53 protein-coding genes and 2 pseudogenes (2 of these 55 cut by a window edge) are annotated in these 57,431 nt (G+C 64.9%); 22 read left to right on the forward strand and 33 right to left on the reverse strand.

What is annotated here, in order from left to right; translation table 11 throughout:
• Positions 1-478 carry the 5' portion of an SDR family oxidoreductase gene (locus tag C563_RS0110595; protein WP_018762028.1) on the reverse strand. The gene continues 413 nt to the left of window position 1, outside the view, so only the first 478 of its 891 coding nucleotides appear in the window; it begins with the start codon at positions 476-478; its stop codon lies off the left edge, out of view.
• Positions 475-924 carry a nuclear transport factor 2 family protein gene (locus tag C563_RS0110600; protein ID WP_018762029.1) on the reverse strand — a complete coding sequence of 150 codons (450 nt, stop codon included), beginning with the start codon at positions 922-924 and terminating at the stop codon, positions 475-477. The genes C563_RS0110595 and C563_RS0110600 overlap by 4 nt, the downstream gene beginning before the upstream one ends.
• Positions 925-1,022: 98 nt before the next feature.
• Between C563_RS0110600 and C563_RS0110605 the strand changes: the two genes are divergently transcribed.
• Together C563_RS0110605 and C563_RS0110610 are read left to right on the forward strand one after the other, a co-directional pair.
• Positions 1,023-1,691 (forward strand): TetR/AcrR family transcriptional regulator, encoded by a 669-nt coding sequence (locus C563_RS0110605; RefSeq protein ID WP_018762030.1) that lies wholly within the window; start codon positions 1,023-1,025, stop codon positions 1,689-1,691.
• An 82-nt stretch (positions 1,692-1,773) separates the two neighbouring features.
• Positions 1,774-2,076: a YciI-like protein gene (locus C563_RS0110610; protein WP_018762031.1), complete on the forward strand. Its 303-nt coding sequence runs from the start codon at positions 1,774-1,776 to the stop codon at positions 2,074-2,076.
• A gap of 30 nt (positions 2,077-2,106) precedes the next feature.
• Here the strand turns inward: C563_RS0110610 and C563_RS0110615 are convergent, their stop codons facing one another.
• Both C563_RS0110615 and C563_RS0110620 read right to left on the reverse strand, forming a co-directional pair.
• Entirely contained in the window at positions 2,107-2,586 is a 480-nt protein-coding gene (locus C563_RS0110615) for a nucleoside deaminase (RefSeq protein ID WP_018762032.1), read from the reverse strand.
• Positions 2,583-3,089: an SRPBCC family protein gene (locus C563_RS0110620; RefSeq protein ID WP_018762033.1), complete on the reverse strand. Its 507-nt coding sequence runs from the start codon at positions 3,087-3,089 to the stop codon at positions 2,583-2,585. The genes C563_RS0110615 and C563_RS0110620 overlap by 4 nt, the downstream gene beginning before the upstream one ends.
• A gap of 194 nt (positions 3,090-3,283) precedes the next feature.
• On the opposite strand from C563_RS0110620, the gene C563_RS0110625 reads away from it, so the two are divergent.
• Positions 3,284-3,859, forward strand: a complete 576-nt coding sequence (locus tag C563_RS0110625) for an HNH endonuclease (RefSeq protein ID WP_018762034.1) — start codon at positions 3,284-3,286, stop codon at positions 3,857-3,859.
• Between the two features lie 27 nt (positions 3,860-3,886).
• On the opposite strand, the gene C563_RS0110630 is transcribed toward C563_RS0110625, so the two are convergent.
• The 3 genes from C563_RS0110630 to C563_RS0110640 all read right to left on the reverse strand — a co-directional run bounded on the left by C563_RS0110630 (position 3,887) and on the right by C563_RS0110640 (position 7,745).
• A complete protein-coding gene (locus C563_RS0110630; RefSeq protein WP_018762035.1) occupies positions 3,887-4,765 on the reverse strand; it encodes a class I SAM-dependent methyltransferase in 879 nt (292 codons plus the stop codon).
• A gap of 109 nt (positions 4,766-4,874) precedes the next feature.
• Positions 4,875-5,930, reverse strand: a complete 1,056-nt coding sequence (locus C563_RS0110635) for a 2,3-butanediol dehydrogenase (RefSeq protein ID WP_018762036.1) — start codon at positions 5,928-5,930, stop codon at positions 4,875-4,877.
• A 15-nt stretch (positions 5,931-5,945) separates the two neighbouring features.
• Positions 5,946-7,745, reverse strand: coding sequence for an NAD(P)/FAD-dependent oxidoreductase (locus tag C563_RS0110640; protein WP_018762037.1), 1,800 nt, complete (start codon positions 7,743-7,745; stop codon positions 5,946-5,948).
• 167 nt (positions 7,746-7,912) lie between these two features.
• Between C563_RS0110640 and C563_RS0110645 the strand changes: the two genes are divergently transcribed.
• Complete coding sequence (locus tag C563_RS0110645) at positions 7,913-9,193, forward strand: GAF domain-containing protein (RefSeq protein ID WP_018762038.1); 1,281 nt, start codon at positions 7,913-7,915, stop codon at positions 9,191-9,193.
• 348 nt (positions 9,194-9,541) lie between these two features.
• Here the strand turns inward: C563_RS0110645 and C563_RS21085 are convergent.
• Positions 9,542-10,222 (reverse strand): annotated as a pseudogene (locus C563_RS21085) (MFS transporter); the annotation flags it as partial.
• A gap of 45 nt (positions 10,223-10,267) precedes the next feature.
• On the opposite strand from C563_RS21085, the pseudogene C563_RS21090 reads away from it, so the two are divergent.
• The 3 genes and pseudogenes from C563_RS21090 to C563_RS0110670 all read left to right on the forward strand — a co-directional run bounded on the left by C563_RS21090 (position 10,268) and on the right by C563_RS0110670 (position 11,648).
• Positions 10,268-10,871: pseudogene (locus C563_RS21090) on the forward strand (PfkB family carbohydrate kinase).
• Between the two features lie 39 nt (positions 10,872-10,910).
• The gene (locus C563_RS21095) at positions 10,911-11,384 is read left to right on the forward strand and encodes a GNAT family N-acetyltransferase (protein ID WP_331271249.1); all 474 of its coding nucleotides are present in this window, start codon (positions 10,911-10,913) and stop codon (positions 11,382-11,384) included.
• A gap of 60 nt (positions 11,385-11,444) precedes the next feature.
• Positions 11,445-11,648 carry a hypothetical protein gene (locus tag C563_RS0110670; protein WP_018762042.1) on the forward strand — a complete coding sequence of 68 codons (204 nt, stop codon included), beginning with the start codon at positions 11,445-11,447 and terminating at the stop codon, positions 11,646-11,648.
• Here the strand turns inward: C563_RS0110670 and C563_RS0110675 are convergent.
• Both C563_RS0110675 and C563_RS21865 read right to left on the reverse strand, forming a co-directional pair.
• Positions 11,628-12,449 (reverse strand): hypothetical protein, encoded by an 822-nt coding sequence (locus tag C563_RS0110675; protein WP_155845134.1) that lies wholly within the window; start codon positions 12,447-12,449, stop codon positions 11,628-11,630. The genes C563_RS0110670 and C563_RS0110675 overlap by 21 nt on opposite strands.
• A gap of 197 nt (positions 12,450-12,646) precedes the next feature.
• Entirely contained in the window at positions 12,647-13,723 is a 1,077-nt protein-coding gene (locus C563_RS21865; RefSeq protein ID WP_018762044.1) for a hypothetical protein, read from the reverse strand.
• A 592-nt stretch (positions 13,724-14,315) separates the two neighbouring features.
• Between C563_RS21865 and C563_RS22120 the strand changes: the two genes are divergently transcribed.
• Entirely contained in the window at positions 14,316-16,607 is a 2,292-nt protein-coding gene (locus C563_RS22120; protein WP_196803327.1) for an AAA family ATPase, read from the forward strand.
• A 611-nt stretch (positions 16,608-17,218) separates the two neighbouring features.
• Here the strand turns inward: C563_RS22120 and C563_RS22910 are convergent.
• The 6 genes from C563_RS22910 to hisC form a co-directional block, all read right to left on the reverse strand.
• Complete coding sequence (locus C563_RS22910) at positions 17,219-18,484, reverse strand: DNA cytosine methyltransferase (protein ID WP_051083471.1); 1,266 nt, start codon at positions 18,482-18,484, stop codon at positions 17,219-17,221.
• A gap of 79 nt (positions 18,485-18,563) precedes the next feature.
• A complete protein-coding gene (locus tag C563_RS22125; RefSeq protein ID WP_231369875.1) occupies positions 18,564-19,253 on the reverse strand; it encodes a protein NO VEIN domain-containing protein in 690 nt (229 codons plus the stop codon).
• A 154-nt stretch (positions 19,254-19,407) separates the two neighbouring features.
• On the reverse strand, positions 19,408-21,231 hold the full coding sequence (locus tag C563_RS21105) for a DEAD/DEAH box helicase (RefSeq protein ID WP_043424018.1): 1,824 nt from the start codon (positions 21,229-21,231) through the stop codon (positions 19,408-19,410).
• Positions 21,228-22,595 carry a transcriptional regulator gene (locus C563_RS22130; RefSeq protein ID WP_231369871.1) on the reverse strand — a complete coding sequence of 456 codons (1,368 nt, stop codon included), beginning with the start codon at positions 22,593-22,595 and terminating at the stop codon, positions 21,228-21,230. Before C563_RS22130 ends, C563_RS21105 begins: the two co-directional genes overlap by 4 nt.
• 1,166 nt (positions 22,596-23,761) lie before the next feature.
• Positions 23,762-25,174, reverse strand: a complete 1,413-nt coding sequence (locus C563_RS0110695) for an amino acid permease (RefSeq protein WP_018762047.1) — start codon at positions 25,172-25,174, stop codon at positions 23,762-23,764.
• Between the two features lie 44 nt (positions 25,175-25,218).
• Positions 25,219-26,310 carry a histidinol-phosphate transaminase gene (gene hisC, locus C563_RS0110700; RefSeq protein ID WP_018762048.1) on the reverse strand — a complete coding sequence of 364 codons (1,092 nt, stop codon included), beginning with the start codon at positions 26,308-26,310 and terminating at the stop codon, positions 25,219-25,221.
• Positions 26,311-26,403: 93 nt separating this feature from the next.
• On the opposite strand from hisC, the gene C563_RS0110705 reads away from it, so the two are divergent.
• From C563_RS0110705 to C563_RS0110715, 3 genes are all read left to right on the forward strand, one after another.
• Positions 26,404-26,907 (forward strand): Lrp/AsnC family transcriptional regulator, encoded by a 504-nt coding sequence (locus C563_RS0110705; protein ID WP_018762049.1) that lies wholly within the window; start codon positions 26,404-26,406, stop codon positions 26,905-26,907.
• A 93-nt stretch (positions 26,908-27,000) separates the two neighbouring features.
• Positions 27,001-27,426, forward strand: coding sequence for an SRPBCC family protein (locus C563_RS0110710; RefSeq protein ID WP_018762050.1), 426 nt, complete (start codon positions 27,001-27,003; stop codon positions 27,424-27,426).
• Between the two features lie 110 nt (positions 27,427-27,536).
• Entirely contained in the window at positions 27,537-29,198 is a 1,662-nt protein-coding gene (locus C563_RS0110715; RefSeq protein WP_026264659.1) for a thiamine pyrophosphate-binding protein, read from the forward strand.
• Between the two features lie 55 nt (positions 29,199-29,253).
• On the opposite strand, the gene C563_RS22395 is transcribed toward C563_RS0110715, so the two are convergent.
• On the reverse strand, positions 29,254-29,877 hold the full coding sequence (locus tag C563_RS22395) for a hypothetical protein (RefSeq protein ID WP_155845135.1): 624 nt from the start codon (positions 29,875-29,877) through the stop codon (positions 29,254-29,256).
• A gap of 512 nt (positions 29,878-30,389) precedes the next feature.
• On the opposite strand from C563_RS22395, the gene C563_RS0110720 reads away from it, so the two are divergent.
• The 3 genes from C563_RS0110720 (at position 30,390) to C563_RS0110730 (ending at position 33,580) form a co-directional block, all read left to right on the forward strand.
• Positions 30,390-31,139: an SDR family oxidoreductase gene (locus C563_RS0110720; protein WP_026264661.1), complete on the forward strand. Its 750-nt coding sequence runs from the start codon at positions 30,390-30,392 to the stop codon at positions 31,137-31,139.
• Between the two features lie 83 nt (positions 31,140-31,222).
• On the forward strand, positions 31,223-31,978 hold the full coding sequence (locus tag C563_RS21110; RefSeq protein WP_018762053.1) for a hypothetical protein: 756 nt from the start codon (positions 31,223-31,225) through the stop codon (positions 31,976-31,978).
• A gap of 60 nt (positions 31,979-32,038) precedes the next feature.
• Positions 32,039-33,580, forward strand: a complete 1,542-nt coding sequence (locus tag C563_RS0110730) for an HD domain-containing phosphohydrolase (protein ID WP_018762054.1) — start codon at positions 32,039-32,041, stop codon at positions 33,578-33,580.
• 54 nt (positions 33,581-33,634) lie between these two features.
• Here the strand turns inward: C563_RS0110730 and C563_RS0110735 are convergent, their stop codons facing one another.
• Positions 33,635-34,708, reverse strand: a complete 1,074-nt coding sequence (locus C563_RS0110735; protein ID WP_051083486.1) for a N5-glutamine methyltransferase family protein — start codon at positions 34,706-34,708, stop codon at positions 33,635-33,637.
• A 360-nt stretch (positions 34,709-35,068) separates the two neighbouring features.
• On the opposite strand from C563_RS0110735, the gene C563_RS0110740 reads away from it, so the two are divergent.
• Entirely contained in the window at positions 35,069-35,485 is a 417-nt protein-coding gene (locus C563_RS0110740) for an SRPBCC family protein (RefSeq protein WP_018762056.1), read from the forward strand.
• The gene (locus C563_RS0110745; protein ID WP_018762057.1) at positions 35,485-35,967 is read left to right on the forward strand and encodes a MarR family winged helix-turn-helix transcriptional regulator; all 483 of its coding nucleotides are present in this window, start codon (positions 35,485-35,487) and stop codon (positions 35,965-35,967) included. The genes C563_RS0110740 and C563_RS0110745 overlap by 1 nt, the downstream gene beginning before the upstream one ends.
• Here C563_RS0110745 and C563_RS0110750 read toward each other — a convergent pair.
• The 9 genes from C563_RS0110750 to C563_RS0110790 form a co-directional block, all read right to left on the reverse strand.
• Positions 35,960-37,396: an MmgE/PrpD family protein gene (locus tag C563_RS0110750; RefSeq protein ID WP_018762058.1), complete on the reverse strand. Its 1,437-nt coding sequence runs from the start codon at positions 37,394-37,396 to the stop codon at positions 35,960-35,962. The two genes, C563_RS0110745 and C563_RS0110750, sit on opposite strands and share 8 nt — an antisense overlap.
• Positions 37,393-38,301 (reverse strand): polysaccharide deacetylase family protein, encoded by a 909-nt coding sequence (locus C563_RS0110755; protein ID WP_018762059.1) that lies wholly within the window; start codon positions 38,299-38,301, stop codon positions 37,393-37,395. Before C563_RS0110755 ends, C563_RS0110750 begins: the two co-directional genes overlap by 4 nt.
• Complete coding sequence (locus C563_RS0110760) at positions 38,298-39,158, reverse strand: polysaccharide deacetylase family protein (protein ID WP_018762060.1); 861 nt, start codon at positions 39,156-39,158, stop codon at positions 38,298-38,300. Before C563_RS0110760 ends, C563_RS0110755 begins: the two co-directional genes overlap by 4 nt.
• Positions 39,155-40,027 carry an ABC transporter substrate-binding protein gene (locus C563_RS21115; RefSeq protein WP_018762061.1) on the reverse strand — a complete coding sequence of 291 codons (873 nt, stop codon included), beginning with the start codon at positions 40,025-40,027 and terminating at the stop codon, positions 39,155-39,157. Before C563_RS21115 ends, C563_RS0110760 begins: the two co-directional genes overlap by 4 nt.
• Positions 40,028-40,056: 29 nt before the next feature.
• On the reverse strand, positions 40,057-40,824 hold the full coding sequence (locus C563_RS0110770) for an amino acid ABC transporter ATP-binding protein (RefSeq protein ID WP_018762062.1): 768 nt from the start codon (positions 40,822-40,824) through the stop codon (positions 40,057-40,059).
• Positions 40,821-41,738, reverse strand: a complete 918-nt coding sequence (locus C563_RS0110775) for an amino acid ABC transporter permease (RefSeq protein WP_018762063.1) — start codon at positions 41,736-41,738, stop codon at positions 40,821-40,823. Before C563_RS0110775 ends, C563_RS0110770 begins: the two co-directional genes overlap by 4 nt.
• Positions 41,739-41,804: 66 nt before the next feature.
• Positions 41,805-43,247, reverse strand: coding sequence for an argininosuccinate lyase (gene argH / locus C563_RS0110780; RefSeq protein ID WP_018762064.1), 1,443 nt, complete (start codon positions 43,245-43,247; stop codon positions 41,805-41,807).
• 323 nt (positions 43,248-43,570) lie between these two features.
• Positions 43,571-44,632, reverse strand: a complete 1,062-nt coding sequence (locus C563_RS0110785) for a LacI family DNA-binding transcriptional regulator (protein ID WP_026264666.1) — start codon at positions 44,630-44,632, stop codon at positions 43,571-43,573.
• A 605-nt stretch (positions 44,633-45,237) separates the two neighbouring features.
• Entirely contained in the window at positions 45,238-46,461 is a 1,224-nt protein-coding gene (locus C563_RS0110790) for a virginiamycin B lyase family protein (RefSeq protein WP_018762066.1), read from the reverse strand.
• 237 nt (positions 46,462-46,698) lie between these two features.
• Between C563_RS0110790 and C563_RS0110795 the strand changes: the two genes are divergently transcribed.
• Positions 46,699-47,925: an amidohydrolase family protein gene (locus C563_RS0110795; protein ID WP_018762067.1), complete on the forward strand. Its 1,227-nt coding sequence runs from the start codon at positions 46,699-46,701 to the stop codon at positions 47,923-47,925.
• A 1-nt stretch (position 47,926) separates the two neighbouring features.
• Here C563_RS0110795 and C563_RS0110800 read toward each other — a convergent pair whose 3' ends face one another.
• Positions 47,927-48,193 (reverse strand): hypothetical protein, encoded by a 267-nt coding sequence (locus tag C563_RS0110800; RefSeq protein ID WP_026264667.1) that lies wholly within the window; start codon positions 48,191-48,193, stop codon positions 47,927-47,929.
• Between the two features lie 165 nt (positions 48,194-48,358).
• On the opposite strand from C563_RS0110800, the gene C563_RS21120 reads away from it, so the two are divergent.
• The gene (locus tag C563_RS21120; protein WP_018762069.1) at positions 48,359-49,090 is read left to right on the forward strand and encodes a YoaK family protein; all 732 of its coding nucleotides are present in this window, start codon (positions 48,359-48,361) and stop codon (positions 49,088-49,090) included.
• 27 nt (positions 49,091-49,117) lie between these two features.
• Here the strand turns inward: C563_RS21120 and C563_RS0110810 are convergent, their stop codons facing one another.
• From C563_RS0110810 to C563_RS0110820, 3 genes are all read right to left on the reverse strand, one after another.
• Entirely contained in the window at positions 49,118-50,134 is a 1,017-nt protein-coding gene (locus C563_RS0110810) for a hypothetical protein (RefSeq protein WP_018762070.1), read from the reverse strand.
• Positions 50,135-50,199: 65 nt separating this feature from the next.
• On the reverse strand, positions 50,200-50,787 hold the full coding sequence (locus C563_RS0110815; RefSeq protein WP_043424053.1) for a hypothetical protein: 588 nt from the start codon (positions 50,785-50,787) through the stop codon (positions 50,200-50,202).
• Positions 50,788-50,917: 130 nt separating this feature from the next.
• Complete coding sequence (locus tag C563_RS0110820; RefSeq protein WP_018762072.1) at positions 50,918-51,787, reverse strand: DUF1295 domain-containing protein; 870 nt, start codon at positions 51,785-51,787, stop codon at positions 50,918-50,920.
• A gap of 140 nt (positions 51,788-51,927) precedes the next feature.
• Between C563_RS0110820 and C563_RS0110825 the strand changes: the two genes are divergently transcribed.
• From C563_RS0110825 to C563_RS0110835, 3 genes are read left to right on the forward strand one after another with little or no spacing between them, the layout of a single operon-like run.
• Positions 51,928-52,389 (forward strand): MarR family winged helix-turn-helix transcriptional regulator, encoded by a 462-nt coding sequence (locus C563_RS0110825; protein ID WP_018762073.1) that lies wholly within the window; start codon positions 51,928-51,930, stop codon positions 52,387-52,389.
• A complete protein-coding gene (locus C563_RS0110830; protein ID WP_026264669.1) occupies positions 52,386-54,254 on the forward strand; it encodes an AMP-dependent synthetase/ligase in 1,869 nt (622 codons plus the stop codon). The genes C563_RS0110825 and C563_RS0110830 overlap by 4 nt, the downstream gene beginning before the upstream one ends.
• Positions 54,251-54,682, forward strand: coding sequence for a DUF2177 family protein (locus C563_RS0110835; RefSeq protein ID WP_018762075.1), 432 nt, complete (start codon positions 54,251-54,253; stop codon positions 54,680-54,682). Before C563_RS0110830 ends, C563_RS0110835 begins: the two co-directional genes overlap by 4 nt.
• A 134-nt stretch (positions 54,683-54,816) precedes the next feature.
• On the opposite strand, the gene C563_RS22570 is transcribed toward C563_RS0110835, so the two are convergent.
• A complete protein-coding gene (locus tag C563_RS22570; protein ID WP_018762076.1) occupies positions 54,817-54,960 on the reverse strand; it encodes an MFS transporter small subunit in 144 nt (47 codons plus the stop codon).
• Position 54,961: 1 nt separating this feature from the next.
• Entirely contained in the window at positions 54,962-56,347 is a 1,386-nt protein-coding gene (locus C563_RS0110845; protein WP_018762077.1) for an OFA family MFS transporter, read from the reverse strand.
• Positions 56,348-56,687: 340 nt separating this feature from the next.
• Between C563_RS0110845 and C563_RS0110850 the strand changes: the two genes are divergently transcribed.
• Positions 56,688-57,431 carry the 5' portion of an alkaline phosphatase family protein gene (locus C563_RS0110850; RefSeq protein ID WP_018762078.1) on the forward strand. The gene runs 522 nt beyond the window's last position, so the window shows 744 of its 1,266 coding nt (coding positions 1-744); it begins with the start codon at positions 56,688-56,690; the stop codon falls past the right edge of the window.

The following is a 57,431-nucleotide window of genomic DNA, read 5'->3' on the forward strand; positions in this document are numbered from 1 at the left end:
CAAGCGGGGCCGCCATGATCTCCAGCCGCTGTTCCAGGAGCGCCCCCATCCTGATGACCGTCCAGTCCATGCCGGATGAACGGAGCGCATCCTCGGCGGCCGCTTTGCAGCGCAGGTAGTCAATCGGCCCGTCCGGGGCGGCGCCGTGCATGGACATCATCACCAGGTGGCGGGCTCCGGCTTGGGCGGCCGCACGGATCAGCCGGACCGCGCCGTCGCGGTCAACCGCGCGCGGGTTTGTGTCCTTGGCCCCACATCCGGAGGCCGCGAACACCACCCCGGTGCAGCACGCCACCGCTTGCCGGCAGTCCGTGTCCGAGGCGAGGTCCCCACGGAGGAGTTCGACGCCGTCGCCCATCTTTTGGGGGAAAGGCTGGGACGTGCCGCGGGCCATGACACGGACCTGCTGTCCCGCCTGCAGTAGGAGGGGAACCACGGCGCGGCCAAGGCGGCCCGTGCCGCCGACCACCAGGATCATGGCCGGCCACCTCCCGCAGCGCCCTGGATTGCTACCCGGACGGCTTGGTTCACGTCGCCGGAGTCCTGGTCCACGGGCTCGAGATAGAACTGGGCTGCGGCGATCTTGTCGTGGCGGAGGGTGAAAATGGCCACCCCCGCGGCGCGCTGCACGGATCCGTCCGGACGGGTGCCGCGGTTGCTCCATTCCAGCCAGAGTTTGCCGTCCGGTCCGGTGGCAGCGTCATGGACGGTGAGGGTGAGGTCCGGCAGGCCGGCAAAGAGTGCCGCCCAGTTCTTCCGGACCTGGGCGGAGCCGGTGAAGCTGCGGGCCGGGTGGACGGGAGTGGTGTTGCGGTAGTCATCCGCGAACTGGGACACCATGTCCTCGAGGTCGTGGCGGGCGGCCGCGGCCAGCATGCGCCGGACCGGGCCTTCGGGGACGCGGTCTATTCCTGAAGCGTCCATGATCTGCTCCTTAGGTTCCGTCGCGGGAGGCGGAGAGGCTGGTACGCTGAATTAGATACAGTCAGCTGTATCTAACTGATACAAGGAGCTTAAGCCCGATGGGACCCGCGGTCAATGGTGCGCCACCCCGCTCCCGCGGCTACGACGCCCGCCGCCGGCAGGAGGCGGCCGAGGAGTCCAGGAAGCGGGTGCTCGCCGAGTCGCGGGCGCTGTTCCTCGCGAAGGGATACGGCCGGACCACCATCGCCGCCATCTCCCATGCCGCCGGCGTGTCCAAGGAGTCGGTGTACAAGGGGTTCGGCGGGAAGCCGGGGCTGGTCCGGGCCATCTACGAGCAAAGCCTCCTGGGATCCGGCGGCCCTCCCGCTGAAGAGCGGTCGGACCGTGCGCAGGCCACCGCCGTCGATGCCCGCGAGCTTCTGGAGCAGTTCGGCCGGTTCATTTCCGAAGTGAGCCCGCTGGGCTCGCCCGTCTACCTGCTCATCCGGGACGCCGCGTCGAGCGGGGACCAGGACATGGCCGCACTCCTGCGCCACGTGGATGACGAGCGGTACCGGCGGATGCTGCACAACGCGCACCAGGTGCTCAAACGGGGATTCCTGCGCCCGGACCTGACGGCGGAGGAGGTGGCCGATGTCTTCTTCATGAGTACCTCTGCCGAGCTCTACGAGACCCTGGTCCTCAAGCGCGGCTGGAGCGCCGAGCGCTTTGGGACGTTCATGGCCAGGACCCTGGCGGCCAACCTCCTGCCGTCCGCAGGTGGTTGAGCCTGCCGAAACCCAGCCTGTCGAAACCGCGCGTAGGCTACTGCTACACCTCGGCAAGCCTCTAACCGGAACGGAGACCCGCATGCACGCCGTGCTCGAATACACCTACGCTGACGACTATCTTGAGAGCCGTGAACAGTACCGCGCCGACCATCTCAGGGCGGGGTGGGCAGCGGTGGAGCGCGGCGAGCTTCTGCTGGGCGGAGCAGCCGGCGAAGGCCCCTTCAAGGGGTTGTTGATTTTCACCGGCGAGAACCCGCTGGAGGCCGCCAAAGCTTTTGCGGAAGCAGACCCCTACGTCATCAACGGCGTCGTGACGTCGTGGACCGCCAGCCCGTGGACCACGGTATTGGGCAACGAGGCCGCTTCACCTGTCCACCCGTAGACGTGACTGTTTGGCCGCACTGACCTGAACCTACTCGGCGATGTCCTCGGCCCACAGCTCCGGCTTGTCGGACTGGAACGAGCGCATCATGTCCACGCAGCGCTGATCATCCAGGACCACCACCTCAACCCCGCGTGCGCGCAGGAGGTCCAGTTCGCCGTCGAACGTGCGCGCCTCCCCCACCAGCACGCGGGGGATCTTGAACTGGATGATGGTTCCCGCGCACATGGCACAGGGCGCCAAGGTGGTGTAGAGCGTGGTGTCCCGGTAGCTCTTCTGCCGGCCGGCGGCGCGGAGCGCTGACATCTCGCCGTGCGCGATCGGATCGGCGTTCTGGACCCGTTCGTTGTGCCCGCTGGCGAAGACCTCGCCGTCCCGGGCGATCGCTGCCCCAATGGGGATGCCGCCTTCGGCCAGGCTCTTCCGCGCGGCCTGGTAGGCGGCCTCGAATGCCGAAAGATCGTTGCTGTCCAGTGCCGGCGCGGCGGTTTCGTGCTGTTCGTGGGTCATCGCGGGGACCTTATGTCGTCGTGTGCGGCGATGGACTCGGCGATCCGTTTGATTGCCTCGAGTGTTTTCGGGATGCCGTCCAGGGCTTGCTGGGTGCGGTCGGCGATCTGGGCGTCTGCGTCGGCGCCGTACTTTTCTCCGAACATGGCGATCCCTTCGGGCAGGAATTCCCAGGACTCGGTCAGGACGGTTCCGGTGCCTGCCGGGGTGAGGGTAAAGCCCCAGCGGACGTATTTGCCGCCCACCACCCAGGCGAACTCGCGTCCCGGCTCGGCGGCCACCACCTGCGAGCGGGTCTCCCAGGTCCGGTGCGGGAGCTCGTTCCGCCCGGTGAACCACGCGCCGACGTGGCCGGCGCTGGTCTCGTCGTCCCACCAGCACGCTTTGCAGACCGGGCTCCACTCACCGGTGCGGGTGACGTCGGAGACCAGGCTGTAGAGCGCCTCGGCTGATGCGTTGACCGTGACGGAATCCTGGTGCTGGCGGGGGCTGCTCTGGTTCATGGCTCCATCCTTGCAGACGGGCACTTCTCCGGCCGCCGGCTGCGCACCAGGAACTGCTCCGGGAAGGAGGAGAACCCAGCGCGGAAGCTCGGCAAAAACTGAGCCAACCCTGAGGGATCGGAGTGCACCCGGCTTATACGCTTTCCTGGACACCCGGGAGCATAGGATCCGAGCGACAAAAGTTGGGGGAATTCATGCCGGAACTGAGCCGGATCTATTGGACGCGTCAGGGGCTACGCCTGGCGTATTCGGCGGTACTGCTGTGGCTCGTCTTCTCGGTGCTGACGGGCTTGATGGCGAAGGCGGCGCCGGTAAGCGGGGCGGGAGTGGCCGGGGTCGCTGGCGTGTTTCAGGGCATTCTCGGCCGTGTTGGCTCGGCAGCAGTGCTTCCGGTCGCAGCTGCAGCGGTCCTGGCTATCGTTGCGGCCGTCACGACGAGCCAAGATGTCCGACGTCGGGATCCGGTACGCCGTTTCACCCGCCAGCAGCGCCGCGAAGGGATGGCCCGGGCCGGCGGCCTGTGCGAACTGGAAGCGGGCTTCGGGCGCCGCTGTGGCCGCCCCGCCGAGCACGGCGACCACTTCTACCCGTGGTCAAAGGGCGGCTCCACCAGTCTCCAGAACTTCGTTGCCGCGTGCGCCAGGTGCAACCGCGCCAAGCGGGCGAGGATCCCGTCTCCGGGCCAGCAGCGCCGGATGGAACGACGACGGCGTGACTACCTTCCGCCGTCGGCCTCAGTCAGCGTGGGCGAGCGTCAGCCGCTGCCCTGAGCCCAGGGCCGGAGCGGGTGCTTCCGGTCAGTCGGCTTCGGCTGAGGTGTTTGCCAGGGTCCCGTGGCCACCAGGTGCCTTGGTGAGTGTGAAGATCCCGTAGCGCATGGCACCGGCGCGGTAGGCCAGGATCAGGCGCGGGATGCTGAGGACGAAGACGCGGTTGCGGGCGCGAAGGGCCAGCCGGCGCATTTCGGGATCCACGAGCAGGGCCTTCACCAGCCGGCGAGCGCAGATCGGCCAGGTGCGGGCGACGCGGCGGCTGACATCCTCATAACCGCTGATCTCAAAACCGGCCGCCATAGCCATTGCCTCATACTCCTCGCGCGTGCCCATCGAGGGGAGGCGCCCTTCGCGGCAGATCGGCTCCAGAAGGTGGCGGATTTTCCAACGGCCCGCATCGGTCTCGGCCAGCCACGCGCAGATGACGAACCGGCCGCCGGGTGCCAGCACGCGGTGCGCCTCGGCGAAGAACCTGGGTTTGTCCACCATGTGCTCGCTCGATTCGATGGCCCACGCGGCGCCGGCCGAGGCGTCGGGCAGCCCGTTGTCGAGCCAGTCGCGGACCTGGATGTCCACGGCCGGTACTGGGCGCCCGGCGGCATACTGGGCCTGCTCAGCGGACAGGGTGAAGCCGGTGACGCCAACCCCGCGCGTCACCGCGAGCCGCCGTGCCGTGGAGCCATAGCCACAGCCGATGTCCACGCACGCCTGGCCCGGCATCAGCCCCAGCCGGTCGCCCACCGTGTCCACCAGCGCCTCGACGGCCTCGGCAGGTGTCTCGCGGCCGGTCGTCCACAGCCCGTGGTGGACATGCTCGCCCCACACCCGGCGGTAGACGGGATCAAGCTCGTCGTAGTGATCCGCCACGGCCACGGCGTCCTGGGAGATATCGGGGACGATCACGCCCCGACCCTACAACGGCGCTCCGCAGCGAAGGAAGGGGAAGGACGACGGCGGCACTTGCGTCCCGCCGTCGTCCTTCCTCCCATGCCGGGCACCCGCCCGCCGGCCCCTACGGGTGTACCAGCACCTTCACCGCCGTGTCCTTGTGGTTGATGAGGGTGTCGAAGCCCTGCTCCACCAGGTCCTCAAGCGCGATCCGGCCGGTGATGAACGGCTTGAGGTCCACCTTGCCCTCCTGCACCATCTTGATCACGGCGGGGTGGTCTCGGACGTAGGCGATGGTGCCGCGCAGGTCGATTTCCTTGAGCACGATCTTCTGCATGTCGACGGTGGCGGGCGCGCCCCAGATGGACACGTTGACCACCACGGCGCCGGGCCGGACCGCGTCGAGCATGGTGTCCAGCACCGCGTTCACGCCGGCGCATTCGAAGGCGACGTCGGCCCCGGTGCCGCCGGTGAGCTCCCGCACCCGCGCCGGGACGTCCTCCTTGCTGGGGTCAAGGACATGGTCCGCCACCCCGCTGGAGGTGGCCTTCTCCTTGCGCGCCTGGGTGAGCTCGCTGATGATCGTGGTCACCCCCATGCCCGTCAGCACCGCCGCGGTGAGCAGTCCGATGGGCCCGGAGCCGCCCACCAGCGCCGTGTCGCCCGCCTTCACGCCGCTGCGCGCCACCGCGTGGTGCGCCACGGACAGCGGCTCGATCAGCGCCGCCTCATCGAGCGGGATGTCCCCGATGGGGTGCACCCACCGCTGGTCCACCACGATCTTCTCGCTCAGCCCTCCCCCGCCGCCGGACAGCCCGATGAAGCCCATTTGCCGGCACAGGTGGTAGCTGCCGGCCTGGCACATTTCGCAGGTCCCGTCCACGAAATAGGGTTCGACGACGACGTTGTCCCCCTTCGCCAGGCCCGTCACCCCTTCGCCCACCTCGGAGACGGTCCCGGAGAATTCGTGCCCCAGGGTCACCGGTGATTCCTCGTGGGAGAGCGGGTGCGGGTGCCCGGGTGCCGGGCAGAAGATGGGCCCTTCCAGGTACTCGTGCAGGTCTGTGCCGCAGATGCCGCACCACGCGACGTCGATCTTCACGGCACCGGCGCGGAGTTCGGGTTCCGGGATGTCCTCGATGCGGATGTCCTTGCGGGCGTGGAATCGTGCTGCCTTCATGATGGGGTTCTTCCTTTAGCGGGTGTGGTGGCTGGGCTGCAGTTCGTACACCGGTGTCTCCAGCCCCTCCATCCGGGCCTTGAGCTGCAGGGCCAGGTAGGAGGAGTAGTGCCGGCTCTGGTGCAGGTTGCCGCCGTGGATCCAGAGGTTGGGGACGTTGGTTGGTTTCCACATATTGCGCAGCTCCCCCTCCCACGGACCAGGGTCTTTTGGCGTGTCTGAGCCGTATCCCCAACATTTGCCCACTCGGTCCGCGATCTCGGGCGAGACCAGGTCCGACAGCCACCCGTTCATGGACCCATAGCCGGTGGCGTACACGATGAGGTCGGCCTCCAGCTCGGTGCCGTCGTCCATCACCACGGCGTTGCCGGTGATCTTGGAAACCTGCCCGTTCTTCAGCTTCACCCGGCCGTCGATGATCAGCTGGGAGGCGCCGACGTCGATGTAGTAGCCGGAGCCGCGCCGCAGGTACTTCAGGAACAGCCCGGACCCGTCCACGCCGAAGTCCAGTTCGAACCCCGCGGCCTCCAGCTGCGAGTAGAAGTCCGCGTCCCGCCGGGCCATCTCCTGGTACACAGGCACCTGTGCCTCGGGCAGGATCCGGTACGGCAGGGACGCGAAGAGCAGGTCGGCCTTCTCCGTGGTCACGCCGTTGGCCAGGGCCTTCTCCGAGTACAGGTCCCCGAGGGCCAGGTCCATCAGGGATTCGCTACGGGCGATGTGCGTGGAGGAGCGCTGCACCATAGTGACGTCGGCGCCGTGCTCCCAGAGGTCGGCGCAGATATCGTGCGCTGAGTTGTTGGAGCCGATCACCACGGCCTTCTTCCCGGTCCAGTCCCCGCCGCCGGGGTGCTGCGAGGAGTGCCGCTGCTCCCCCAGGAAGGACTGCGCGCCGTCGAACGCGGGGATGTTCGGGTAGCCGGAGACGCCCAGGGCGAAGACCAGCTGCTTGGGCCGCAACGTCACAGGCGACCCGTTGCGGAGGACGCTGACCGCCCATTCCTGCGAGCCGTCGTCGTACTCCGCGCCCACGCACTCGGTGCCGGACCAGTAGTTCAGCTCCATGATGCGGGTGTAGTGCTCCAGCCAGTCGCCGATCTTGTCCTTGGCGGCGAAGACGGGCCAGTCGTCCGGGAACTTCAGGTACGGCAGGTGGTCGTACCAGACGGGGTCGTGCAGGTGCAGGGACTTGTAGCGGTTGCGCCAGGAGTCGCCCGGGTTCTGGTTCTTCTCGATCACGATGGTGGGCACGCCCAACCGCTTGAGCCGCGCTGCGAGGCCGATGCCGCCCTGCCCGCCGCCGATGATCACGCAGTAGGGCTGCTCCTCGTAGCCGAGCCGCGCCGCCTGCTCCTCCTTGAGTTCCTTCCAAGAGCGGCGGCCGCGGACGATTTCGTGCGCCACGCCCTGTTCGCGGCGCGGGCCCTTCTTCTCCTCGAAGCCCTTCAGCTCCTGCATGGTGGTGAGCAGCGTCCAGCATTTGCCGTTCCGCAGCCGGAGATGGCCGTAGCCGCGGGCGGCGCCGGTCTCGAACGTGATCCAGGCTTCCACGGTTCCATCTGGATCGGCGCTGCCCGTGGCGTCCTCGGCGAGCGCCCAGTTGGCGGGCTGGACGTGGTCCAGCGTCGCCTCGAGCATGCGGCGGATGTCCGCCTTGCCTTCCAGTGTTTTCAGGTTCCAAGTGAATGCCACGAAGTCGCGCCAGTAGCTGTGCTCCTCGAAGAGGTCCAGCGCGGCGTCCACGTCGCGCCGCTGCAGCGCCCCGTCCAGGCTGGCCAGCCAGGCCTGCGCGGCGGCGGTGGGTGTTTCGGTCATCTCCACTCCTTTGTGTGCGGTCCCTCAGGTGGTCCGGGCGGCTCCCGCCGGAGTCCCTGCGGTATGCTGGGGCGGGCGTGAGCTGCATCACTATTGGAACGCGGCGGGGGTAACAAGCGCGTTACACGGGCACTGCGGGCAAGGACGCCGGCGGTGAGGAGGAGACGGTGGACTACGGCCTGAGGTTCTCGGACCCGGCGAAGTACGCGCGTGCCCTCCGCCGCGCACACGAGCTGGTCATTTCGGGTGTCCCGCGGCCGGAGATCCCCGTGCCGCTGGCGGAGTCGTGGCGGCGGTCCATGGCGCTGGGCATCAGCCCGGACCAGCACAGCCCGCGGCACCTGCACGACCCGTCCGAGGTGCACCAGCTGCGGCGGGAGCACCGGCTGCAGCGGGTGATGCCGGCGCTGAAGGACCTGCTGGCCGACGATTCCAGTTCCGGCCGGCACCTGCTGGTGCTCACCGATGCCGGCGGCGAGATCCTGTGGCGTGTGGGCAGCCGGGAGGTGCTGCGGCGGGCGGACCGGCTGGAGTTTTCCGAGGGGGCGGACTGGTCCGAGGCGGGGATCGGCACCAACGCCATCAGCGAGGCGCTGGTGACGGGCGGGCCGGTGCAGCTGTTCTCCGCCGAGCACCTGGTCCGCACCCACCACGACTGGGCCTGCACGGCGGCGCCCATCACGGACCCTCTGACAGGTGCGCTGCTGGGGGTGCTCGACGTCTCCGGGCCGCTGGACACCATCAGCGCGGACACGCTGCGGATGGTGCGGTGCGCGGTCCGGGTGGCGGAATCGCTGCTGGGAACGTCCGACGGCGGCGCCTCCTTGGGTGTGTCGTCTTCCGTTCGTGCGTCGCGGCAGAGTGTCCGGCTTCCTGGCGGTGCGGTTTCGTCGCTGGAGCTGCTGGGTGACCGGCCTGCCGCGGTGCTTGCCGACGGGAGCCGGGTACCGCTAACGCTGCGCCGGGCGGAGATCCTGGCGCTGTTGGATTCCCGGTCGCAAGGGTGGAGCGCCGAGGAACTGGCCTATGAACTGCACGGCGACGCAGGCACGCCGCAGGCCATCCGGACGGAGATGTTCCGGGTCCGGTCGATGCTGGGCGACGCGGTGGAGTCGAACCCGTACCGGCTTGCTGCAGGTTTGGCCGGTTGCACGGACTCGGGGAGGGTGCTGCGGCTGCTGCGCGAAGGCCAGGTGGCTCAGGCGCTGGAGGCGTACACCGCTCCCCTGCTCAGCCGGTCCGGCGTCCTGGCGGTGCAGCTGCTGCGGGACCAGCTGGACCTGGCCGTTGGTGCGGCGGTGCGGGGCAGCGGGGACGCTGGGATGTTGGTGCGGTGGCTGTCCACGGACATGGGAGCCAGGGATTCTGAGGCGGTGGAAGCCTTCGGCCAACTTGTGGGACGCGCCAATGCCCGGTACCAAACGTTTCGCGCATCCTCCGCCAGTTGAAGTGGCGGACCCTGAGGTCAGTAGAAGACTGCTGATAAAAGGAGCCGGTGGCCGCCCAGCCCGGCCCACCGCTGTGCGTGCCCCTTTATTCGCGGGATTGCCGAGGACATCCGCGACGGCCTCCTGACTCCCGACTCCATGATCCCCCTGAGACCGAATTCGGCGCCGACATAAAGGTCAGCACCATGGTCTCCGCGGAGCCCTCATGCTCCTCGAAGAGGACGGTCTCAAGGGGGCGCACCGCGGCGTCGGACGCTTCATCTCGGACACACTCCCCCACATCGGCATCCAACGCATCCGCCCCTTTGATAAGGTTCTCGCCGGCGCCCGCCAGACGCTCGAGGTGAAGCCCCACCAGTCCATCGCGCCGCGGATGCCGGCGGGCGGGCCGGCGGGCACCAAGCGGAGGATGCAGAGAGCGGCGATGGCGGTGAGGACGAGGACCATGACGAATATGGACCGGAAGCCGAGGGTCTCGGCCATGAGTCCGCCCGCGTAGCCGTCCACGCCGCCGATCCCGCCGTTGATGGCGGCGATGATGCCCACGGAGGTGCCGAAGACCCTGGCCTGCAGGTTTTCGCTGAGCACGATGTAGGCCAGCGCGAACACGGCGCTGGAGACGCCCTGCAGGAACCGGCCGATGACCAGCAGCGGCAGGGTGGGCGCGGCGATGCAGAGGATGGTGCCGGCGCCCATGATGCCCAGGACCAGCAGCAGCGCGGCGCGGCGGCCGATGAAGTCGCTCCACCGGCCGATCACGGGCCCGGCGATGGCGCCGGCCAGGAAGAACATGGATTGGACGGGGGCGGCGCTGTCCGCGCTTTCGCCGAAGCTCGCGGCGATCTGCGGCAGCGCGGGGGTGACCATGCTGGCGTTAAGTTGGAAGGACAGCACGCCCAGCAGCAGGGTGGAGATCAGCAGGGCGGCGCGGCGGCCGGAGAGCCTGGCCGCGGCGTCGCCGGCGGGAAGTACGACGGCGGCGCCTCCTTGCGCGAGCGGCGCGGCTGCTGCGGGGGTCGGGGTGTTCATATCAAACTCCTTTGTTCGAGCAGAAGGGGATCGTCTTTGGCTCCCATGAACACAACACGTCCTGCCGTCACCGCGGTCGGCAGCATCAACTTGGACCTGATCGCCACCGCTGAGCGGAATCCGACGGCGGGTGAAACCATCTGCGGCGCCATCCTGTCCGAGCAGCCCGGCGGGAAGGGCGCCAACCAGGCCGCGGCCGCAGCCCGGCTGGGCGGCAGCGCCCGGATGGTCGGCGCCGTCGGCAAGGACGCGTCCGGTCAGCGGATGCTGGACGCCCTGGCAGCCGCCGGCGTGGACGCCTCCCACGTTGCGGTCCTGCCGGAGCCGACCCGGGACGGCGCTGATCGCGGTGGACCGCGACGGCGAGAACCAGATCGTCGTGTGCCCGGGCGCCAACTCCCACCTGTCGCTGGACGGGGTGGAGTTCGGCCCGGAGGAGACGGTGCTGTGCCAGCTGGAAGTGGGCCTGGACGTGGTGCTGGAGACCGCCCGAAAGGCGCGGGGTTTCTTGCTGGACTATGGCCGGGCCCTGGCTGTGGCGAATGCTGTTGGTGCTGATGCCGTAGGTGATCCGTCTTCGCAGCCGGATTTGGCACAGCTGGGCCACTACGTGGAGCGGACGGCTGCCGCTACAGGCGCTTCCTCGTGAATGCGCTGCCGTTGGCTGTTATCTTCCGGCGGGCGGTGGTTGCGGACTTTCCCGATTTTCCGCCGCATCACCCGCGACGCGTACCTCCGGGCGGGGCACTTTGCGGCCGACCATCCGTACATGAGCGTGCTGGAGGACGTGGAGCACCGTGCCGAGCATGCAGAGGTGTGGGTGGCGGAGGCCGCGGGGAAGGTGGTGGCGGCCGTGGCGCTGACGTTCGCTGGCCGGCCGTGCAGCGAGATTGCGCGGGACGGGGAACTGGAGTTCCGGATGCTGGCCGTGGACCCGGCGCACCAGGGCGGCGGCGTGGGCCGGGCCGTGGTGCGCGAGATCGTGAAGCACGCCCGGCAGCTACCCGGCGTCGAGGCGATCAGCATCACCAGCGCCACGTTCATGGAGCGCGCCCACACTCTGTATGAGTCTCTGGGCTTTCGCCGCGCACCGGAACGGGACTGGTGCGTGCCGGCCGAGGACGTGCTGCTGTGGGTATTCAGGCTGGAGCTCGCCGGCTGAGCCTGTTGGAGCCCTATCCGAACTTGCGTGGTTCCCACTGCCACGGGAAGGAGACCGGGAATGCTCAGCGCAAACGCGCGACGCGAGGAGATCTACCACCTTGACGTGACCACCGGCCTGGCCTTCGTGAAGGAGCTCTCTGCCCGGTTCGAGGTGCCCTCGTCCATCATCCGCCGTAATCTGCTGCTGAATTCGCGGGGCCTCAAGTCCACCTGGGCAGCGGCCCCCTGTCGGGTCCTTCCGTTACAGATCTTTACCGGCTAAGCCGCGGCTGGAGTTGAGTGCAGCATAATCAAGCTTTTCTGCCCAGTCGGAGGCTGTTAACTCGTTGATTACGCCGTCCTTGACGACTCCGCTCAAAGACATCAGTCGGCGCCGGTCCACTGGAATAGAGCGGTGGATCGAGGGCCGCTTGTACCAGGCGCCATCCGCCCTCCGAAAATCGAAAGGTATAAAGCACATGTTGAGAGGATCTACTGTCTGGCTCATGACTTCATTAAAAGCAGCACCACTAGAGGTGTGCTGTTTACTTACCCATTGCGGCGTGCAGGCGCACTGACCGAAGACGACAGGGCGCCCGTTGAGTTCATCCCCCATAGGCACCCAAGCAACCAGGTCTAGGCCGTTGTCCCCAAAGTCCTTGGGGCCAAAGTCCGTCTTGTCAAAACGCGCTTGTTCGCCCAGGTCACTAACGAGACGGTCAAGTTTGTCGGCCAGTTGGCCCGCATAACGTCCGTTTTGCATCTCGGCATTCTTCCCGAACAAATGGACTTGCGCTGCCGGGGGCATCAGTGCCCTAAGAACCTCAAGCGAAAGTTCCTCAAAGCGAGCAGTCAGCCGAGTCCTATCCGCCGCAGAGGGCACATACCGCAAAACCGAGCAGTGCAACAGGAAGAGATAGAGGCTCCTGCTGTCGCTAATGTCTGTCAAGTACAGGCGACGCTGGTTCAAATAGAACGGATAAGCCGCCCCATAGACCCTCTCGCGTTCTTGCAGATACTCAAAGACTTCAGCAGCTCGAGCTCGCTGAGCGTCATTAAGCTCGGCCTCGGAGTCACCACTCACGTCCTCCGTCGTGTCGGCGTCCTCGGACTCGTCACTGCTCTCATCCGAACGAACGTCGTTCCTTCGTCGTGCTGCTTCCGCCAGCTCGGCTACTGAGAGAACACCGGAGTCCGAAGTCAGGCATAGTAGCTCCGCCCAGTCCGCCCAGCGATGCAATTGAGGTGATCCCGGCAGACGATGCAAACCTCCCAACAACTCTAATCGTCTCCATCCGCACGGTTCCGGAGGGCCTGACGAAGCCCCTTGACATCCGTGAACAGCTCATCAACAGCTGTATGGTCAGTGATTAGAACCTCATCAAGATCATCAATGTAGTTATGCGCAAGCGACACGTTCTCCCTCGCTGCAGCAATTGCAACCTTGAAGTTGTCCGTGGCAGCACCACTCAACTTTGCAGCCAGCCCCAACGTCTGGCCGTTCTTCAGTGCGTCAAGGGACCGAGGATGCGACACAACATCCGCAAGCAACCGGATGTTTCGCGACTCGCCCAGAACTGATCGACCCGATACGCCCTTTGAGAATACCCACCTTGTTAGCCATCCAAGGGCATCATTGTTCAAACCTGACAAATCTGGGCTTTGCGCCGATTGCAACTCTAGGAACTGCACTATTTTGTCGTATGCCAATACTGAAGATAACAACGAAAAGTCTAAAGAGCTCTCATTCAAATTTTCTACGCCGTAATAGTTTGAATCCTCAATTACTTCGTATATGGCCAACGCAGTCAGTAAACGTCCGACGTAATCACTCCGGCTCCCGATACTCCTAGCCAGGCGCTTGAACCTCTCCCCCAGGTCGCCCGTAGTCTCATCAAAACGTTGCTTCAGATACCTTGCCTTAGCCAGGGGATCCCATTCCTTGATGCCCGTCACATGACGGTAACCGAGATGCTCCAGAATCTCGTCCCGGGTTTCAAACTCCAAACAAGGAAGTTGCTCTGGTTTATACTCCGCAGTCTCCGCTACGGTGCGTACAGTGACACTTCTGGTGGGTGCAAGTTCCGGCTGTAGTAACAAGCGAGTCGCAGCCAATCGCCTATTACCTTCCACTACGGTCCGTTTCTCACCGCCGGAGGGATCAGGACAAACCAAAAGAGGTTCGCCAGGGAAGAAATTTTGGACAGCAATCGAACGCATAAGATCTATGAGATTGGCGTCCTCCAACATAAAATCGAGTACCGTGGCCAGATCGGACCCGTCCACTGATTTAGGAAATCGTGGGTTATCCGAGTCGAACTGCAAATCTTTGACGTCGATGAAGCTAAATTTGGGCACATCCCACCCCTAGTAGACCAAGAATTTGGTTCAAGCTTAGTATGTGGAGGCCTCTGTAGCCTTACCACTCCGATACAGCCCCTGTGGACGCCGTTCGTGTCGTGATAGGCAGAAGCAAACGGTGCCCTCCGACCGCCCGACACTCACGTGCCAAGTCACGTTCAACACAGAGTTACACTCACATAGTGTTTGGAACGAGCTCCACAAATTAGTTCGGGAGTTAGGGGTCAATGTGAGTTCTCAACAGATATACGCGCTAGTCGACGCATACGAGAGAGATGTGCGAGACATCATTGCGCGCTTCATCGTCACTGAGCTGAACAGCGATGAGCTCGTTTTCACCACGCTTCTCGCGCCCCTCTTGGCAAAGCGTGCAGCAGACCCTGCGGGAGCTGAGGTCGGTCTAGTGGACTACCTGGACCTGCGCCAAGCATATGACCTGTTGAATACGCATCGTAGGTTTTTGCCACAGGAGCTGTCTCGGCAAGTCAGAGAGCTGACGTCAGAACTGGACAGTATCGTGCCTATACGTCACCGAGTTATGCACAGTCGTCCTTTGGCCCCGGGCGATTTCGACTCCATCAGGTCCTGCATGACGAAGTTCGATCGTCGCTACTGGAAAAGAACTGCAAAGATACTGGACGCACTCCGCCAGGACAGTTCTTGGCTCCCCGAAGGTGCGCTGAAGCCAATTCCAGACAAGATACGGCACAATCTACCTCAAGCTGAATACGACGAAACCGGACTTCTCGGTCGCGATACTGAGGTGAAGAGGATATGCGCCGCACTAAAGAGAAAGCGCGATCCTGTAATAACTCTGTGTGGTGAGGGAGGCATTGGGAAGACGGCACTCGCTGTCGAGGTAGCATATTCCATCCTTGACGACCCTGAGGAACCGTTTGACTTGATCCTCTGGGCATCATTGAAGACTGAACGTCTTACGGGTGCTGGTGTCCAGACATTGCATGATGCCGCTACTTCTCTTACTGGAGTAGCCACTGAACTGGGAGTCGGATCGCGCAGCGACTTTCGAGGCGGGATCAAGGAACTTAGTTCTGCCCTAGAAGGCTCTCACCCTCTCATCATCATCGATAATTTAGAGACAATAAGTGGGGACGACTTCGTTAACCTTTACGAGGAGCTGCCGGATGAAGCAACATTCTTGGTGACCAGTCGAGAAGGGATTGGTCAGCTGGAGCGGCGAGTCCAGATAGGACCGCTTCCCCAAAAGGACGCTTTGGCGCTATTCAACCAGCTGATTCGATTTCGGGATGTCCAAGTCCTTGCCTCGCTAAGCGGAACTGCCCGTGTACAAATGATTGAGAAGTTGAGATGTTCGCCCCTAGCTATTCGCTGGTTCATTCTTGCAACGGAAGCTGGCCGGAACCCGATTGAGCTGATCAGACATCAAGACGAACTTCTGACCTACTGCGTTGAGTCGGTTTATCAAAACCTTTCCCGCGATGCTCGCGATGTCTTCATCGCTATGGAAGCACTAAGGCGACCAGTCACTCCAGACGACCTGGTATTAATGCTGAACCGCACTGTTGACCGAACAACCGCCTCATTGCGTGAATTAGCGCGAGGCTCTCTAGTACGCTCTCGTATATCGGGAGATTCCGCCATGGTTACGGTCGTAGAGCTCACTGAGACGGCACGCAATTACGCATCTTCGATGGTCCCAAGAAACGAGCCTATTCGAGAGCTCGTGCAGCGTAACGAGTCTGCTTTCTTGAAAGCTGAAGAGGAAAGAACTAACGACACCGCTAGGCGTGAGCTTGGACCTAACGCCGTCCGTATCAGAGTCGAGACTGATGCTCCCACGGCCCAGATTTTGAGAAGGGCCCTGACTGCCATGCATAAAGGATCTTACTCAACTGCCACTAGCCTCGTCCAAGAAGCCAAGAACCTCAATCCCGAATTCTGGGAAGTTCATCGGGTTGAAGGATTCATAGAAGCTATCTCTGGCAACAAGCTAGCCGCCCGTGAGAGCTATCTCACAGCACTCGAATTAGCCGAGACCGAGGACCATAAGTCGATTGTCTCCCACTTTCTAGCAGGTCATCTGGCTAGAAATATGATGGAAGTCACCGCTGCAATACCCTATGCCCGCCGAGCTCACGCCGGCTTGAACCTTCCCGACACGGCACATAGCCTTGGTTCCGCGCTCGTTTGGAACGAGCAGTATGACGAGGGCATCGCCTATTTAGAGAGTTCAGTCTCTGCCGCTGAGGGACGCATGAGAATAATCGCAGTTACAGCGCTAGCTGATGCCTATTGCCGACGAGCCGAATCTGCAAGTGCCGCTGCAAAGAATCCTGTTCAAGCCGCGTTTGACGCGATATGCGGATACGAGCTGGCCTCCGATGAGATATTCAAAGGATCATCAGATAAGAAGTTGCGCGACGTAGCCTGCGAGGCTGCCGCTTCCGCACTTAAGTACCTACACCAAGCGACGGAGGGTGGGCACGAAGTAGATGCTGCGGATGATTTCCATGACAAATTGCGCGCCCGCCTCACCCAATTGCGAATTTCCGACAAATGGCACGTGTTTAGCCACACAGTACACAAGGTGGCAGGTAACCCTAATTGCGGTTATGCGATCACGAAACTTTCGAAGGCAGTATTGAACTTAGAGGACTCGATTACGGAGGGATCGACCTCCGATCAGGATGCGCGCCGGTTATTTGGTACAATACTGAGCATTAATCGGGGATATGGATTTATACAATCGGCAGGATACGACGAAAACGTATATTTCCATCGTTCAGGCCTTGCGAGCGGCGTAATTTTTGCCAGTCTTACACCTGGTCTCGGCGTCACCTTTCGGCTTACACAAGAAGAGGGACGAAATCGCGCTGAAGATGTGGACCTCGTCGAGTAACCCGCTTTTCTGAGGCGAATGCTAAAGGAGGCCCTTCATCTCTTTTAGCGCTCACGCCCGGCCTTGGGACGCCAGCACCAGTGGGTTCAACGCCACACGGGCACTCCTGGCATTGCCTTGTAAGAGGCGTCGGACCGTCATTTTAGTGCGATGCGCATTTGATATCGTCCCCGACTAACTCCCCCTGGCTTTCGGGCGCCAGTGACAGCAGGAATGGAACTTTCAACGATTATCAAAGGACGCCAGCTCTTATAGTCACACCTCGATGCCTGGCCCCACGAATTTTGAACTCAATTGATTGACGATTCTTCAAGCCGAATTCAAAAATATCGGATAATCGGAAACTATCTATAAAACTGGCGGATTCGTCGCGTCGTAGCCCATCCAGACTTTGGACCAGTAGCGCGAGACGCCGATTAGTCATCACGGGAGGATGTTTACCTCCTAAATTTCAATCTGGCTAAAATCACAGCAACGCGGCAGACTTTTTCCGAATATATCTCGGCTGCGAACTCCTGCGCTTTGGCCGAGAGCAATACAATAACTCTACTGCTGCTAATTCCACACCTTTCTCAGATAGCTCGAAGGCTACGTATGAGTGTCTGCACCATCTAACTCACCTTGGAAAGACTCGCTCGGAGATATTCATGCCTGAAGTGATCAGCTTGACCGGTGAAAGCTCTAAAAGAACCAAGCTTATATACAAGTTCAGTCTTGCGGGTCTGTTTCAGAATTTCAAAGTCTCTATTTAGCAAATCAATCCGCCGATCAAATTCTGGACCGTCCAGGATGACGCCGCTAATTTTCATCAGCTGCGCCGCGGTTAGAAACTTTCCAGATGTCTTAAGGGCTCTGTATATAGGATCCACATCCGGTACTTCATCGACGACGCGTGACTGAGAAGTGCGTTGGAGGGCAGAGGCCAGCGCCATACCCAATTCGTAGGCTACTGGAGGCGGAAAGGCGTTACCAATCTGGCGGTACACTGACGTCTTTTTACCTGTAAATTCCCAGGGAAATTCCGGGCTCCAGCCTTGAAGTCGAGCAACCATCTCGCACGTCAGTTTTGGGCCTATTTCAAAATTGTCGTCCTCGTGAGGTGCGTCATTAGCTACTCCGCGACCATCGACACCTAATGCGGCCCATGCTCGTTTAGCCCGAGTTGGCCCCAAGTCCGCTCCACCGTGTTTCTTCGATCCACCTACGATAGTGGGGCCTATATGGTTAGCCCTCGCTGCCCAGTTTGCAGCCCCTTTCCAGCCGTTCGCTGACATCAACGATAGAAGCGCCTGCCCCACCGTCGTAACTTCCCCGAACGGTGTGGGCCAATGAAAGTGAGCGAAGTCGTCAGGTTTCATTGCTACTAAAACGAATCGAGGTCGCAATTGTGGTACACCGAAGTCCGACGCGTGAAGTAGTCGCCATTCGGCAACATATCCAAACTCCCGGAATCTTTCGAGTACGTGCTGACGGTAGCCCGCGAAACGGGGCATGCTTAGGCCCCTAACGTTCTCCAATAGAACCGCCCTCGGTTGAATTACCGCGGCCTGCTCGACCGCCCAGGCGAAGAGGTCGCGTTCGTCACCGGCGCCTAGTTGCTTACCCGCGATACTGAAGGGGGGGCAAGGAACTCCACCAGCGAGGAGATCGATGGCTTCACCTCGAGCCGAAGGCGAGTAGTCGGACGGCTTCCAAACAGCCGTGTCGGCGACGTCCCCGAGCGCAACGTGCCACGTTGGCCGATTGTGTCTCAAGGTGTTTAAGGCGTTCACATCCAGCTCAACAGCAAGTTCATGACCGAAACCCGCTCGCTCTAATCCAAGGGCCTGTCCTCCAGCACCTGCGCATATTTCGATGACGCGAAGCTCGTTCGCCAATGGATCACCTTTCGTCGGTATGGCGGATTGCCGCCCCCATTCTACGGTGCCTTGAAGGGAGGCGACTGTCAGGGTTCGCTCACCCGGGCCATGGGAGCAGGCCGCCGAGCAAGTCAGTCTGCCGCTTCATCGCGCAAGAGGGAATTATGGGTATCCCAGAAACCAGGGATTGAGGCGGCACATGCAGCCTTACCGACTCCCATCGGCCGTGGAGATCTTGGTCCTTTGGAACCGAACAGTGAATCCACTCACGTGACACTGTGGCAATTGATCGCAGTTCTAGATCCTTATCAATTCGCACGGCAACAAGTTGCCAATGACGATCGGACTTCATTGTTTCGAACTCGTGCCGCGACAAATATATGATCAATCGGCCTCGGCGGGTTGTGGATTTGACCTCCAGGTGGCCAGTGAAAGACGTCGCACGGACTGCTATATCAAAACCGAACCCGTCTGAAACTGCAGCAACATGATCAACATCTGCATATGTTTCATTATCTAACCAAGATAGGAGGGCTAACTCGCCCCCTTTTCCTACCCGGTTCCGCTCTGCTAGGTCTACTTTTCCTGAAGCTTCGCGTACCAACACGAGGGCTAGATCAGGAGATAGACCAAGCTCAAGGGCAGCTCTCTCTGCGTCTTGAGGCAGTTCTTCTGCAGTAGGTACGAGAACACCTGCGTCTTCAAGCCATAGGGCATCGGCGATCGCCGCGGAGAAAAGTGCGATATCCAGCCTCTGGTCGAGACACACTGGATGCGATTCCTTCACCAAGCCTTTACTCTCTAGCCAAGAAAGCCCACGAGCATATTGCGAAGGCGTCAGATCGCTATAGGCACCGTTTGAGGTGAAGAGAGTGTGCGCCCTCCGCATATCAGAGTGCCGGAGATGCTCCATCCAACGTTGTGCCGCCCTGAGAATCGGGCTAGGAGGGATAGTCATGCAAATGTCCCGTAAGCGCCTGTAGGTCGTCTAAGTCGAGTCCTCCGCCAATGACAGGTTCCTCGCTAAGGTCCCCCAATCTCCGTACTGAGACATCATCTAAGATTTCGCCCATAAATCTCAGCTTCGTTTCCAAGCGCTGCGACACGACTTCATCAATGGTCGCCGCGCTATTAAGTACAGTAATTCTTGTTTCGGTGTCTGCTGGGAGACCCAGTCGATGGATCCTGTCGAGACTTTGCAGAAAACGTCCAGCTGCAAAGTCTCGATCTACAAAGATGGCATCATGGCATTCACGATGAAGACTGATCCCCTCGCCAAGAGTTGCAGGGTTCGATATCAGAACCATGCAGTCAGGATCGGAGCGAAATCTCTCGATCTGGTCTGCTCGGTCATCTGTACCGCCGTGAACAAGAGCGGGTGAAAATTCGCGGAGTATCTTCCTTAGCGATGAGGCACTACGTATGAAAGTCGACCAGACCAGTGTCTTTCTTCCCTGAGCGGCATTGGCCGCTACGATCGCCAATGTCTCGAGATACTTTGGTGAGAACTCGTAGCTAGGTAAATCCTGCATCAGTTCCCACAGAGTAGAACCATCACGAACGGAAAGCGGTGGCACTTGATACGACAAAGGCTCATACCTTGTCGTACCCGTAGATAGAAGAGCGGGGCTTATCGCGGCCATGAGCAGATAAATAAGGACTTTGCCAAGCGATTCGAAGTCATTTTGTGACCCTGCAATGCGAGAAGAGTACTGCCCGACGAGAGCATCATATATTTCTCGGTGAACTGGAGGTAACTCAACACTCCTTAGACTTACGTTAACGGGCGGTAGTGCTAGCTCCGCCTTTGTCGTTCGCGTGAAGAGGGGCCGAAGCGCTCTGCTGGCCGCGGTTAGATCGCCGCCAGCCACCGCGCGGACGACTGACCGTCGCCCATGCCCAGGCCATACGAAACCCAGTAAATTTTCAAGATCCTTAGAGCCGTTCGGAGCTGGCGTCCCCGTAAGGATAAGACGCCGGCGAGCTCGGGGGCCGAGCGCTAAACACGCCGCCCCGTACGCGCCTTCAGCCCCAAGTTTCATCCGGTGCGCTTCATCGAGAATCAGCATCGAAGGACGGTCGCTTAGCCACCTGGTTAGCAGGTTGAGATTGCCTTGCAGGCGTTCATAGTTGATGAGTACAAATTCCGCCGTAGCGTCCAAGGCACCGTCCGCGATTTGAAGCCTCAGCGACTCGCTCAGGCACTCATCGTTTTCCGTTATCCACGACTCAAAGCAAGATTTCGGTCCAACTACCAAGAGTCGTCGCACTTCGCCCGCTTCACGCAGCGCAGAATAAACCGCAAGGCCAACCCTCGTTTTGCCTGCGCCAGGCACCGAGAAATTCGCACCGTGCCGGAGCGAGAGTAATTTGGCGATATCGCGGCGCTGAAACTCAGTAAGGTCAGCTCGCCACCCAGGTCCCAACAATGAGGGGACGTCGGGACTCGAGACGGAGTCCGGAAAATTAGATGAAACCGTCAGGCGGTTCTGCACCGCCTGTGCGTCAAGCGCCGACGAGGTGGCGAGATTGGCAAGGTCAGCGTCCCACTCGACACTTTCTGGGTAAGGCCAATTAGCTAGCTCGGCAAGGCCCTGGAGCAGCTCTTCCACTTCCAATTCGGCGATGGTTCCAGATCGAAGGCGGGCAGACGGAAATCTACTAACCAGCCTATGTAGTTCCTCTGCGTGTTTTATGGCTACCGTAAACCTGGCCTTGCCCGTGTTTTGGGCGAAGCCTATGCGGAGGCTTGGCGCTTCAGTCACGAAGCTCCCTTAGCAACATCAAGCAACCACGTAATACCTTCTCCTGGCTCGGAGACGGATCGTGAGGCTTGGCGCGCGAGACGCTCCAACGTATTCCTTAGCTTCAGGACTGCGTCATCAAAAGCCGCCTCATCTAAGGCCCGACTCGCCACAGCATGCGCCAATTCCCCAGTGCAAAGGTCTATGTCATCACATGCATCCGTTAGTCTTTCAGGCGCTGCAAGCTTCCGTTGTTGAAGCCGAATGTCCTTACCTGCCGGTTCTAAGGCTTTGCTGAATGCAACTTTCGCGGCACCAATCGTGCCCGAGGCCTTTGCGATTTCCTCCGGTGTTGCATTCCCGCCATTCGCCTGGGCCGTTGCTTTCGCTCGCAACAGACTATCTGTCAGCAACCGTGCTGTCTTTGCAAGAGGAGCTGCCCCTGGGAGCGCTACGCCCGGCAACCCGGGAACAACTACTGACGAATTCACCTGTGCCGGTGGACGAATGGCTTCTGGAAGCTTTGGATCTAGATACTTTTCGTGAAAGTCCGCTTGCGCCAAGCGCACATCAGTTTTGGCATAGCCCAAGATGATCATTGAGAGGCGGGTCTCTTTAAGAACGTCAGCAGCGTCGCAATCGGTTGCAGCGACTTTTGCGTATGCCCTGTGTAGCTCTCGCAGTTTTTCCTGATGATCCTCAAAGTCGACTAGACGCAATGAGTCACCAGATCCAGTGTCGCTCCGCTCGATGGCGTCCAATATGACTGAGTAGACCCAACGGTCTTGTTCCAGCGTTGCCAATTTGATTCTGAATGCACGAGCGATGTCCTCTGGGCGCCGGTTCGCCTTGATCAATTCGTCAATGGCAATCAACCGATTTATGTAAGAGTAATCGCGCTTATGCTCCTTACGGAGTTGCAGGGACAGCTCGACGGAATTGATGTCATCCCAGGTGGAGGACTCAGGAAGTACACCAACGCGTATGTGATGCTCTCCCAGTTCACGAAGCGCAGCACACCTGGTATTTCCATTCACGAGGATTCCGTGTGTCGTAATGACACCGGGGTCCTTCTGTCCCGACTGTTCCAGGTCATCTCGTAAGGCTTCAAAGTCTGGATCGGTTTTATCAGGATTCGAGGGCTGACACTTCAGTAGTGTGTCCAAGTAATCTTGCGCGGCGCGTTCGAACGGGCTGCTCTCCAAGGCCCGGTCAAGAGCAGGATTTAGCGTTCGCTGAGCCCTTATTCGATGTGTGTCCGGGTTGTAGTACAACAAATCCGTAGGCATCGAGATGACATATAGATGCCGCTGCTGACCGCGCCATTCGATTGTAATCTTCTCGCCGTTCGTGGCCTGCGCCTCTGCCAGGCGCTCTTCGACCATGGAGCGGATGTCTTCACCTTGCGGGGGGACCGCGGATCGCGTTGTCATTTTCTACCCTAACCTTCTTTCCCAATCAGTCAGTATCATTCCATTAGCCGCCGACAAAAGTCCTGTGGTAGTGACAGGACACGAAAGACTTGGAGCTGATGTGCCCCTACCCTCATGGAACGATCCCGACCTCAAGGCCGGAACTATGGTGAGAGGCGCCTTGTGGCTCCTGACCGATATCGGTGAAGGAAATACCTTCACGAAAGAAGACGTAAGGACCGCTTTTCCTGGTGTGGCGCAAGCCGATCGACGCATCCGGGATCTGCGTAAGTATGGATGGGTTATTCGGGCCAGTACCGAAGACGCGACACTGTCGACCGAGGAGCAGCGCTTCGTGAGTCCAGGGGTTGAGGTTTGGCTGCCTAAAGCGCGTCAAGCAGTTAAGCCTGGCGCCCTAACTGCTAAGCAGCGTCGCGACATCATGGCGGCTGACGGCTATCAGTGCACAGCATGCGGTATTGCGGGCGGGGAGACCTACCAGGATTCAGTGCTGATGACCGCCGTTCTTTCTATCACGCGTCGTTCTGTGATGCTGTTGGATGGGTCATCTGAGGTCCAGGCCGTAACCGAATGTAACCGCTGCCGAGCTGGAGAAATTACTCCCATCGCTGTGGACTTCCCTCGCTTAGTCGCGGATCTCAGAGAGCTTGGTGATGAAGACTTCACTCGACTCGTTCGGTGGACACAGCGAAATCGCCGAGGAGCGACACCCCTTGACAGGGCCTGGACGACATACCGACGAATGCCCAACGAAAAGCGTCGAGACTTTGAGGATGCACTGATGAGCGAGAGGCAGCGCAGGGGAACACGCTAGAGCCACGGGCACCTCCTTTACCGTCAGACTTTCCAGTCGAGGGTCATTGATAAAGCAATTCCCAACCGAGCGAACAAGTTTTCCTTGTCGGACGGGCCCAGCTTTGACATCACGTCCCCCAATCGCTCAACTCCAACCTGTCGAGGAACCGCAAGCCGAGAGGGTGGGTGCGAATGTTCTGTATGTGCCGCCCAGCTAGTAACCGCAACTCAACTGGAGGGGCACCGGGCAAAGCGTTCCTATTCGGTCTTCCTCTCTTCCGAGTCATGGCCCGCTCGGCCCGGGAAGGCGCAGCGTGTCTCTTTTAGTCGATGACTATCGGCTGCTTATCACCGTCCGAAGCTCGCACGACTGGCGGAACGTTCCCCGACCGGCGGTTCACCCAGCACCCCACCGCAAGAACCGCCACGAGTCCGAAAGTGCTCAGCAACTGCGGACGGGAATCCTCCCCAATGAAGCCCACGGTAAAGATCGCCGCGAGGATCACCAAACCTACAACGGTGAGCCACGGGAAGCCGGGCATCCGCAGGGGAAGATCCGCCCCCTCGCGGTCGGCCCGGAGGCGCAGCGCCAGCTGGGCCAGGAGCGCGGACGTCCACACCAGCAGGCACGTCGAACCCACGATGTTCAGCAGGACCGGAAGCACCCTCTCGGGGAAGGCCAGCTCCAGCACAACAGTCACCACGCCGAACGCAACGCTGGCCAGGACCGCAACCACAGGAACCCGCGCTTTGGACACGGACGCGAGCCAGCGCGGCGCTTCACCGCGTTCGGCCAGCGAGAACGCCATCCGGGAGGCACCGTAGAGGTTGGCGTTCAACGCGGAGAGCAGGGCAGCGACGGCAACCAGAGTGATGGCGGTGGCCGCGCCGGGCATGCCTGCGGCATCCAGCACCGCGGCGAACGGGCTCTTCAGCCCGGCCGATCCCACGGGAACCACCGCTGCGATCACGAATATGGCACCGATGTAGAACACCAGGATGCGCCACAGCACCGTCCGGACTGCTTTCTTCACGCTGCGCGCCGGCTCGGCGGTCTCAGCTGCAGCCACGGACACAATCTCGGTGCCGCCGAAGGCGAACGCCACCACGAACAGTGCCGTCGCAATTCCTGCAAAACCGCTCGGCGCGAAGCCGGCGCCGGTGAAGTTGGCCAGGCCCGGCGACTGCACGCCCGGCACCAGGCCGAAGAGCAGCGCAAAGCCCACCAGCAGGAACCCAACAATCGCCGCCACCTTGAACAGGGCGAACCAGAACTCGAACTCGCCAAAGTTCTTCACGCTGGTCAGGTTCACGGCGGTGAGCACCACGATGAACACGAAGGCCATCAGCCACACCGGCAGGGCCGGGAAGATGGTGGCCAGCAGACCGGCTGCGCCCAGCGCCTCGGCGGCGATGACCACCACCAGCTGCAGCCACCAGAGCCATCCGACAGTTGCGCCGGCCACCGGGCCGTAGGCCTTGGCGGTGTAAACGGAGAAGGCGCCGCTGTCCGGGTTGGCGGCGGCCATCTCGCCGAGGGCCCACATCACCAGGATGATGAGCGTGCCGGCCACGAGGTAGGAGATCAGCACCGCCGGGCCGGCGGCCTGGATACCGGCGCCGGAGCCGATGAACAGGCCGGCGCCGATGGCGCTGCCCAGCCCCATCATCGTGAGCTGGCGGGGTTTGAGGGCTGCGCCGAGGGGGCGGGCAGACGTCGTTGTCTGTTGTTCCATGGGGGTTCCTCTTTGTTGTAGGTGGAACTGTTGGGGAGAAAACTTTAGGCGGCGTGGGCTTCGAGGAGCCGGAGCACGCGGTTGTTGGAGGCGGGGTCGGCAACGGTGATCCGTATGCCGTCGCCTTGGTACGCACGGACCATAATGCCCGCAGCATTGAACGCGTCCACCAGCGTGGCCAGGCGCTGCTCATCGGCGCGGATCCACAGGAAGTTGCCCTGGCTCGGCTGCAGCGTCCAGCCCTGGGCTGCCAGCTCTGCGGCCATCCGTGCACGCTCCTGCTTGACCAACGAAACCCGCGCTTCCATCTCCTCCCCCGCGTCCAGCGACGCGATGGCCGCCTTCTGGGCCAGTGCGCTCACGCCGAAGGGAAGGGCGGTCCGCCGTAGTCCTTCGGCAATGGCCGGCGCCGCCACGGCGTAGCCCACGCGAAGGCCCGCGAGCCCGTACGCCTTGGAGAAGGTTCGCAGGATGCAGACGTTCGGGTACCGGCGGTAGAGCGCCAGGGAGTCGGGGCCCGCGTCGGCGTACTCCACGTAGGCCTCGTCGATCACCACCAGGACGCTGGACGGCACAGTCTGCAGGAAGGCCTCAAGGCGCTCGTGGCTGATCGGCACCCCGGTGGGATTGTTGGGGGTGCAGAGAAGGATCACTTTGGTCCGCACAGTGACGGCGGCGGCCATGGCATCGAGGTCGTGGCCCTCCGCGTCGTCCAGCGGGACGCGGACCGGCCGGGCGCCGGCCAGCTCCACCAGGATGGGGTACGCCTCGAAGGAGCGCCACGCGAACACCACCTCGTCCCCGGCGTCGCACAGTCCGGTGATGATCTGCTGCAGGACGCCCACGCTGCCGGGCCCCACCGCCACTTCCTCCGCGGTGACGCCCAGGTGCCGGGCCAGCCGTTCGCGGAGTTCGACGGCGGCCATGTCCGGGTAGCGGTTCATCCTGCCGGCCGCTTCGGCCACCGCAGCCGTGGCGGCGGGCAGGGGGTCGTAGTGGCTTTCGTTGCTGGCGAGGGCGGCGATGTCCGCGCCGGCGCCGCGCCGGCCCGGGACGTAGGACGGAAGGCCGGCCACTGCGCCACGCAGGGTGGGCAACGCAGTTTGGGGAGCGGCAACAAGCTGATCACTGGTCATGAAGACCGATCATGGAAGTGACCCGGACCACAATGCAAGGTAGGCTCCGATGCTTGGGACTTCTGCTCAACTTCTAGTACCTCTGGTGAAAATATGACCATCGCAACCTCTCGAACCCTCGATTCCCTCGACGGCAGGATCATCCTTGCCCTGGACAAGGACCCCGAAGCCAGCGCCCTGGCACTCTCCCGGACACTCGGCGTCGCCCGCAACACCGTCCACGCCCGGCTGGCGCGGCTGGAGCGCAGCGGCGCGCTCCGCTCCTTCAGCCGCAGGCTGGACCCCGCCGCGCTCGGCTACGAACTGATGGCCTTCCTGTCCCTCTCGATCAGCCAGACCCGGACAGGCTCGGTGGAGAACGGGCTCGCCGCGATTCCGGAGGTCATCGAGGTGCACGCCACCACCGGGGACGCTGACCTCATGGCCAAGGTGGTGGCCCGCGGCACGGCGGACCTTTACCGCATCACCAACGAGATCCTGGAGATCGACGGGATCGAGCGGACCAGCACGGCCATCTCCATCCTGGAACTCATGCCGCCCCGGTACGACGGGCTGATCAGCCGGCTGTCGGAGCAGGAATCCCGCCCCGCAGACTGACCGCATCGGGCGGCGTGCGTCGCTGTGGCTTCCCGGCGTGCGGGCAAGCCGCAAACCCTCGCCTCCGCGTGCTGGTGAGAGCATACTGAACACATGCCTACGTACCGGCTGTCCACGTTCGTCGGAGCGCCCCCCGAGCGGGTTTTCGCAACCTGGACTGATCCTGACCGGTTCCATGAATGGATCGGCGGAGTCACCGGCGTCACCGACCGCGTTGGCCCTGCCGGTGAGGCCGGCAGCCGCTACACGGTGCAGTTCGGGCGGATGATGAGCCGCACCGAGGTCCTTGCGGCCGAGCGGCCCCGGCACATCCGCACCCGCTTCGGCAACGCGATCCTGAAGGGCGAGTCCGATGTGACGTTCACCGCCGACGGCGCGGGCACCCGCATTGACCAGGTGATTGTGACCCGCGGGTTCGTGTCCGCGATTTTCGGCCGGCTCTTCGCGATCGGCTCGTATCAAGGCAGCTTTCAGGGCGAGCTGGAGACGTTCCGGAAGCTCGTTGAGCGGGAGGCGTGATACGCACCACAGCTGGGCGTTTTGTCAGTTAGACCGCTCCTCCGCCGCCAAAAGTACCAACTGAATTTCCGTGTGTTGCCTGTTTCCACGCCAGGCCACACGATTCCTGCATGACTTCACTTACCGTCTCCAGCCGTGTGGCGCAGGTTCTCAGCAGCTATGTCAGCGACGTCTTCGGCGTCATGGGTAACGGCAACGTCTACTTCCTGGACGCCGCCGAGCAGCAGGGCCTTCGCTTCACCGCCGTGCGGCACGAGGGCGCCGCCATCGCCGCGGCCGACGCCTACTACCGGACCTCGGGACGGCTCGCCGCGGGCACCACCACCTACGGCCCCGGCTACACCAACGCGCTCACCGCTCTCGCCGAGGCCGTCCAGGCGCAGATCCCCGTCGTGCTGATCACCGGGGACGCCCCCACCAGCGGACCCCGGCCATGGGACGTGGACCAGGCGGCCATCGCCGCCGGCCTCGGCGCGGCCACCTTCACCGTCACCCGCGAGGCCGCGGGCGCCGTCACCCGGCAGGCGGTGGAGTACGCACTCACCCGGCGCACCGCCGTCGTGCTCGCCATCCCCTACGACCTCGCCGCGCTCGAGGCTGCGGACGAGGAAGTCCCGGAGCCGTCCGCGCCGGAGGTGAGGGACGACGTCGACGTCGACCTTGTGCAGGTCGCGCGCCTGCTCGCTGTGGCAAGGCGGCCACTGATCCTGGCCGGCCGCGGTGCGCACCTCGCCGGAGCCGGGCCGGAGCTCCGCGAACTCGCCGACCGGCTCGGCGCACTGACCGCCGGAACCGCCCTAGCGCTCAACCTCCTCAATGGCGAGGGGTACCTGGGCGTGGCCGGCGGTTTCGGCACCGACACCGCGGCCGGGCTCATGGGCGAGGCCGACGTGGTCCTGGTGGCCGGGGCGAGCCTGAGCCCATTCACCATGCGGTTCGGGCACCTGCTGGGGCCGGATGCGACTGTCATCCAGATCGATACTGCGGTGGAGCCGACCAATCCGCGGGTGGATGTGTTTGTCCTGGCGGATGCTAAGGCTGCTGCTACGCGGCTGTTGTCATTGTTGGACCGCGAGGCTGCTGTGGCTGGTTGGCGGGCGGAAGCCTCGAAGCGCCTGGCTTCAGGGCCGGGGCACGATCCCGGTTCGGACGTGACTGAGGACGGGCGGTTGGACCCGCGCGCCCTCGCCACCGCTCTGGACGCCGTGCTGCCGGAGCGCCGCACGGTGGTCCAGGACGGCGGCCATTTCATCGGCTGGGCGCCCATGTACTGGAACATTCCGCGGCCGCAGGACCTGGTGATGGTGGGCACCGCCTACCAGACCATCGGGCTGGGCCTGGCCAGCGCCGTCGGAGCTGCCCGTGCCGTGGAGGACGGCCGCACCCTGGTGCTGGCCTCCGGCGACGGCGGTTTCCTCATGGGCCTGTCCGACCTCGAATCGCTGATCGGTGCAGCTCGCAGCGCGATCGTGGTGATCTACAACGACGCCGCCTACGGTGCCGAGATCCACCAATACGGCTCGCAGGGCCTGACCGAGAAGCCCATGCTGATCCCCGAGGTGGACTTCAGCGGGGTTGCCCGGGCTTTGGGTGCCGAGTCGGCTGTCATTCGCTCCCTTGGCGACCTGTCCGCGCTGCAGGAGTGGATCGACGCCGGCGCTCATGGGACTTTTGTTGCGGACTGCCGGATCACGTCCAGCGTCCGGGCCCCATGGCTGACTGAGTGGATGAACGCAACGCGGGCGGCAAAGACGGCGCTAACCACGAGCTAGCGCGCGGGACTCAGTCCTGACAAAGCTATGCGCGCAACCAACGCGCGGACAGGAATTATCCGAGCGACCAGTACGCCCTCGTTCTGTCGTTGAATGTCAATCTTTTCTCTACGAATAGCTTTCCGCCCTCAATGGCCGATGGGGGAACATCCATACAAACCTGATAGCTGGCCATTCCCCCCTTTTCCAGTGTGGGGACCCGGATAGCATCGTTCGAAATGGATGCCCGGCATGACAAGGAGTCGTACTGTCGGGCATCAGTCCCTACGAATACCGGAGAGAGGTCTATCCAGGGCCGCCCCTCCCCGTCTCCTACATAGGTCACTTCGACGTGAACCAGTACGTACTGACCTTGCGGAGGATCATTAAACCGGTTAGCAGACAGAACTTCTGCGTTGCCGTTCAGCTTCACCTGTGAAACGCGGACTTGATAATCGGGCGCCAAGGCAGCCGTCGTTCCAAGCGGGAAGGGCTGATTCGCAGAGCCGTTTTGAGGCTTCTCGGACGTCACAGCTTCATCGGTTGATGGGGAACCCGGAGTGGCAACTGCCGATGGCACCGCTACATCTCTTGGGCCTTTGCTGCTGAACGCATCGGAAATGATTGACGAGTAGTACGCCTGGGTAGCGAGGACGCCCGTGACCGACAAAACCGCAACAATGGTTGCTGCAATAGCCATTGCCCGAAACGTGGATCGTTGTCGTAGAGTCACGGCCAAGGCAATTATGGAGACAACGACTGCAAGTGTCCCGAGAATAAAGATCACATTGTTGACTACGGGGACCCAACAGAGGAGCAGTGCGATCCCTGACAGGATCAAAGCGGTGATGGATACAGCTTTGCCTTGCTGGCCAGGCACCGACGATTGATCGTCATCAATCCAAAACTGGTGACCGGGAGGTGCAGGACCCCAACGGGGGTCAGGTTGCCAGCCTGGAGGCGGCTCCCACCCTGCTGGCGGAGGTGGCCAATTTGTTGGTGAGTTGTAGCGCATCACGCTATCCCCTTGTCGGCCGGCCGCATCGACTTCATTGACAATGCCGCGGATACAGGGAGCATACAACTTCACCGACCATGACAACACCCGTCTTACCTACCGCCAAGGTACGGCCACTCTGGTGCCAAAACCCCTCATCAATAAAGGCCAGCAAGCCATGAGCTTTGTCTCAGCACCCGCATAAGCTCTATCCCATGAGAATCGCCGTTGCAGGGGGAACCGGGACAGTAGGACGCCACGTGGTGGCCATCGCCAGGGAGCGCGGGCACAACGTGGTCAGCCTGAGCCGCGCGGATGGGGTGGACCTCATCACCGGGCGCGGCCTCGACCGGGCACTCGAGGGCGTCGACACCGTCATCGACGTCTCCGGCGTCCAGGTCCTGTCCACCAAGAAGGCCGTGGATTTCTTCACCAGCGCCACCCAGAACCTGGTGGCGGCCGGGAAGAAGGCCGGCGTAAAGCACCACGTGGTGCTGTCCATTGTGGGCATCGACAAAGCCAACTCGGGACTGTACGCCGGGAAGCTGGTGCAGGAGGACGAAGTCCGGCACGGCGGCGTTCCCTGGACCATCCTCCGGTCCACCCAGTTCCACGAGTTCGTGCCGATGTCCATCAAGGCCGCCTCCGTGGGCCCGCTGGCCTTCGTGCCCACCATGGTCACCCAGCCGGTGGCGGCGAAAGAGGTGGCCGCGGCCCTGGTTGACGCGGCCGAGGCCGGCCCGAAGGGACGGCTCCCGGACCTCGGCGGCCCACGGACCGAACAGCTCAAGGACCTGGTCTCGGCCTATCTGGCCAAGACGGGGCAAAAGAAACGGATCATTCCGCTCCGCGTCCCGGGCCCCATGGGCACGGCCATGCGCACAGGCGCGCTGATCCCGGCGCCGGGCTCCGCCGTCGGACGCCAGACGTTCCAGGAGTGGCTCGACGCCATCGGTACCGCGTAAAACCGACGCTAAATGGGGCAACTGCCCCATGCCCCTGCCGCGGCCCGCTCCTAATCTCAAGGCATGGAGAAAAGGAGGCGGCCATGACCATCTACCAGCCGCAGTCATCAGCACAGGCAACACCCAAACTTGCCGACCTTCCCGAGGACCCTGCCGAGCACTTCGCCGGCAGCGCCGTCTTCGGGCTGCCCTTCGCCAGCGGCCACTACCTGGCGTTCCGGGATTTCCCGGTGAGCTCCGTCGGCCCCGGCTACCGCTCCGTCTGGCACCGCTCGCCCGGCGGCGAATGGACCCTCTACGCCAACGTCCCGCCGCAATTCAGCTGCGCCCGCTACTTCGGACTGGCGTTCCACCGCACGGTGGAGACCGACGTCGACATCAGCTGGAGCGGCCCGTCCAGCGCCGTGATCACGGTCCCGGGAGTCCTCGACTGGGACCTGCAGCTGGGCACCTCCGCAGCCACGAAGATGCTGACCGCCATGGCCGTCCGGATGCCCGAAAGGTTGTGGCGCAGCGAGCCCGTCCTCAGGGCCATGGGGGCGTTCGCCGGGCCGCTGCTCGGCGCCGGCCGGATGAAAATGTCCGGCCGGGTGCCCAACGGCCAGACGTTCCAGGCCCAGCCCCGGCAGCTGTGGCTCGTCACCGATTCCAGGGCAACTGTCCTGGGCGAGGGCGCCGGACGGCCCGGCCCCCTCAAGGTCCAGGACCACCTGGCGGACTTCTGGCTTCCGCAACGTGGACTGTTCGGAGCGCAGGTGGGCGTCAGGTTCCCCTCCACCGCCCATCCCGCCCAATCAGGCGCTGCCCAGGCACGGAGCAGGAAGAACCAAGCGGCATAACGGCCGACGGCGGGCGGTCCCTACTGCCGCGGCTGCCGGCTTCCTAGAATGGCAGGTGTGATGCAGTCACCGGCTGCGCCCCGCCGCAGCGAAGTCCTGGCCGCGCTGTCGCTCGCCATCGACCTGGGGCTGGGGCAGCCGATGGAGCACATGCTGCGTGCGTCCCTGCTGGCGCTGCGGATCGCCGGCGCGGCGGGCGTTGGCGCCGCGGGCCAGGGCAGGATCTACTACGCCAACCAGCTGGCCTGGATCGGCTGCCACGCGGATTCCTTTGAACTGGCCGCGCTGTTCACGGACGATATTGCCTTCCGCGCCGACTACTACCGCCGGGACCAGCACGGCCTGCCCATGTATGCCGGCATGTTCAGCCACGCCGGCGCCGGCCTCCCGCCGCTCCCCCGCGTTGCCCGCTGGACGCGTTTCGCCGCGACAGGCAGCGGGGCAGTGCGCACCATGATTGCCTCGCACTGCGTCTCCGCCGGGGTGCTGGCCAGCAGTGTAGGGCTCGACGACGGCGTGGCAGGACTGCTCACCCACACCTTTGAGCGGTGGGACGGCAAGGGGCTGCCGGAGGGAGTGGCGGGGCCGGACATCCCGCTGGAGATGCGGATCATGCATCTGGCGGATACCGCCGAGGTGTTCCTGCGGACGGAAGGCGTGGCCGGCGCGGTGGCAATGGTGCGGGCTCGACGCGGCAGCCAGTTCGATCCCGCACTGGCCGGGCTGTTCATCGACCAGGCCCAGGCTCTCACCGATGGACTTCTCGACGTCGACTGCTGGCAGGCGGCCCTTGACCGCGCTCCCACCGACGCTCCCCTGTCCGGCAGCCAGCTGGACACGGTGCTGCGCGCGATCGGCGACTTCGCCGATCTCAAGTCCCCCTACACCGCCGGACACTCCCGCGCGGTGGCGGCGCTCGCGGCCGCGGCAGGCGAGGAACACGGGCTCCCGGCGGACGACGTCAGGGAGCTCCGCCGCGCGGGATGGGTGCACGACCTGGGCCGCTTGGGGGTGTCCAACCAGGTGTGGGACAAGAAAGAGCCACTCTCCGCCCTGGAGCAGGCACGCATCCGCATGCATCCGTATCTTGGCGAACGGATCCTCAGCCGCGTGCCCGGGCTGAAGGGCGAGGCGGCTTTGACCGGCTCACACCACGAGCGGCTGGACGGATCCGGTTATCCGCGTGGGATGGGCGGAACCGAGCTGGGGATCAAGCAGCGAATCCTGGCGGCTGCTGACTCGTACCATGCCTCCGTGGAGCCGCGCCCGCACCGGCCCGCGCTCACGCCGCCCGATGCCGCTGCCCGGCTGCGGCAGGAAGTTTCGGCCGGGAGGCTCGCCGCCGCTGCGGCGGAGGCGGTGCTCGTGGCGGCCGGCCAGCAGCCCCGCCGACCGCATTCGGCCGCAGCTGGACTCACCCCGCGGGAAGTGGAAATCCTCGGAATGCTGTGCCGCGGCCTGACGCCGGCCCAGATCGCAGACGGCCTCTTCCTTTCCCGGAAGACAGTCCGCAACCACGTGGAGCACATCTACACCAAGATCGGCGCCACCAACCGGGTGGGCGCCACCTTGTTCGCGATCAGGAATGGGCTGACCGAGTAGCGGGCCGCGGCCCGCTGGGGCAGGGCACGCTGGCGCGGGGCACATCCCGTGTGGCTATTGGCTGACCAACCGCCACAATGACGTGACCTCGGCCGAGCGCGCCTCGAACAATGGATCGTCGCGGTCCGAGGCCCTCGGATGCGTTGGCTTGGTGTCCAGCCGCTCCGTCACCTTCAGCCCGGCCGCTTCGATGGCGGCCAGCAGGTCCGCCCGCGACCGCAGGCCCAGGTGCTCGGCGAGGTCGGACAGGACAAGCCAGCCTTCACCGGCCGGCTCCAGGTGGCCGGGGAGTTCTGCCAGGAAGCGGAACAGCATCCTGCTGCCGGGGTCGTAGACGGCGCTGTCCAGGCTGGAATGCGGCGTGGCCGGAATCCAGGGCGGGTTGCACACGATCAGCGGTGCCCGTCCGGGCGGGAACATGTCGGTCAGCACTGCCTCGGCGCGGTCGTCGACTCCGAGGTTACGGAAGTTCTCCGCGGCGCAGGCAATGGCACGCGGTTCATTGTCCGTCGCCACCACGCGGCGGACGCCGCGGCGGGCGAGGACGGCGGCGAGCACTCCGGTGCCCGTTCCGACGTCGAACGCGAGCGTGTCCGCGGGCAGCGCGGCCGCTGCCACGAGATCCACATACTCGCTGCGGGTAGGGAAGAATGTGCCGTAATGCGGGTGGATGCGGTCCTGCAGGGCATCGACGTAGACGCCGGTCCGCCGCCACTCGTGGGCGCCGATGGCCCCCACGAGCTCATGCAGGGACACCACGGACGCTTCGCCGATGTCTCCGTACGCTTCGGCTGCTGCTTCCCGAATATCCGGTGCACGGCGCAGCGGGACCACCGGGCCCGGATCGAGGGGAATCAGCACCAGGCCGAGAATGCGTGCGCGGTGCGAGGCGGACTGCCGGTGCCGGTAGAACTGCTCGGCAGGGGTTCCTGCGGTCTTCTTTCCGGCGCCTATCCGGCGGTCCAGGGCGTTGAGGATCTGCCGCGCGTTGTGGAAGTCTCCGTGCCAGAGCATCGCGATCCCCTGGGATGCCATGCGGTACGCCTCGTCGGCCGTGAGGGCATCGTCCACCACCTCCACCCGCCCGGGCGCCGGCCTGCCGTTGGCCGACCGCCACCGCGCGGACATCCCGGTGCCGGCGTCCTTCCAGGTCACGTGCCCGGCCGCCGCGGCTGTGTGCAAAGGGGTGGGGTCAAAGGGCGGGACTTCCGCCGGAGCTGGGGTGCCAGTAGGGATGAAGTTCCATTCCAAGATGTTGGGTGCGATCGGATTCGGGCCGATTACAGCGGGGGTTCGACGACGTCGAAGGGGACGGTGCCAAGAGACCAGACCGTCCGCCGGCAGCAAACGCGGGATGAGTGAATGGAGGGCGCTGAAGCCCAGAACCTACTGTGTCAGGGTACAGGTAAAACATACGGTTTCCCCCTGGACAGGAAATAGTCTGTGCACAGATAATCTTTGTATAGACCATCTCCCGAGGAGGCCACCATGTGGGAATACGAGCACAGCATCGACACCAACGCCACGCCAGAGGCCATCTGGCGGCTCTGGTCCGACGTCCAAAACTGGGGCGCCTGGAACAGCGAGATCGAGAAGATCGAGATCAACGGCCCCTTCGCTGAAGGCAGCCAAATCCTGATGACGCCTCCGGGTGACGATCCGATCCCCCTGGTCATCGCCGACGCGGTCGAAAACGAACGCTTCGTGGACGAGGCCCGATTCGGCGGCCTGCTCCTGCGCACCACCCACCGCATCGATCCAGCCGGCGGGGACCGGATCCGGGTGGTCTACCGGATGGAGATCACCGGCGACGGCGCCGACGAGGCCGGCCCGCAGATCGGGCCCGGCATCACCGCGGACTGGCCGGAAACCATGGCCGCGCTGGTTAAAATGGCAGGCGGCTGATGCCACTCATTCCCGGCGAGAGCCCCGGATTCCTGCTCTGGCACGCCACGTTGCACTGGCAGCGGGAGATCGCCGCAGCACTCGCGCCGCTCGACCTGACCCACGTCCAGTTCGTGCTGCTCGCCTGCGCCTGGTGGCTCAACAACCAGGGCGAGCACCCGAACCAGCTGGCCCTCGCTCGGCAGGCGGGCACCGACGTCAAGATGGCCTCCCAGGTCCTGCGCGCCCTGGAAGCGAAGGGACTCATCGAGCGGGAAGTCGACCCGGCGGACACCCGGGCCAAACGGCTGCGCGTCACCAGCGCCGGAGCCGAGCTGGCTCCCCGGGCCATCGCCGCCGTCGAACTCGCCGACGCCAAATTCTTCGAGCCGGTGCCCGTGGACGATGCCGTGTCCCTGCTCCAGCGCCTGGCCCGGCCCGGGCCGGGCACACCGCCAGCGGCCGGCGGTGACCGCACGGAACCCGAGGCACGGGCTACGTAAGGACGGCCGGCTCCGAATCCGCCGCGAGCAGCCCCAGGAGCGGGCCTGCGTCGTGCACGGATTCCAGGCCAAGCACCAGCCGGCTGATGGCTTTGACGCGGTCGCCGGGCAGCCTGGTGCCGGCCAGCCCCTCGAACTTGCCGATGGTTTCCTGGTCGCTGAGCCGGTTGGTGGCCGCCCCCTTTGCCTTGACCGCCTGCACCCCGAACGTGTCCGTATCCGTCTGCACGGTGAGGAAGGGTTCGGCCGATCCGCCATGCTGCTCCGGGTCCACTTCCACGTGGATGCGGCCCATCAGCTCCCTCAGCCGGGGATCGTTCCGGCCCTGTTCCGCCACCTGGTCCAGTCCCACGTTGCCGTGCATCAGCGCCGCTGCGAGCGCGAACTGCATGCTCAGCTGGGTCGAGACGAGGGAACGGACATCGGCGGTGCCGCACATGTCCGCGATGAGGGCGCTGGTCCGCACCGTGATTTTCTGCGTTGCCTCCGCGGTGATCCCCCGGTCACGGAGCTCCAGGATCGCGTCGATGGCCGAGTGGGTGCTCCGGCAGGTGGCGTACGGCTTGATGGACGCGCGCTGGACCTGCCAGTCCTCCCCCAGGGTGTCAAAGAGCCGTGACTCCTGGACGTCGCCCGGCTGGCCGTAGAGCTTGAGGAAGCTGCCCCACGGAGCGGAGAACACATCCCGCGGCCCCGTGAATCCGGCCTTGGCCAGCAGCGCACTGTTCAGCCCGGCTTCGGCCGCCCGCCCCACATGCATGCGCTTGGACATGGCCCCGTCCCCGATGAACGCCCAGGTGCCGCCGGTGAAGGAACCGGCCAGGCCTATGGCCGACACCAGTTGCGGCGCATCCAGCCCCAGGACCACGCCCGCCGCCACCGCGGCCGCGAACGTGCCGGTCACCCCAGTCGAGTGCCAGCCCTGGTTGTTCACCGGGTCGTAGCCGCCCAGGGCGTCCTGCACCCGGCGGCCCACCTCGTACCCGCTGACGACGGCGTGAAGGAGCCTTCCGCCGTCAACTCCCGTGCCGTCGTCGTCCGCTCCCTCCGCGGAACCGCCGGCCCGGACGGCCAGGGCGGCGAGCGCAGCCGGAACCACCACGGCCCCGGAATGGTCGCACCCGCCCGAATCGTCCAGCTCAAAGGCATGGCACGCCACCCCGTTGACGAAGGCTGCCGCCAGCGGCGGCAGACTGGAGGGCGTGCCCCACACCGGCGAGCCCGTTCCGGGCGGCGGGGTTCCGTGCGCTGCGGCGAGCGCCGACCTGCTGAGGAGGACTTCCCGCGACGCCGCCCCGGCAATGCCTGCGCCCAGGGTGTCCAGCAGGTGGAGTTTTGCCCGATGCAGGACCTCGGGAGGGATGTCTGCCGGCCGCAACGCCGTGAGGAAGTCCGCTATGCGTTCTGATGCTGTCCGCTCTGGGCTCATGCCGGGGTGCCTTCAGGTGTGAGGGAATGGAAGATTTCTGCCGGGTGCGAAGGGCTGTTGGGCGCGGCGGTGTCCCGCCACCACCGGGCCACGTCCCCGCCGGTGGCGTGCCAGACGTCGCCGTACGAGTGGACGTGGTCCAGGAACGCCCGGAGCATCCCGATCCGCCCGGGAGTGGCGATGATCTCCGGATGCAGGGTCAGGACGAAGCAGAGTCCTTCGGCGCGGTAGGCCTCGAATTCCAGGATCCAGTTGCGCAGCACCTCCCGGCTGGACGCGATCCGCGGGCTGCCCTTGGGGATGGGCGGATCCAGGTTGAAGACAAAATAAGGGAAGTCGTCCAGTTCGTGGTGCCGTGGGACCTCCACCAGTCCTGCAGCGCGGCCGGCATGGAAATGGGGCAGGTCGTCGCCGTGCCACGAGGAGGACCAGGTGAACCCCAGGTCCAGCAGGTCACCGGGCAGGCCGTGCGCCATGGATCCGCGGCCCGCCCGGAAGCCCTGCGGCCGCACGCCAAGGAGCGCCTCGAAAGCGTCCTGGCCCCGGCCGATGCTGTCCAGTTGTTCCGGCAGCGGCTGCAGCCCCATGTCCTCCAGCGCCCAGCCCATGTTGGCAAGTTCGTGCCCGGCCGCCGCCACGGCTTCAACCTGGCGCGGGTAGGTGCCGAGGTTGGCCCCGGGAATGAACCAGCTCGCCGTGGTGCCCGTGCGCCCGAGCTCCGCCAGGAGCCGGTCCACGCCGCGGGTGGCGCCGTACTGGCCAACGGACAAGCTTTTGGCGCGGTCGACGGCGTCCGGCGCCGCCGCGAGCACCGACAGTTCCGCTTCAAATCCCACGGTGACCACGAAGGCGCACCGGTTCCCCCCGGGCCAACGGCCCGCCGGCGGTTCCTGCGTGAACGTCATGCTGCCTGCTCCGTTCCGTGCTGTTGCTGCCACCAGGTGGCGATCTCCGCGCACGTGCCGAACCACACGCCGTCGGCCTCCTTCATGTGCTGGATCCAGCGGTCCAGGAGCGCTGCCCGGCCGGGCTTCCCCACCACCTTCGGATGGAAGATGGTGGAAAGGCACAGCCCCTCGGCGTGGTACCCGTCAAACTCCCTGGTCCAGTTGTCCAGGGTGGGCACGTAGCCGGCGATCCGGTCACCGCCGGAGGGCCAGTCCGGGTTGGTGGTGTACGCCAGGGAGGCGTAATCGTCCATGTCTGACCTGGCCGGGATCTCGATGAGCTTCCCGCCGGCATGGAGGTAGGGCCGGTCATCGCCCCGCATGGAGCTGGAGTAAAGGAAGCCCATCTCCGCGAGCAGGGCGGGGGTCTCCGGACGCCAGTCACCGGACGGGGTGCGGAAACCGACGGCAGTGGTGCCCAAGACGTCCTGGAAGATCCGCTGGCTGGTCTCGATCACCTGCCGCTGTTCGTCAGTGCTGAGGTCCCAGTACTTTTCGTGCTTATAGCCGTGGTGTGCTACTTCGTGGCCGTGCTCCACGATCCGCCGGCACTGTTCGGGCCAGGTTTCCACCACCCAGGCGGGGGTAAAGAAGGTTGCCGGGACCTGGTGGGCGTCCAGGAGCCGGAGCATCCGGTCCAGGGCCCGCCACGGTCCGTAGGCACCTTGGCTGAAGTACTCCGGCCGGGACCAGATGGTGCCTTTCAGCATGGCATCGCCGGTGGGCCCGTCAAGATCGAAGGCCAGGGCGACGGCGCTGCGGTTGCCTTCCGGCCACCGCACCGCCGCCCCCGCCTCCAGGGACTGCTGGCTCACTTAACCCCGTTGATCTCGGGCTTCATGGCGCCGTAGCCGATGCCCCACTTGTCCAGGATCTTCTGGTAGTCACCGCTGTCCGTGACCTTGGTCAGGGCATCCTTGACCGCGTTGGCCAGCTGGGTGTTGTCCTTCTGCATCAGGATGCCGAAGGGCTTCGCCGGCAGCGGATCGAGCACGGCCGCGTACTTTCCGGGATCGGTCTTGTCGAAGTAGGCGAGGTTCTCGGCACCCTGGGCGGCCAGGTCCACGCGGCCCTGGTCAATCTGCAGCCGCGCGGCCGCGCCGGAGTCCGTGGGCAGGATGCTCAGTTCCGGGAGGCCCTTGTCCGTGCAGATGGTCTTGCTCAGGGTTTTCACCTGTTCGAAGTAATCGGTCTTGCCGCTTACCGCGAGGGTCTTGCCGCAGAGATCGCTCTCCTGCTTGAACTCACCTGCCCGGGTGCCCGAAGTGTAGAGGCGGCCCTGGGACTTGAAGTAGTCAACGAAGTCGGCCGTCTTCTGCCGTTCCACGGTGTCCGAGATGCCGGACATGACCAAGTCCACGCGGCCGGTCTGGACGGAGTTGATCAGCTGGTCAAAGGGCGATTCCACCACTTCAACCTGAACCCCGAGCGCCTCGCCCAGCTTTTGCTGCAGCTCGATGTCCACGCCTGCCAGCTTCTTGTCGGAGTCGCGGAACTCCATGGGCGGGAAGTCCGGGGACAGGCCGATCCTGATCTTCCCGGCGTCCTTGATGGCCTGGGGCAGGCCGGTGCTGCCGGCGCTGGTGTCCGCGGTGGTTTCGGCGCCGCCGACGCAGCCGGTGAGGCCGAACGCGGCAACTGCGGTGATGGCCGCAACGCGGGCGGCCGTGGTGAACTTCTTCATGGATGGCTCCAAAGGGGTTGGGGTGATGTTTAGAAGACGCGGGAAAGGAAGGCTTTGGTCCGCTCGTGCTGCGGGTTGCCCAGGACCTCGGCCGGAGGACCGATTTCGACGATTTCGCCGCCGTGCATGAACGCCACACGGTCGGCCACTTCCTTGGCAAAGCCAATCTCGTGGGTCACCACGATCATGGTGAGGCCGGACTTTGCCAGGTCCTTCATGACGTCCAGCACTTCGCCCACCAGTTCGGGGTCCAGTGCCGACGTCGGTTCGTCAAACAGGATCAGCTCGGGTTTCATGGCCAGGGCCCTGGCGATCGCCACGCGCTGCTGCTGGCCGCCGGAGAGCTGCCGCGGGTAGGACCCTTCGCGTCCCTCCAGGCCCACCCGGGCCAGCAGTTCGGAGGCGTGCCGTTTGGCCTCGGCCGGTTTGACCTTGTTGACGAGGACCGGGCCTTCGATGATGTTTTCCAGCACGGTCATGTGGGGGAAGAGATTGAACCGCTGGAACACCATGCCGATGGACCGGCGCTGGCGGGCGGCTTCCTTGTCGGAGAGCTCAAAGAGGCGGTTGCCGTCCTGGCGGTAGCCCACCACCTTGTCCCCCACCCAGATCCGCCCGTTGGAGAGCGTTTCCAGGTGGTTGATGCACCGCAGGAAGGTGCTCTTTCCGGACCCTGAAGCACCGAGCAGGCAGACCACCTCGCCGCTGTTGACCTCGAGATTGATGCCCTTGAGGACCTCGTTGAGGCCAAAACTCTTGTGGACGTTTTCGGCGCGGACCAGAACGTTGGTGGTCATGACTGTGCCTTCCTGTTGGTACCGAAAATGCTCGACAGCCGCTGGAGGGGCGTCATGGGCAGCTGGCGGCTTGAGGATCCCTTGGCGAAGAACCGTTCCAGGTAGAACTGCCCGATGCTCAGGATGGACACGGCGCCCAGGTACCAGACGGCGCAGACGATCAGGAGCTCCATGATCCGGTTGTTGACGTAGTAGATGTGCTGGGCCTCGGAAAGGATCTCGCTCACGCCGATCGCGGAAGCCAGCGATGTGGTCTTCAGCATCCCGATGACCTCGTTGCCCACGGGCGGGATGATGACCCGCATGGCCTGCGGCAGGACGATCCGCCGCATGGCCTGCAGCCGGGTCATCCCGACAGCCTGCGCGGCCTCCAATTGCCCCTCATCAACGGAGAGGATGCCGCCGCGGACCACCTCGGAGGTGTAGGCGCCCTGGTTCAGCCCCAGGCCGATGGAGGCGGCGACGAAGGGGGTCAGGATGTCGATCATGCGGCCCGAGTAGAGCCCCGGGATGCCGATCACCGGGAAAATGAGGGCCAGGTTGAACCACATCAACAGCTGCAGGTACACCGGGGTGCCGCGGAAGACCCAGATGTAAAGCCACGCAACGCCAGAGACCACCGGGTTCTTCGACAGGCGCATCACGGCGGTGACCACGCCAAGAACCAGTCCGATCGCCATGGCGACGGCGGTGAGGATTAGGGCTACTCCGATTCCCTGGATCAGGACGGGAACAGCCAGGTATTCCTGCACGGTGGGCCAGTTGATCTTGGCCCGTGAGAAGGAGACGGCCAGCCAGACCAGGAGCAGCACTACGGCCGCGGCACCAATCCACCTCCCGATATGCCGGCGCGGGACGATTTTCAGATCTGCCGCTGCAGTGCCTGTGATGCTGGGCGCTGGTTGAGTCTTCATGGCGTTTTCCTGATCGTGGAGGGTTGTAAGGTCGCCGCGGGGACCTGCGTTGGTGGGCGCCACGGGTCAGCCCGCTGCGCCGGACGGAACGCGAAGCCCCTGGTAGTCGGCCGCCCAGCTTCGTGCCTGGTCAAGCTTCGCCCGGAGACGCGTCAGTTGTTCGGCGACTCGTTCCGGGGCGGTACCGCCAAACCCGGAGTGGGCGGCGAGGGCAGCTTCAAGGGTGAGGACCTCCCTGATATCCGGCGTCAGCCGGGAATCCACGGCAGCGAGCTGTTCATCAGTGAGGTCGTCGTAGTCCAGGCCGTGTGACTCGCAGAACCGCACCAGCGCTCCGGAAATCTCGTGCGCCTCGCTGAACGGAATTCCCTGCCGCGCCAGCCAGTCGGCAACCTCGGTGGCCAGGGTGTAGCCGGCGGTTGCCTGCCGGCGGACCTCCTCGACGTTGACCGAGAACGTCCGTACCAGGCCGGACAGGGCGGGCAGGGCGACCTCGATGGTCTCGACCGCGTCGATGACCGCGTTCTTGTCCTCGGCAAGGTCCCGGTTGTAGGCGAGCGGCAGCGACTTGACCGAAGCCATCAGCCCCATGAGGTCCCCCAGGACCCGGCCGGCCTTGCCCCTGGCGAGTTCGGCGATGTCCGGGTTCTTCTTCTGCGGCATGATCGAGCTGCCGGTGCAGTAGGCATCGTCCATGGTGATCCAGCGGAACTGCTGGGACGCCCAGGAGATGATCTCCTCGCAGAGCCGGGAGATATCGATGAGCGTCAGGGAGCAGACGAACAGGAACTCGATGGCGGCATCGCGGCTTCCCACGGCATCGATCGAGTTTTCCGCGCTCGAATCGTAGCCCTGGTCCAGGGCTGCGAGTTCCGGAGACAGGGCGAAGGTGGATCCGGCCAGCGCTGCCGCGCCCAGGGGCGAGACGGCTGCCCTGCGGTCCCAGTCCCGGAACCGGTCCAGGTCCCGGACCAGGGGTTGGGCGTGGGCCAGCAGCTGGTGCGCGAACACAACGGGCTGCGCCGACTGCAGGTGGGTGAATCCCGGGACCGGAGTGTGGAGGTGCCGGTCTGCCTGGGAGGCCAGTGCCTCGGCGAGTTCCACCAGGAGGTCGGCGATCAGCCGGACCTTGTCCCGCATGTAGAGCCGGAGGTCGTTGGCGGCCTGGTCATTGCGGGAGCGGCCGGCGCGGATCTTTCCGCCCACCGGACCCATGCGTTCGATCAGCAGCCGCTCCAGGAAGGTGTGGACGTCCTCGTCCGCTTCCTGCGGGTGGATCAGGTCCGCTTCAATGTCCCTGGCCAGGAGATCGATCGTGTCGAGGAACAGCGCGAGTTCGGCGTCATCGATGAGGCCCGACCGGTTGAGTTCGCGCACGTGGGCCCGGGAACCATGCAGGTCGTAGGGGGCCATCCGGAAGTAGCGCGGATCGGACCGTGAGAAGCGGGAGAGTTCGGGACTGGAGGCACCAGCAAACCGGCCGCCCCACAGCTTTGTCTGTTCTTGCATATGCGTCTAGCTCCTTGGGAAGACTGCCCGGGAAGTGATCCGTATCACTTCGTGCAACGAAAGTATTTCTGGGGTAAACCCTAACTGTCAATGATTTCCGCTTTGTTTCGCGGCTATTAATTTGATGACGCCGATTTTGTGACACCGGTTTCAGAGAATAAATCATTGTGGCTGAGACACCGGTATCCTGACCACTCCTCCGCTCCAGGTGACCTGAGAACCCGGTGATTGTTACGGGTCCGGAAGGCGCGACGAAGCACCAGGGCACACTGAACGAACCGGACGCCGCGCGGCGCAGAGCCCCCGGAGGAGCTACCCTGCCGTTACGCGCCCGCGGGAATTTTCGCCACGGAGCCACGCTCCGTGAACGTGGCCGGCAGCAGATGGTCCCTCTGGTCCGGACCCGAGTGCTCGATCCGGCCAACCAGGACCTCCGCCGCCTTCAGCCCCAACTCATAAGCGGGCAAGGCAACGGCCGTCACCTCGGGGCTGCTGACGGTCATCCACTCGGCGTCGTCCAGGCAGACCAGGGAGATGTCCCGGGGAACCTCCATGCCTGCCTCCCGGATGGCTTGGAACGCCGGCAGCGCCAGGCGGCTGTAGGAGGCAATGACGGCGCTGGGCCGGTCAGGGCGGCGGAGGAGGGAGGCAACAATTTCGTGGGCCCGCTCCGGGGACATGGCGTCGGAGATGAACTCGTACCGGATCCCCGCTGCCCGGGCGGCCGTGCGGACGGCGCGCACCCTGTCCGCGATGGTGGAAATGGGCAGCGGATGCCCGGATTCCAGCTCCTCCGGCGTCTTTGTGGTGGCCGAAAGGAACACGATGTTCGTGTGGCCGCGGCCGATGAGGTACTCCATGACCGCGGTGGCGTCGGCATAGCAGTCAGTCCCCACCCAGTCGGCTTCCACGTTGTCCGGGCGCCGGTCGAAAAGGACCAGCGGCCGGCCCATCCGCACCACGTCCAGCAAATGCGCGGAGTCGCTTCGACTCGTGGAGGCTACGATCAGCCCATCCACCCGCTTGTCCAGGAACACCTGGACGGCTGCCCGTTCGGCGTCCAGGTTCTCATCCGTATTGGCCAGGATGACGTCGAACCCGGCTGCCTTCGCGGCATCGGTCATGCCCCGGACGGCTTTGGCGAAGTGGGGATTCTCAATGTCGCTGATGACCACCCCGATGGTGTGCGAGCGTCCGGAGCTCACGCTCCGGGCCAGGGCGTTCCCCCGGTAACCCAACGCTTCGGCAGCAGCCGCCACCATCGACTGCAGCTCATGGCTTACCGAGCCGTAGCCGCCGAGCGCCCTGGCCGCGGTGGACCGGGAGACGCCGGCCATGCGCGCGACATCCAGCAAGGTAGCGCTGCCATACCGTCGAGATTCCATTCAAGAAATTTACCCCAGAATTTTCGGCCTGATGGAAAGCGGGTCTATTGACACCGGTTTCATTGATTTGTTGCGCAGCAGTTGCAGGCCGTCCTACGGGAAGCGCTGGCCTCGCGCCGTGTCTCGGCCCAGCTGCGGCAGCCAACGCTCGAGCCGGCTGAGGCCCCGCACGTACTGGGCGATCTCAAGATTCGCGCAATTAATCCCCGTCATGGATAAATCCCCTTCCCCGCCGCAGCACAGGTCCCTATGGTGTTCAGACAAGCTCGCCCAAGGGGGTCCCTCTTGAAATTCACGGATGAATCTTCAGGCACAAGCTGCAACGCATCGGATGCGGCAGAGCACGCAGGCACAGCCAAACCAGCTGTGTCCCAGGAACGGCTGCCAACGGCACCGGCAACCCACCGGCGGCCTGTCCCCGCTCCCCCACGCACCAAGCTCACGCCCATCCAGGGCCAGCCTTCCCGGGCCAGGAACCGGGAGCATGAAGTACGGCGACTTATCCACGATCTCGCCGCCCTCGCGTCAAGGCAGTGTCCGCAGTAGTTTCCACCAATCAGGAACCAGGCAAGGGTCAGCCCGGCACCCCGGACTGGGAGCCGGGCCTAGTCCAGCGCCCAGGCCTCGGCGGCGTCGGCCCCGCTGATTCTCCTGCGCCGCCTGAGCACCACCACAAGGAGCGCAGCACTGGCGAGGAGCCCAGCACCCGCCACGGCGGCAACTGCCGCAACGGGCACGTTGAAGGACGCCTTGGCAACAACTGCACCGTCTGACGCGCCGCCGTCGGCCGTTGCTTCCGCTGGCTCGTCCCCACCCGTGGCGGGGGCCGCAACGGCGCCGGCCGGTCCGGCGTCGAGCACTGTCAGCGATCTGCTCCGCCTGTTGACCACCACCACGGACCCGTCAGCCCGCTGGGCCATGCGGCCCGGATCATCGCCGGCGGCAACCGTCTGCGCGGCGGCAGCACCGGCCGGGATGACGGACACAGTATCGTCCATGCTGTTGGTCACGTACACGGTCCCGTCCGCGGCGGCCAGGACCTCCTGCGGCGCCTGGCCAACGGGAATCCGCCGCGCCACCGTGGTTCCGCCCGGCTCGATCACCGCCACATCGGCGGTCATGATGTTGGCAACGTAGACGGTCCCGTCCGGCGCGACGGCAATCCCGTGCGGGTGGGCCCCGGCTTGCACGTCGATGGTGTGCGACGGCCAGGGCGCACCGGCCGGAATCACGGTCACGGTGCCTGCGGCTTCGTTAACGGCATAGGCTGTCCCGTCCTTGGCCACCGCCAGCCTCACCGGACTCGGGCCGGCCTGGATGGTCCGCTGGACCCAGGCGTCGCCCGGCTTGACGACCGACACCGAGTGCTCGTCCGGATTCACCACGTACAGCGATCCCTCCGGGCCCACGGTCAGCCAGTGGGTCCCGGAAGACACCTTCATCACCAGGGAAACCTCGCCGGCGCCCGGGGCAACGACGCCGATCTGGGACTGGGCGCCCTCGCTTTGGGACACGTACAGGGTCCCATCGGCGGTCACCGCCAGCGAGGTAGGGCCACGCCCGGTCTTGATGGTGCGGGACGGCGCGGTCTCCCCCGGCGCGTAGGCGTTGACAACCCCGGCATAGGCGTCGTCGCTGACGTACAGGGTGCCGTCCGGCCCGGTGGCGATGCCCAGGGGCTGGCCGACGGCGTCAAGCGACTTGGCGTCGGCGGCGGCAGCAGGCGCGGGCACGACGGCGGAAGCCAGGACCAGCGCGGCGCCGGCCAGCAGTCCCATCCCGGCAGAGGAGACCGCGCCGGCGGCACGGCGAAGCGGCTGATGGTTCACGATATTCCCCCATATTCCTGCCGACCCCCGCGGCAGTCCTCCGATCCTACCTACACGGCTCAGCAGACCCAGTGGCGGGCCGCACCGCCATCAGGAAGCCTTGCCGCCCGGACCGGCCGGGGCACGGCACCAGGCGGCTCCTGGCGCCCGGGTGGGGCCCGTCGTTGTACCCTCCGCCGCCGGCCCTAAACTGAAGTCCGAACCTGCCGCCGACTTTCCCATGACAGGACCGCGCCCATGACCCTCGTCCTCCACAACGTCCGCCCCTGGGGCGGGGACGCCGCCGACGTGACGCTCGACGGCGGGGTGATCACCGCCGTCGGCCCCGTTGCCGTGGAAGGGGCTGCTTCAGGGGATCCGGGCTCCAAGCCCGCCGCCACCGTGGACGGGCGCGGCCGGATCCTGCTGCCGTCTTTCTCCGACGTCCACGTCCACCTCGATTCCACCCGACTGGGGCTGCCGTTCCGCCCGCACACCGGAACGCCCGGGGTGTGGAACATGATGCTCAACGACCGGAACAACTGGCGCGACGCCGAAGAGTCCATCACCGAGCGGGCCACGCACACCCTGGGCGCGATGATCGGGCGCGGCACCACCCGGGTGCGCAGCTACGCGCAGGTGGACGCCGACGCCGGGCTGGAACGCTTTGAGGCGGTCCTCGCCGCCCGGGAAACGCACCGCAGCCGGGCGGACGTCGCGGTGATCGCGTTCCCGCAGGCCGGGCTGCTTCGGGAGCCGGGAAGCGCCGAGGTACTGGAGGAGGCGCTGGTGCTCGGCGCGGACGTGGTGGGCGGGATCGACCCCTGCGCACTGGACCGCGACCCGGTCCGGCACCTGGACATCGTCTTTGGCCTGGCCGAAAAGTACGGCAAGCCCGTGGACATCCACCTGCACGAGCCGGGCCAGCTGGGCCTGTTCAGTACCCAGCTGATCCTGGAACGCACCAAGGCGCTGGGCATGCAGGGACTGGTGACCATCTCGCATGCCTTCTGCCTCGGTGAGCTGCCGGACGCCCAACTCGACGAGCTCCTGGCGGACATGGCCGAGCTGGACGTCTCCGTGGCAACGGTTGCGCCCGCGTCCCCGCTGCCGCTGGAACGGCTCACCGCCGCCGGCATCCGGGTGGGCCTGGGCGAGGATGGCCAGCGCGACTACTGGTCCCCCTACGGCAACGCGGACATGCTGGACCGGACCTGGCAGCTGGCGTTCACCAACAAGTTCCGGGCGGACGGGCTGATCGAGCACTGTGCGGCCGTGGCCACCATCGGCGGGGCAAGCATCATCGACCCCGCGGCACAGCGGCTTGGTTCCGTGGCGGACCGGCCCGGCCTGGCAATGGGCGACCCCGCGGAACTGGTGCTGCTGGAGGGCGACACCGTCACCGCCGCCGTGATGGACAAGCTCCCCGGCCGCACTGTGATCCACCGCGGCACCGTGGTGGCGGACGGGCTGCAGCTGGCCTGAGCTACTCCCCCATGCCAGGATGCACCGGAACGTAGTCCACGGTGTTGCCGGAGTTGGTCCGGCCGGCCGGGGCACGGTTGAACCCCCGCGCGTCGAGCCCGTTCTTGGCCCGGAATTCCGCGAGCGCAGCATCGTAGGCGTTGTTGAGGGTCCGGCCGGAAAATTCACCGGTGCTGCCATCGGCGAAAGCGATCCGGATGCGGATACCGGCCGGGTAGTGCCGGCTCATCCGGATAAAGCCTTCGGCGTCCTGGTGCAAGGTAATCAAGGGGGCTGCTTTCGGTCGTGGGATCAGCCTCAAGTCTGCCACCCCTCCGCGACGCCCGACGGCGGCACCCCGGGTTCCGCGGGCGGCGACGGTCCGGCGCATACTGGAAGAGCCGCCCCACCACGCGCGCATCCCCTCCGGACCCGGACCCCGAAAGGCACCCGCATGCCCGCCAGCACCTCCCCCGCCAATCCGGCCAAGCTGCACCTGGTGCTCATGCTGGTCCTGACGTTCTCCACCGGGGTGCTCGACGCCGTCGGCTACCTGGGCCTGGACCGCGTGTTTACGGCGAACATGACCGGCAACGTGGTGATCCTGGGCATGGCCCTGCTGGGCGCGGACAACCTTCCCATCCTGGGCCCCATCGGTGCCCTGGCCGGGTTCATGACCGGCGCCCTCATCGCGGGACGGGCACTGCGGCCTACCAAGTCCGGCTGGAACCACCGCACCACCGTCCTGCTGGCGGGCGTCAGCACCGTCATGGCGGCCGTGGCCATCCTCCTGCTCAGCGGCGCGAACCCCAGGAGCAGCGAAACCGCCACCGTAGCCATCACCGGCACCCTGGCCGTTGCCATGGGCGTGCAGGCCGCCACCGCCCGGCACCTGAACGTCAAGGACGTCCCCACCGTGGTGGTCACCTCCACCATCACCGGCCTGGCGGCCGATTCCCACCTTGGCGCCCGCACGCACCCCTTCTGGGGCCGGCGCCTTGCCGCAGTGGGCCTGATCATGGCAGGAGCCGCGGTCGGCGCGGGCTGCGTGCATCTCCACCTGGGCCTCGGGGTCCTGCTGACAGCGCTGCTCACGCTCGGCGTGGCACTGTTCGGACGGACCACCGTCCCCCAACACGGGCACGAAGTGGCGACGCCGGCAGCCACCCGGGTCCCGCCGTCGTGAGCCGTGGCCCAACGAACCCCGCCTGACCTACCGCCGGTCTGGGGCGGGGGCAGCGACGGCCGGAGCCACGGCGCCGCCCTGGTCCCACCAATCCAGCACCCTCATTGCGGTGAATGTCAGCCACTTGGACGGCTGGCCCGGTGGAACGTCCGTTTCGAACCAGACCCGGCCGGGGTGGCGCCGCTCCTGGACCCACGTGCCGTCAGCTTGCCGGGCGGACCTGACCAACGAAACGGCCTCCGCCAGCCGCGGATCGGGCGCCGCGGCGTCGTGCAACGCGGCGGCGCAGAAGTAGTCCAGCGCATTCAACGCGCTGTAAAACCAGCGAAACGGATAGACGAACCGCGACGCCCAGGTCGCCACAGGCTCGCCCGTGGTTTTCCGGTACAGCAACCGCCGCTCCAGCAGATACTCCTGGCCACGGTTCCTGGCGGCCCGGAGCTCCCTTGACCCGCCAATGGCTGCCTCGTAGGACAACAGGCCTTTGAGGGAATTGATTGTTGAATGGAACGAGGACCGCGTTGACCCTTCCACCCACTCGCAGTTCCAGCCGCCGTCGTCCTGCTGATGCTCCAGGAACCACTCGGCAAGCCCGGCCACGTCCGCACCCAGCCACGCACCGTTGGCCAGGGTGAATGCGTTGATGCAGCAATCCACTTCGCCCTCCCAGTACGGCAGGTTCTGGTATTCCCACCGGCTTTTGGCGGCAAGCTTTTCGGCGGTACCGCGGAGTGCGTCCGCCTCCAGCCCCCACTCACGCAGCATGTTCAAGGACCAGGTGGTGGCGGTGTACGGCTGGCCGGCGTCGGCCGACGCCTCCGGGCCTTCGAAGTCAAAGTCCGCCGGGAAGTATGCGCCGCCGGCCCACTGCCCGTCCGGGTCTTGCAGCGCCAAGAGCCTGGCCCCGAACCCCTCCGTCCGAACTTTGGCCCGGGTGGCTTCCCAGCTGGACGGCGGGGCGCCTCCCAGATCCCTTTGCACCTGCCATCGCAGGGCGGGATCGGAGTCGAGCAGCCAGTCCAGCAATTCAGGGTCCACGGCCATAGCGGGGAGACTACCACGGCCCGGGACTGGGCTGTTTGAAGTCCAGCGCTGCGGCCGGGCGTGGACTATTTGAGGCTCAGCGCCACCACTAGGCCGATGACCACGGCGGCCACAACCCCCAGCGAGATGTAGAGTCCGGCCTTCATCGAGCTCTTCTGCACCGTGGCTCCGGCGTTGGGGAGCGCTTCCTGCCACGCCTTGATGGCGTCCAGGCCCTGGTAGTAGGCGAACATCATGGCGGCTCCGCCGGCCGCGCCCGCCACAGCACCCAGGCCGCCCGCGCCGCTCATGGCGGCTCCGGCGGAACCGGCGCGGCTCAGGCCGGTAGCGTCCGTGCGGCCATCCGCGCCGGCGGCCATCTCCGCGAGTTGCCAGGAGGACGGGCTGGGCGACAAGGACGCGCCCACGCCCACGATGTCGTACTTCCGGCCGTTCGCCGTGACCACCATCGTCCCCATGCTTGTGAACCGGACCGCCGCCTGGGCTGCCGGCACGGAAAATACCGGCACCCCGTCAGCGTCATGCATGCTGAACGTTCCCGCGCTGTCCATGGCCACGATGGCAGGTACTGTCCTGGCTCCGTTGATCATGCTCTTGCGCCAGTAGAGCAAGGACTTCATCGGGGGCGCGGAAGCTGAGGGGGTTATTTCCATGACCACAGCTTAGGCGGCACCATCCCCTGCCCACCCGCAGCCGGCATGGGGAGATCTTCCCTTGCCGGGCCGCCGGCCCCGTATATCGGCACCCGGGGCGCGCGCCGTCGTCGTACGTCCTTCCGGGGCGCTATTTGAGTTTTGGCACCAGCACCGGCGTGTTCTTCTTGTACGCCTCGTAGTCCGGCTGTCCGCCCCACTTCTTGTCCGCCTTCTTCTCCAGGGGCGGGACGCCACTGCCCTTGGTGAGCAGCAGGGCCACGAACACCGGGGAGATCAGCGCGGCCCACTGCCAACCCTGCAGTACGGGCAGCGCGATGATGGCCACCCCCACCCACAGGGTGATTTCGCCGAAGTAGTTCGGGTGGCGGGACTTTGACCACAGGCCGGTATTGATGAAGCGTCCCTTGTTGGCGGGATCTGCCTTGAACCGGTTCTTCTCAATATCCGCCAGGGTTTCCACCGTGATGCCCGCGGCCCACACCAGCAGGCCCACCCAGAAGAACCCGTCCAGGCCAACCTTTTTGTCCGACGTGATGGCCACCCATGCCAGCGCCGCCGTGAGCACCACCCACAGGCCCTGGATGGTCCAGGTGTTCAGGAAGCGGAGGAAGTCCGGCTTGAGCTCATCGAACCGGTCATCCTTGCCGTGCTTGCTGATCCGCAGGAACAGGAAGCTGCCCAGGCGCGCGGCCCACAGCACCACCATGGCCGCCAGCAGCAGGCCGCGCGCATCGACGCCGGGGGAAGCCAGCACCAGGAACACGGTGATGGAGATGTAGGTAAGGGCCCCGGTGAGGTCATAGAACTTCTCGGTCTGCGCCTTGAAGCTGGGAATGAACACCAGCCACTGGATCACGAACGCCGCGGCAACCCCCAGCGCAAACACCGGGAACCCGCCAATCCGGGAACCTCCCTGGCTTCCGGCGAGGGCGATGAGGACCGCCACCACCACGGCGATGACAGTACTGACGAGCGCCTTGCGGCTGCTTCCATTCACGGACAGGCTCCTTTCCCGGGGCCCCAGCGCGATCCTGCGCTGACGATACCCTCTTATCCTGCTAGTCTCTCATGTATTCAAATCTATTTGATCACTAGAGGACAATAACTACAATATGGGAAGGCCAAGGAGGAGGACCCGTGGACGCACCGCTGCACCATCCGGCCGCCGCCGCGCTCCAGAACTTGTTCAACCTCGCCAATGAGACAGAGCGCGAGGTGGCCCGCCATCTTGAACTGAACCTCACGGACTACCGGGCACTCAGCGCCCTGGTCCACTCCGGACCGCTCACCGCCGGCGCTCTCGGGGAAACTTTGGGCGCCACCGCGGCCACCACCACCGCCATTGTCGGCCGGCTCGAAGCCCGCGGCTACGCTGAACGCCTGCGCTCCGCCGAGGACAGGCGGCATGTCCATGTCAGCGCCACCCCCGCCGCCGCCGACAGGATCCGGCACCTGATGCTCCCCCTCATGGATGCCACCAACCAACACATCCACACGCTCCCCGCGGACGAACAGGCAGCCATCGCCGGATTCCTGGACGTCGCCTTGACCCTCATGCAGGACCATCTGCATTCCCTTTCCGAGAAGGACACCCCTTGAGAGAGTTCACCTCGCCGCCCCTGGCCGACCTGTCCACCCACCGGAACGCCACCGATCTTCTAATGCACCGGTACCGCACCTCCCCGGAGCACGTCGCTTTCGAGGTGCGGGCCAACGGTGCCGACATCACCGCCCCCTGGCGCCAGGTGACCACCCGCCAGTTCGTTTCTGAGGTCCGGGCCCTTGCCAAGGGCCTGATCGCGGCCGGCCTGCAACCCGGCGAAACCATGGCCGTCATGTCCCCTACCCGGTACGAATGGGCGGTGGCGGACATGGCGGCGTGGTTCGCGGCCGCCGTCGTGGTCCCCATCTACGAAACCTCCGCCCAGCCCCAAGTGACCGCCGTGCTGTCCGACGCCGACGTCCGCCTGGCAATTGCCGGCACCACAGCGCACGCCGCGCTGCTGGAGCAGGGGTACGCCCGGACGGGAACTCCAAACTTGGGCATTTGGACCATGGACGCCCGCCCCGGCGCTGACCTTCAGGCGCTGGTGGAACTGGGCACCGACGTTCCGTACCGCGACGTGGAGGAACGGCGCCTGCTGCCGGACCAGGAGTCCGTGGCCACGATCGTCTACACCTCGGGCACCACCGCAGACCCGAAGGGCGCGTTGATCACCCATGGCAACTTTGTGGGCCAGATCCTCAACGTCGGCGCCGCCTACACCAGCGTGGTCCGCGAGGGCGGCAACACCATCATCTTCCTGCCCATGGCGCACGTCCTGGCCCGCGGCCTGCAGCTCATCTGCCTGGCCAACGGCATGCGCATCGCCCACCTCGCCGATCCCCGTGAAGTAGTGCCGGCCCTGGGCGCCCTCAAGCCCACGTTCCTGGTGGTGGTGCCCCGCGTCCTGCAGAAGATCCAGGCGTCCGCAGCGGCCGCCGCGGCGCAAAAGCACCTGGGCCGGGTCTGGGCGCTGGCGCAGCGCACGGCGGTGGAATGGGGCAGGTTCGCGGAAGCGCACGACGCCGACCCCGGCGTGCGTGCCCCGCTGGGCCTGCGGGCCCGCCGGGCCGTGTTCGACCGTGTCTTTTACGCGCGCCTCCGCGCGCTGGTGGGCGGACGCCTTGACTACCTGCTGTCCGGCGCCGGCGCACTGGACACAGACTTGTCCCTGTTCTTCCGGGGCCTCGGGCTGCCCGTCATCGAAGGCTACGGACTCACCGAAACCACAGCCCCGCTCACCGGCAATCTTCCCGGCACCATCCATTCCGGGTCCGTGGGCGTCCCCATGCCCGGCACCACCGTACGGATCTCCGATCAGGGCGAAGTGCTGGCCAGCGGGGTGGGCGTGTTTGCCGGGTACCGCCGCGTTTCCGACAACGACGAAGCGTTCGTGGACGGGTTTTTCCGTACCGGGGACCTGGGCGAACTGGACTCCCACGGCCGGCTCACCCTCAAAGGCCGCATCAAGGACGTGATTGTGACCGCCGGCGGCAAGACCGTCACACCCGCCATCTGGGAAGGCTATGTGGAGGGCGATCCCCTGGTGGCCCACGCCATCATGGTGGGCGAAGGCAAGCCCTACCTTGGCGGCCTGGTGCTGCTGGACCCGGAGTCCGTGACGGCGTGGGCCGAGCGCGAAGGCATTGCAGACCTTAGCGGGCTCAAGATTCCGGATGACGGCGGCGCCGTCCGGATCGAGGACGCCCGGCTGCTCAGCGTGGTGGGCAAGGCGGTGAGTGCCGCAAACGCCCGGCTGGCCCGGTCCGAACAGGTGCGCAAATTTGTCCTGCTGCTGGCGGACCTCAACGAGGCGCACGGCAATGTCACGCCCACGATGAAACTCAAACGCACCGTGTTTGCCGAACGCGCCCGGCATTTCGTGGACCACCTGTACACCGATTCAAGGAGCCAAGCATGAACCCCCGCACCAAGAACTGGCTGACCGCCTACGTTGTCAGTGCCGTGATTTTCGCCGTCCTGGACGTGGCGTGGATCCTGCTGGTGGCCAACCCGCTGTACCAAAACCAGATCGGCGGCCTGCTCGCTCCCAAGGCAAACCTGGCCGGGGCCGTGCTGTTCTATGTCATCTTTGTCGCCGGAATGGTGCACTACGGCGTCCGCCCCAATACCCCCGACGCCACGGTACGCCAGCGCGTCACGGGAGCAGCCTTGTTCGGGTTCTTCACCTACGCCACGTGGGCGCTGACCGGGTTCGCCGTGCTGAAGGATTTCCCTGCCCTGGTGGCCGTCACGGACATCCTTTGGGGAGCCGCGGCCTGCAGCATCGTCACCTGGGCCACCGCCACCTTGCTGCGGCGCCGGCTCGCCCGCCCCGCCGCAGCCTGAGTCTTCGTGGCGCCCGCGTCACGGACAGCACGCTTTAGACCCAGGAACGGCGGCGGAATCCCGTAAAGCCGGGACCCGCCGTCGTCCGTTGCTGCTAAAGCGTGCCCTGCGTGACGCGGGACGGCGCGCAGGGCTCACCCGAACAGCGCCGCCACCTGGGTCAGCGTCTGGAACACCCCGTACGCCAGCGGGATCCCCACCAGGATCCAGCCCAGGACCAGCCTGCCGGTGGACCTTTGGACCGGTTCCTGCCCGCTGTGGGTATGTGCTGTGGTCATCTCAGGCCTCCATGGCTGGTTCGTGCCGCGCGGAGCGGGGTTCGTGGAATCGGGCGTCGACGGGGGTGACCAGCAGGTTGGCCACGAAGCCCACCACCAGCAGGGCCACCATGGTCAGCAGCGCCGGCTGGTAGGACGCGCCGGTCAGCTGGCCCGGTTTCCCCTGCGCGTCCAGGATGCCGTTGACGATCAGCGGACCGGCCACACCGGCCGCTGACCAGGCCGTCAGCAGCCGGCCGTGGATGGCGCCCACCTGGAACGTCCCGAACAGGTCCCGCAGGTACGCCGGGGCGGTGGCAAAACCGCCGCCGTAGAACGAGATGATCAGGAACGCCAGCACCACATAGAGGAACGTGGCCGTGGCACCGGCCAGCGCCAGCACGGTGTACAGGACCGCGCCGACGCCCAGGTACACCATGTAGATCCGCTTGCGGCCGGTGATGTCCGAGGTGGCGGACCAGGCGAACCGCCCTGCCATGTTGCCGATGGACAGCAGCCCCACGAAGCCCGCGGCCACGCCGGCGCTGACCAGGGAGCCGCCGTCGGCCTTCCGGAAGAAGTCCTGGATCATGGGCGCCGCCTGCTCCAGGATGCCGATGCCGGCGGTGACGTTGCAGAACAACGCCACCCATACGAGCCAGAACTGCCGGGTCTTGATGGCGTTCTTGGCGGAGACGTTCTCCGTGGTGACCAGCTTGGCGGCCTTGACCTTGGCGGGGTCGAACCCGGCCGGGCGCCACCCGTCTGCGGGGACCTTGATGCTGAAGGCGCCGAACAGCATGTAGGTGAGATAGACGACGGCGAGCGTCAGGAAGAGCTTCCCCACGGCATCGCCGCTGGCCACCCAGCCCTGCGCACCGGAGTTGGGATCGTAGGCCTTGAGCAGGGCCTGGGACACGGGGCTGGCGATCAGCGCGCCGCCGCCGAAGCCCATGATCGCCATGCCGGTGGCCAGGCCGGGGCGGTCCGGGAACCATTTAATGAGCGTGGACACGGGCGAAATGTAGCCAATGCCAAGCCCGATGCCGCCCACCACGCCGTAACCCAGGTAGACCAGCCCAAGCTGGTGCGTGAAGATGCCCAGGGAGCCGACCAGGAAGCCGCCCACCCAGAACATGGCCGAGGTGAACATCGCCTTCCGCGGACCGTTCCGGTCCACCCACGTGCCCATGACCGCCGCGGAGAGGCCCAGCATCACGATGGCGATGGAGAAGATCACCCCGATCTCGGTCAAGCTGGCGCCGAAATGCTTGACCAGCGCGGTTTTGTACACGCTGGTGGCATAGGCCTGGCCAATACAGAGGTGGACAGCGAGCGCTGCCGGCGGGACAAGCCAGCGGTCGAAGCCCGGCGGGGCGATGGTTCGGTCACGGTCCAGGAAGCCCATGATGATGATTCCCTTGCTAGGTGGAAGACGACGGTGTCCAGCGGCGAAGGGCCCGGCCCGTTGCCTCCGGCAATCATCATGCAAATCATCAGCAAACGTACTGTTGGCGCGCCGACCGGTAGTGAATATACGGCGAGCGGCACCACGGGACGCGCCTCAAGCCGCCGAACGTCCGGTGAACTCTGCATGAACGGACCCCGGTTTGGGCCCGGGCCGTAACCTCGCCGTGATCTACTGGTGAACGCGAAATATACCGACCAGTAACTTACGGTCCGGCGATCGGCCCATCGTGGGGGGCGTGCCCGCTTCGCCGTCCTCCATGACGGACAAGGAATCTGACGTGAATCTTTCCAGACGCCGCTTCTTCGCAGCGGGCACCGCGGCTGCCACCACCCTGGCCGCCGGAAGCACCCTGCGGGCAGCCGCCGCGGCCCCGCCGGCCCTCCCGGCTCCCGGTGACTCCGGCATCGAGCACATCGTCGTGGTAATGATGGAAAACCGCTCCTTCGACCACTTCCTCGGCTGGCTGCCCGGGTCCGACGGCACACAGTCCGGACTGACCTTCCGGGACCGCTACGGCATCCCGCACTCCACCTACCACCTGACCGACTTCCAGGGCTGCGGCCACCCGGATCCTGACCACTCCTACGAGGGCGGCCGGATCCAATACAACAACGGCAAGAACGACGGCTGGCTCCGGGCCGGCGAAAACGACGAGTTCGCCGTGGGCTACTACGGCGCCGAAGACCTGGACTTCTGGCGTCAGGCCGGCCCCGACTGGACTGTCTGCGACCGCTACTTCGCCGCGACGATGGCCGAGACCTACCCCAACCGGTTCTACCAGCACGCCGCCGCCACCGACCGAATCCACAACTCCACCGCCACCAGTACCCTTCCCACGATTTGGGACCGGCTGGCCAGCGCAGGCGTATCCGGTAAGTACTACTACGGCGACATCCCGTTCACCGCACTCTGGGGAGCCAAGTACCAGGGCATTTCCCACCCCTATGCGGAGTTCCTCGCCGACTGCTCCGCCGGGGCGCTGCCGGCGGTGTCCTTCGTGGATCCACGGTTCACCGACGAA

This window comes from Arthrobacter sp. 135MFCol5.1 (assembly GCF_000374865.1).
GTDB lineage: Bacteria > Actinomycetota > Actinomycetes > Actinomycetales > Micrococcaceae > Arthrobacter.

Coding starts and splice junctions, on each gene's coding strand:
- C563_RS0110600 (WP_018762029.1), bottom strand. CDS start 924: ATGGACGCTTCAGGAATAGACCGCGTCCCCGAAGGCCCGGTCCGGCGC.
- C563_RS0110605 (WP_018762030.1), top strand. CDS start 1,023: ATGGGACCCGCGGTCAATGGTGCGCCACCCCGCTCCCGCGGCTACGAC.
- C563_RS0110610 (WP_018762031.1), top strand. CDS start 1,774: ATGCACGCCGTGCTCGAATACACCTACGCTGACGACTATCTTGAGAGC.
- C563_RS0110615 (WP_018762032.1), bottom strand. CDS start 2,586: ATGACCCACGAACAGCACGAAACCGCCGCGCCGGCACTGGACAGCAAC.
- C563_RS0110620 (WP_018762033.1), bottom strand. CDS start 3,089: ATGAACCAGAGCAGCCCCCGCCAGCACCAGGATTCCGTCACGGTCAAC.
- C563_RS0110625 (WP_018762034.1), top strand. CDS start 3,284: ATGCCGGAACTGAGCCGGATCTATTGGACGCGTCAGGGGCTACGCCTG.
- C563_RS0110635 (WP_018762036.1), bottom strand. CDS start 5,930: ATGAAGGCAGCACGATTCCACGCCCGCAAGGACATCCGCATCGAGGAC.
- C563_RS0110640 (WP_018762037.1), bottom strand. CDS start 7,745: ATGACCGAAACACCCACCGCCGCCGCGCAGGCCTGGCTGGCCAGCCTG.
- C563_RS0110670 (WP_018762042.1), top strand. CDS start 11,445: ATGCTCAGCGCAAACGCGCGACGCGAGGAGATCTACCACCTTGACGTG.
- C563_RS22120 (WP_196803327.1), top strand. CDS start 14,316: ATGACGAAGTTCGATCGTCGCTACTGGAAAAGAACTGCAAAGATACTG.
- C563_RS22130 (WP_231369871.1), bottom strand. CDS start 22,595: ATGGTCGAAGAGCGCCTGGCAGAGGCGCAGGCCACGAACGGCGAGAAG.
- C563_RS0110695 (WP_018762047.1), bottom strand. CDS start 25,174: ATGGAACAACAGACAACGACGTCTGCCCGCCCCCTCGGCGCAGCCCTC.
- hisC (WP_018762048.1), bottom strand. CDS start 26,310: ATGACCAGTGATCAGCTTGTTGCCGCTCCCCAAACTGCGTTGCCCACC.
- C563_RS0110705 (WP_018762049.1), top strand. CDS start 26,404: ATGACCATCGCAACCTCTCGAACCCTCGATTCCCTCGACGGCAGGATC.
- C563_RS0110710 (WP_018762050.1), top strand. CDS start 27,001: ATGCCTACGTACCGGCTGTCCACGTTCGTCGGAGCGCCCCCCGAGCGG.
- C563_RS0110715 (WP_026264659.1), top strand. CDS start 27,537: ATGACTTCACTTACCGTCTCCAGCCGTGTGGCGCAGGTTCTCAGCAGC.
- C563_RS22395 (WP_155845135.1), bottom strand. CDS start 29,877: ATGGCTATTGCAGCAACCATTGTTGCGGTTTTGTCGGTCACGGGCGTC.
- C563_RS0110720 (WP_026264661.1), top strand. CDS start 30,390: ATGAGAATCGCCGTTGCAGGGGGAACCGGGACAGTAGGACGCCACGTG.
- C563_RS21110 (WP_018762053.1), top strand. CDS start 31,223: ATGACCATCTACCAGCCGCAGTCATCAGCACAGGCAACACCCAAACTT.
- C563_RS0110730 (WP_018762054.1), top strand. CDS start 32,039: ATGCAGTCACCGGCTGCGCCCCGCCGCAGCGAAGTCCTGGCCGCGCTG.
- C563_RS0110735 (WP_051083486.1), bottom strand. CDS start 34,708: ATGTCCGCGCGGTGGCGGTCGGCCAACGGCAGGCCGGCGCCCGGGCGG.
- C563_RS0110740 (WP_018762056.1), top strand. CDS start 35,069: ATGTGGGAATACGAGCACAGCATCGACACCAACGCCACGCCAGAGGCC.
- C563_RS0110745 (WP_018762057.1), top strand. CDS start 35,485: ATGCCACTCATTCCCGGCGAGAGCCCCGGATTCCTGCTCTGGCACGCC.
- C563_RS0110750 (WP_018762058.1), bottom strand. CDS start 37,396: ATGAGCCCAGAGCGGACAGCATCAGAACGCATAGCGGACTTCCTCACG.
- C563_RS0110755 (WP_018762059.1), bottom strand. CDS start 38,301: ATGACGTTCACGCAGGAACCGCCGGCGGGCCGTTGGCCCGGGGGGAAC.
- C563_RS21115 (WP_018762061.1), bottom strand. CDS start 40,027: ATGAAGAAGTTCACCACGGCCGCCCGCGTTGCGGCCATCACCGCAGTT.
- C563_RS0110770 (WP_018762062.1), bottom strand. CDS start 40,824: ATGACCACCAACGTTCTGGTCCGCGCCGAAAACGTCCACAAGAGTTTT.
- C563_RS0110775 (WP_018762063.1), bottom strand. CDS start 41,738: ATGAAGACTCAACCAGCGCCCAGCATCACAGGCACTGCAGCGGCAGAT.
- argH (WP_018762064.1), bottom strand. CDS start 43,247: ATGCAAGAACAGACAAAGCTGTGGGGCGGCCGGTTTGCTGGTGCCTCC.
- C563_RS0110785 (WP_026264666.1), bottom strand. CDS start 44,632: ATGGAATCTCGACGGTATGGCAGCGCTACCTTGCTGGATGTCGCGCGC.
- C563_RS0110795 (WP_018762067.1), top strand. CDS start 46,699: ATGACCCTCGTCCTCCACAACGTCCGCCCCTGGGGCGGGGACGCCGCC.
- C563_RS21120 (WP_018762069.1), top strand. CDS start 48,359: ATGCCCGCCAGCACCTCCCCCGCCAATCCGGCCAAGCTGCACCTGGTG.
- C563_RS0110810 (WP_018762070.1), bottom strand. CDS start 50,134: ATGGCCGTGGACCCTGAATTGCTGGACTGGCTGCTCGACTCCGATCCC.
- C563_RS0110815 (WP_043424053.1), bottom strand. CDS start 50,787: ATGGAAATAACCCCCTCAGCTTCCGCGCCCCCGATGAAGTCCTTGCTC.
- C563_RS0110835 (WP_018762075.1), top strand. CDS start 54,251: ATGAACCCCCGCACCAAGAACTGGCTGACCGCCTACGTTGTCAGTGCC.
- C563_RS22570 (WP_018762076.1), bottom strand. CDS start 54,960: ATGACCACAGCACATACCCACAGCGGGCAGGAACCGGTCCAAAGGTCC.
- C563_RS0110845 (WP_018762077.1), bottom strand. CDS start 56,347: ATGGGCTTCCTGGACCGTGACCGAACCATCGCCCCGCCGGGCTTCGAC.